The sequence below is a fragment of the Desulfovibrio sp. genome (genome assembly GCF_019422935.1).
Lineage (GTDB): Bacteria > Desulfobacterota > Desulfovibrionia > Desulfovibrionales > Desulfovibrionaceae > Desulfovibrio.
In genome coordinates this window covers 561,884-619,554 of the sequence record NZ_JAHZCJ010000001.1, presented here as the reverse complement: position 1 = coordinate 619,554, position 57,671 = coordinate 561,884, and the positions used below count along the sequence as shown (strand labels likewise).

The window sequence follows — 57,671 nt, the reverse complement described above, 5'->3', positions numbered from 1 at the left end:
GCATGGAAGGATGTTGTTGATACCGACGTTGTTTCTGAGAAGACGGGCAAGCATCTGCGGAACAATGAATACTATTCTGCGCACCCAGAAATGATGCTGGGGCAGCTGGCAGACGATAAGCTCTACCCTGGCAGGACGGCGCTTAAGGATGACGGCAGGGACATGCCGGCCGCTTTGGGTGGCGCGCTGAAAAAGCTCCCAGAGGGTGTATTTTCAAGTGAAGGTCTACGCCATGAAGATCAGAAAGCAACGGCCAATGTGCAAATGCAGGACGCCAAAGAGGGCCAGCTGCTGCTGGATGGCAAAGGCAGCATCGTTCAGGTATCTGACGGCGAACTGAAGCCATATGCTGCTGACGGGAAGAAAGCTGCGCGTATTGCCGGGATGATAGGGGTTCGTGATGCCCTGCGTTCAAACCTGCGGGCGCAGATGAACGGAAATGAAGACAGCATTGCGCATTCTCGCAAGGCTCTCAACGACGCCTACGACTCATTTGTGAGGCAGCACGGCTTTTTGAATGACAATGCCAACCGCCTGGCTATGTCTGAAGACCCAGACTTCCCTCTCTTGCAAGCCCTGGAAAACAACTACACCAAGGGCAAAAACGGTGCTCAGTCCACGGCTGAAAAGGCCGACATCTTCGCGCGTCGGACAATCGCTGAACCCAAGATCATTGAGCATGCCGAGACGCCGCAGGATGCCCTGCACGCCCAGCTTGCGGATATAGGCCACGTTGACATTCCAGGCATTGCGAAGATGACGGGCCTTTCTGAGCAAGCAGTTATTGACGATTTGCACGGAACCATCTTTCAGAACCCCAAGGGAAACCAGTGGGAAACTGCCGACGACTATCTCTCGGGCAACGTCCGCAAAAAACTTGCCGAGGCAAAGAGGGCCGCCGAAAAGGACGAGAAGTTCAAGGAAAACGTTAATGCTCTTGAGGCGGTACAGCCGCAGGATGTTCCACCGCATGACATCCGCGTTGACCTTGGCGCCGGGTGGGTTCCCTCGACACGGGTTGAAGAGTTTGCGGCAAAAATCCTTGGCATAACGTCTTCCGACGTATCTGCACGCTATTCAAAGGAACTGGCGCAGTGGTCGCTGAACGTCAAAAAAAGCGGCCTTAGCAATGAGTACGGCACGCCAGAGCGCAGCGCCCTGGAACTGCTTAATGACTCCCTCAACCTGAAACAGACAAAAATTCTGATCGACACGTCTGATGGCGTGATCGTGAACAAGGAAGCCACCATTGCCGCCCGCGAGGCGCAACGCAAATTGCGTGAAGAATTCTCGCGCTGGATTCTGGAGGATGAAAAGCGCGCCGCTGAATTGGCCCGCATTTACAACGACACTTACAATGCCATGCGCCTTTATGAGGCTGATGGCTCGCACCTTGTATTGCCCGGCATTGCCGACACTATAGAAGGGAAACCATTTGCCCTGCGCCCGCACCAGAAAAGTGCCGTTTGGAGGATTATCCAGAAGGGCAATACGCTGGTAGCCCACGCGGTGGGTGCTGGCAAAACGTATGAAATGATTGCCGCTGGCATGGAAATGAAGCGCCTTGGGATGATCAACAAGCCGCTTTACGTCGTTCCCAACCACATGCTTGAGCAGTGGTCGCGCGAGTTTTTGCAGGCCTACCCTGCTGCCAATATCCTCGTTGCATCCAAGGCTGACCTGCAAAAAGATAAGCGCCGCAAGTTTGTGAGCCGTATAGCAACCGGCAATTGGGACGCCGTGGTCATGACCCACTCATCATATGGCCGCATCCCCATTTCTGTGGAGCGGAAAGAAAAGCACATCCGCGACCAGATTGAGCAGTATGAATCTGCCCTGCGCGCCGAGAACGAAGAAAAGAAAGCTGGGCGCGGGCGTTCTGAAAACAGGCTTGTTAAGCAACTTGAAAAGCAGAAGATGCGCCTTGAAGAAAAACTTCGCACGCTGCTTGAAGACGGAAAAAATGCCAAAGATAACCAGGTGAATTTTGAAGAACTTGGCGTGGACTTCATGTTTGTCGATGAGGCCCATAACTTCAAGAACCTGAGCTACGTCACTCGGATGCAGCGCATTGCCGGTCTGCCCAATAGTCATTCCCAGCGCGCTGAGGACATGCTTCTGAAGACGCAGTACCTCGACGAACTGCACCCTGGCAGGAGCCTTGTGTTTGCCACCGGCACGCCAATCTCCAATACCGTGGCCGAAATGTACACCATGACCAGGTATGTAGCTCCGCATCTGCTGCGCGAATCCGGCCTTGAAATGTTTGATTCTTGGGCGCGCCAGTTTGGCCGCACTGTCACCGGCATGGAAATATCGCCGGATGGCCGGAACTTCCGCGAAAATACCCGCTTCTCGCGTTTCACAAACGTGCCGGAACTTTTGACCATGTTCCGTAGCTTTGCCGACGTGAAGACCAAGGAAGACCTCGACCTGCCGCTTCCTGACCTCAAGGGCGGCAAGCCTGAAGTTGTGTCTGTAAAGCCGTCCGAATCCCTCACGAATTATGTCGATGAACTTGTGGCCAGGGCTGAGAAGATACGTGGCGGTTCTGTTGACCCGCGCAAAGACAACATGCTCAAGGTCACAAGCGAGGGGCGTCTTGCTGCCCTGGACATGCGCCTGATTGACGACACGCTCCCTGCTGACCCCAATGGCAAGGTAGCGCGCGCGACTGACAACATCTACGACATCTGGAAATCCACATCGAAGGACAGACTCGCCCAGATGGTTTTCTGCGACCTCTCTGTGCCATCAAAGCAGAGGGCCAAAGGCCCGAAGGAGGCAGAAAACCAAGATCAGGACGGCGAAGCCGCCAAGCCTGAGGCAAGTCCTGATGATTTGCTGGCTGCCGCATCTCGCGGGTCATTCAGCGTCTACGACGAGATCAAGAACAACCTCGTCGACATGGGTGTTCCAGCAGACGAAATTGCCTTTATCCATGACTTCAACGGTGACAAGGCAAAGGCCCAGCTTTTCAAAAACGTGCGCGCTGGAAAGGTGCGTGTGCTCCTCGGTTCGACCGCCAAGATGGGTGAGGGAACTAACGTGCAGGAACGGCTCGTGGCTCTGCACCATCTTGACGCCCCCTGGAAACCCTCAGCTGTTGAACAGCGTGAAGGGCGAATTCTGCGCCAGGGCAACAAGAACAGCGAGGTGCAGATATTCACCTATGTGACCGAAAACAGCTTTGATGCCTACATGTGGCAGCTTCTGGAATCGAAAGCGCGCTTTGTGTCCACCTCCATGCGGAATGGCGTTACCGAGCGCGATATGGACGACATCAGCGTTACCGAGCTTACCGCAGCGGAAGCCAAGGCCGCTGCCACTGGCGACAAACGCATTCTTGAAAAGGTCGGTCTGGACAACACCATTTCCAGATTGAGCGTGCTGAAGCGTGAATTTGATCGCAACCAGTGGGCCAAAGGGCGTGAGGTAGCCGAAGCCAAATCACGTCTCACCGCCCTAACAAGCGCGCTTGCGGCAGAAAAGAAGGACTCAGCCCTAGCGGCAACGCTGACCGGGAAGAACTTTGCGCTTACCCTGCGCGGCAAGAGATACACCAAAGCTACAGATGCAGCCGCGGCTATAGTCGGCATTGTGTCTGACAAGAGTATCCCCAGCGGCGCAGTCATCGGCAAGGCTGGCGGCTTCGATATTACCATGTGGCGTAAGGCAACGGGCTACGGATTTTCCCTGTCTGGAGAATCATCGTTCAGCACCGGCGACACAACATCATCCGAAGGAGCCGTGACGCGCATCGTCAAGGGAGCCTCGCCAGAGAACAGCGCCAGCAGGATTGCGGCAACCGAAGAGGCCATTGCCAAAACAAACCGCAGGCTTGATGGGGCAACAAAGTGGCTTACGAACAACAAATCTTTCGACAGGCAAGAAGAACTGGATGCGGCCATAACCAGAAGCCAGGAGCTCGATGACGAGCTTGGCCTGTCTGCATCCAAGGATGCCAGCGTAATCAGCAATGAAGCAGACAGCGACAATGATCTTATGGCCTCAAAGGTGAACCCTGGCGAATACCTTCCTTCCGTTGATGGGAAAAAGGGCATGCGTCTCGAAGATGTGCAGGCCGTTGCTGACAAGATCGGGAAGGTGACAAAAAATGCGGCAGCGTCGCGTGTCGTGCAAGGTTTTGACGAACTGCCATATTCGATCAGGGAGCGTTATTCGGACGCTAAAAACAGCGTCGAGGGCGTTTTTGACCCGCGCTCAGGCGTGGTCTGGATGGTTGCCGACAACCTGAGTGATCCAAGGCGCGCGGCTGAGGTGTGGGCCCATGAACAGATTGTTCACCATGGACTGCGCGGGCTGCTCCCGGCTGACGTCAGGAAGCGGGTGCTCAACCAGCTTTGGCTTGGCACTGGTGGCATGAAGAATGCCATGGTGAAGGACATCGCCAGCAGATACGGCTTATCTCCAACCAGCCGCTTGCAGGATCGGCAAACGGTAATGGAAGAAGTGATCGCGGCTCTGGCCGAGAAGAGGGGGCAGGGACTTCTTGAACGCGCCGAGGGTAATCTTTGGCGCAGGGTTGTTGCCGCCCTGGGCCGCGCATGGAATAGCATCGTTCGCGCTGTCTCTGGACGCGAAGGTTCTATGAAGCTGAACAACATTGACGCCATGCTCTCCGCACTGGGCCGTCATGTGATTGATGGACAAACCTCTGCGGTGCGGAAGGACGTAGACGATCTTGCCTATGCATCAAAATCTGACCCAGGCGAACAGATCCAGAACGACATTGATGCATGGAACTCGCAACTTGACGGCATAGCATCGGGAGAAACTAATCCGCGCGCGATACTTACTGTGGGGCATACGCCTGACGTTCTCCGCAAGCTTGGAGCACCTGCGCTCAATATGACCATGACACAGGCCGTCCTCAAGAAAATTGGAACCGATGGAAAGCATGGATTGCCAGATGATCTTGTGCGCCGCCTGCCCGCCCTGCTTGCAGAACCGGTCATGGTATTTCGGTCAGCGACTCAGGCTGACAGTCTGGTTTCCTTGGTGGAAAGCGTGCATGAGGGGATGCCTGTGCTTGCAGCAATTCATTTGGACGTGCAGCGCGGGACCATTTCCATCAACGAGGTTTCAAGCGTGTATGGCAAGTCTAATGGCGGTCTTGGATGGGTCAAAAACGAAATTCAGGCTGGGCGTAGGCTGTATGCGGATAAAACAAAAATTCCCGCTTGGTTGCGGGAAATACAAGAGGTCGGGGGAAGCCGACGCATGTCCGGGCTCCAATTGCCCGGGGCCTTCGTTCTTCCGTCCGACCCTCGTGGAATAAAAATACTCACTGAGAAGGATGTCGTCAAGTCTGCTGTATCTGCTGACACCAAGCCTCTAGCTTCTCTTTCCGTGCAGGACATTCTTAATCTGGGGGGAGCCAGTGCCACAAAGATTGCTGACGCTCCTGAGATCCACCATATGTTCAGGAAGGATGACCTCAGCCTCGTGCAAAGTGTATTCAACCTGCCACACTGGATTGCCAAAAAAGCGCCGGCCTTTGCCAAAATCTATGAACGGCAGTTGCAACGCTTGGATGAACGGTCATCTGCTCTCAAGCAGAGCCTTGAATCTGTCCCGAGTATTTTCGGCAAGGACAGGCTCAAGCCTGCCGACATGGACAGTCTGAAAAAGTTACTTTGGGAGAATGAGGGCCGCGACGCATGGCAGATTGACTCTTCCGGCGTTGACAAGTTTGTCACCAAGGAAACTCTGGCCAACGGGCGAGAACTCATTTCTGTGAACCCTGAATTTTATCGGGAGTACAAGAAATGGCTCGGCGGCCTGGAAGGCACAAAGGCTGCCAAGGACGCTATGCTCGAAATCCGTAAGAGTCTTGATGAGGACTTGGTGCGGGCCCATAACCGCATGGCTGGCATGTCTGAAATGAGCGACGACGCTATCAGGGAATTCCGGCAAAGCATTGGTCATGTGCCGAACTACTTCCCCCACCACCGCTATGGGAACTATTTCATACAAGCCAAAGTGGGGAAGGATGTCGTGTTCAGGCAACACTTCGACGCTGCAAACGAAACTCTCGCCAAAAGGAAGGCCGCGCAAATTGCCGCCGAGCAGAAGAAAAACTATCCAGACGCGGCCTGGATGGATGGAAAGAATGACCGCCTGCCGGATGACATTCTTGGCGCACCGATTGACTCGGAGGCCATGGAACAAATCATCCGTGCGGCAACATCGAAGATTGCGGACAAGGAGCGCGCTGCCGAAATCAATGAATTGCTCACGTCTGGTGTAGCCGACGTGCTCAAGGCGCGGGGCTGGGGCGCGCATGGCATCCAGCGAAAGGGAGTGCCTGGCTTTGAGCGTGAGGACATTACGCGGGTACTTTATGACTACAAGTCTGGTCTGAATGGCTGGCTGACAAAAATGGAGGCCGCAAAGGATTTTAGCGAGGCGTTGTCGGGCATTGATGCGCGGCGCACGCCGAATCTTTGGAAGTACACTGCCCAATACGTCAAGGACATGCTACGCAACTCTGACCGTGTGGACAGGATCACCGGGAATATCAAGTCTGTTGCCTTTGCTTGGTACCTTGGCGGCTCGATCAAAACGGCGTTTGTAAACGCCACTCAGAACCTTGTGGTGGGTGTTCCGCGCTTGCAGATGGATGTAACCGGCGGCGGCCGCCTCTGGCTCGATGGCGCGCAAAAAGCAATCATTGACCGGGTGACAGGCAGCAAGGGTAAAGGTCTTTCGGACGAAGAAGCAAAGCTCGTGCACGAACTTTACGGCGAAAGCGTGATCACCGACGCTTTCATGGAAGAAGTGCGCGGACATTTGCAGGGCTTCACAGGTGCGACGCTCTGGAACAAGTTCACCAAGGTATTGGGCCTGCCCATGAGCGAAGTAGAACGTTTCAACAGAGCCAGTTTGGCATTGGCTGCCTTCCGCGCTGCCCGGAGCGGAAAGCTCAAGCAGCAGGCAAAAGAGAAGTATGGCGTCAGGGGCGAACAGGCGAATTATGACCAGGCGAAAGAATTTGCCACGGATGTGGTGCGCGACGCTCACTTCGTCTACGGCAAGTCAAACTTGCCAGAGTTCATGCGCAGCAACACCGCTGGGCGCTCAATGGCTTCGCTCTATACGTTCCGCACGTTCACGCACAATATGATTGCCATGTGGTCTTGGGCCTTGGGGACGCAAGGCAAAGAAGGTGCGGCCTTTGTAGCGAAAAGCCTGGGGGCCACAATGGCCCTTGGTGGCGTAACCGCTTTGCCCTTCTATGCAACCATTATGGCCCTGTGTCAGGCGGCCACTGGCGACGATGATGACTGGACGGAAAAGCTGCGCTCCTGGCTGCCCAATAACAACCTACTGCGTGATGCGGTTTGTTACGGTACGCCTGCTATGGCCGGGGTGAACATAGGCGGCTCGCTCAAAATGGAAACGCCAATCACAAACGGTCTTGCCAAGGGCAAGACGCCTAAGGATGTGCTTACCCAGAGCATTGGGGACATAATCGGCATCCCCTACGATTTGCTGATTGAAAAGCCCTCCAAGATGATTGAGGCCCACAGCAAAGGAAATACCTGGAGAATGATCGAGGAGGCTATGCCTGTTGCCTTCAAGAGCGGCATGCAGGCTTGGCGGCTTTACACCCAGGGGCAAACAACCATGTCGGGGCGGCCAATAAATGACCCTGGCACACATGGCGCGCGCAAACTTTCGTCAAGCGAGGCCATAGGCAAGATGCTGGGCTTCCAGCCTGTCAGCAGCACAAAGAGCTATGACGCCTATGCCGCCTCGCAGCATTCAAAGCAGGTGCGCGACGACAAGCTTGATGAGCTTACTGCATTGGCGTTGAAGACGTTTGATACAGGAGACCCGGCGGGTAGGAAGGAAATGCTCAAGGAGCTTAAGGATTGGAATACCCGCATGCAGGAAGAAAGGAAGCCCAGCATGCTTATTGCCCCTAAGGATGTGATCCGCAGGGTAAAAGCGCGCAGGCGTGAGAACAGGCCCACGCCAAAGAACCTGCGGGAAAAGGCGAGGCTGCAGGAGGCATGGAACTGACGAGGAATTTTTTGCGACTCCCGATTGTATAGGTCTTCTTTAACTGGATAAGGCTGGGGTCCTCCAGCCTTATCCATGGCTGGCCGTTCTATCCTGGCTAAAAGTATAGCGCCAATCCTCCATCAACTGTTTTTAATCAATTTCTTTCGAACCCGCTTCCAAGCTCTGCAAATTCTTCAGCCGTTGGCGGGACAATTTTATACCATTTTACAGTGAATACTTTAAACCTTGCTTCATCAGGAGAAGAATATTTCCCATTTTCGGGAAACCCGTCCCCAGGCTTTCCACCTTGGTTGATAACAAGTGATGTTAACGGTGGAAGGTCATTTTCTTCACAATAAACAGCAATATGGCCCAATGGATGTGCGAGAACAGTAGCCCCATCAAACCCAAGGATATTTGCAAGCTCGCCATAGGTCATGAGTTGTTTATTAACGGCCTTGGAGACCAATATCTGCCATATTTGGACAGCTCTCCATGGCCAATGCCTTTTATCCTCATCATCAAAGTAGTTAATCATGCATCCCCCCAAATTAATATTATTTTTGTGATGATTCCTCGACCCAATAACTGGTCTACTTTAGGTAAAGTTACCCACCAATTGAAACACCACTCGTTGGCTTATTCCTTTCTTCAATTTCACGGCGCTGGGCAGAGGATTTCCCATCAGGGGTTCTGTCATTCGCCACCGTACAGAGCGGATCAAGAAACCCATCTGTGAATTGGGCATTTGCGTCTTTACAAGTCACCCAGTCTGAACGCTTTCCTAATAAATTATCAAGTCGAGCGAAGAATAGCTGATAGATAGCTGGGCGTGTCGTCATATTTTGCATTGCTGGAGAGGTGACGGCTGTCGTGGACATCCCACCGTTCGATGTGGGCACCGCCATTGCTGTAACACTTGAGGCCTGGCCTGAGTGTCTCGCCATAACCTTTGTTCCATCCCCGTCTGGTGTGACTTCAACGATCCAGGTGTCAGTCCCCATTGCTGCGGAAATCACAAGATAAATCATCCAATTCCGTTGAGCTTGGATAGCCGTCGGTGAATGGCTCACGGTATAATCATCATCGGCAAGACTGAATATCCTGGCCGAGGCAAGCAGGACCTCTTCTGGCTTTTTATCAGGATAGCTACGGGTAATCATCGCCATTTGCCGGGTTCGCTCTGCGGCGATTTCTTCTGGCGTCATTGGTTTTTGAGGGGCGCAGCCAGCACAAAGAATAAAGGCAATGGTGATCGTGAAAAAAACGACCTTCTGCATATTTCCCCCAGATTGATTATGTACACTAAGCCAAATGTTTCAGCCTTCTCCCAACTGTGAGGCAAACGCCTCACGCTCTACCCTACTCGATTTTCATGCATACCAATTCTCAAATATCGGCTCAACCCAGCGACGGAATAGGGGAAAAGAAAAGCCCCCGATGGCGGGGGCAGGTGGGTTGAAAAAAGGGCCGCACAGGGCGGCCCCAAGAACAAAGATTATGATTAGATTACCCTATCCAGCCGAATCCCTTAGCCATTAGACCAGCTAGGCCTAAGGCAACAGCTATCAAGGCTCCAAATGTCAGACGGAAGTCTGTTCTTGCATCCTTTCTGAATTCCCTGAAGTCTGCTTTAATTTCCGAAATATCAGACTTCACATGAGACATGTCACTTTCAAGGCGTGCTATTCGTGCTTCCATATTTCCACCCCCTGAATCTCCGCCATCAATTCCGTCATATGAGATGGCTTCTCGCTCTCCAGAGAATTGTAAAACGGCCATTTTAGGAATCTGCCTTAAGCGAAGATAGTATCTTTTTAGCCAGTGAAATAGCAAGTTTGTTTGATATCGCTATGTTGGCTACGGGTTTAAATTTAGTTACGATTTCTTCTCCATCAATACCTTCCCATGAGGGTATGCCCTGCACAAAAGTCAGGAGCGTGAAATCTTCAGTAGTTCCTACGGCATGACCGGTGGCAAGGACTGCCAAAGGAGTATCAATTTCGTCATTTTTTGACCCATCGTGATTACTCAACTCTGCCACCTCCTAAAAAAAACGTCCAATTTCGCAGTGAGCACACCATTCAAATAGCAACGAGTGCCGATGAACGCAAGTCTTTATGAATCAAAGCTGAAGACCCCGGCCTTTTCTTTTCCCCCGCCCTCCTTATCCTTTCTGTATGCCAACCCTCTTTGACCCAGTCGTATACCTTGCTACCCATGGGGCACATGCCGCGCACCATTCAGCAACTTGTGGCCGCCGGGCGCGTGCGGGTTGAGGGTCGGAAGTTCAAGAAGGTGGAATAGAAAAAGCCGCCCATTTCTGAGCGGCCCAATGGCTACTTCTTTGACTTGGACGGGTCTTTTGTCCCGGCCTTGCCCGTATAGGGGTTTGTGTTCCCCTTGGTCGAATAGTTGTCGCTCTTGGTCTTATTCGGGGCCGTGCGCTTGTGCGAGGTCACATATGTGCCGGATTTTTTGGTATAGCCCTTAACGCTTGTTGATCCCTTGGCGCTGGCATCGGTGGCAATCAGGCACGGGGCAAAGGCCAGAGAAAATGCAATCAGGGCTAAAAGCAATTTTTTCATAAATCCCTCCCTTTTCTCTGGCCTATCACTCCATAAATTCCGGCTCAACCAAGCGCAAAAATAAGAAAAAAAAGCCCAACCGGCTTGCCCCCCGGTCGATTATAAACACAAATCTTATTTATGATTATTTATTATTTCAGATAGTTCGTCGAGTGTATACGGAGGTGTCCTTTTATGAGCAATAAAATGACACGTTGGACATAAGCTTATAAGGTCATCCATTGTTGTTTTTACTTTTTTAATCAGTGGCTTTAAATGATGTACTTGCAAAATATGGTTACCATTTACTGTAATACTTAAACCACAAGATCGACATGCATAGCCGTCCCTTGCTTTGACAGGTTCAATGAATCTTCTAGTGCGGCTCTTCTTATTTGTAGTAATTTCTTTTGCAATACCCTCAAGTACAAAATCATCAACGTTTGAAATTATAGCCTCATTGCCAATTACAGAATAAATAATAGCTTCTAATCGCTCAAATACCTCTATCCTTGGAGTATCTTGTGCAATCAAGTATCCCTTATTGACCTTGTTAAATCTTTTGCCAGAGTGTAGCTCTTCTTGCTGACATTTTATGGCTTTAACTTTTTCACTCGGTATTTCAAGCAAAGGGATATTTTTACTTTTGTAAGTCTTCAAATTTTCCTTTCTTGAAGGAGTATCAAGATACCAAGTAATTGTTCCATCATCGTTGAATAAAATTCTGCATAAAAAAAGCTCAAGTAAATATTTATTCCTATTAAAGATAGTGAGATAAAAATTTTTCCCGCCCCACTCTAATAGAAAACGCAAATAAAAATTATCTCCGAAGTCAACAGATTTGATACAGTCGTGGTAAGTGTCTGATGTGAATTTTTCACACTGTTTTTTCTCAATCAGATAATCAAAAAAATCAGCTACAAATTTCCTGATATTTTTTTCTAATTTATTCATCCAACCCCTCCTTATTTTATACATGCTTATCCATTTTTTTGTAACAACTCTACCAAGCTGTACACTATTATTTTTGACACGCTATTTTCCCCGCGTTACGCACTGAGCATAGGAGGTTTTATGAAAACTTTCGCCACCGCTCTCCTCTTCCTTCTTCTCGCGGCCCCGGCCTTTGCCGACACCACCGCTGCACCTCAGACCATTACCGCCGACCAGTGCGCCACCACGCTCCAGCCTGACGATCTTCCAGGCATACTTGAGGCTGCCCGCGGCTGTTGCTCGCATCACGGCGGCATGTCCGACCAGTGCAAAAATGGCCGTGTTGTCTGCCGCGACGGATCTATCAGCCCGTCGTGTAAGTGCCGCGCGGACACAGACGCACACCCCAACGACAACAAGTCGTAGGGCTTACGTGGAGCGTGCCTCATCGCCTCCCCTTGCGCCAACGCATAGCGATTGATAGATAAACCAAAAAAGCTTGGGGGAGAGGATGAGAAACCTTATTCTGTTGGCCTGCTGCGTCTGGGCGCTTTCGGGCTGCGGCACTAAAGTCGGTGCTCCGTTAGAAATCCGGCCTAACGTGTACACCGTGGATATAGAAAGAACGCAGGCCCTTTTGAATGGCGCGCAGATGGATGCCAAACGGGATGCCATCAAGATCGCAAATGATTTCTGCGCCCAAAAGGGGAAGCGCGCAAACATCCTGACCATAGAAACACAACCGACGCCTGACGGCGCAACGGCTGCCATAACCTTTGAATGCGCCGCACGTCAGGATGGTGAGTAATGCGCAAACTTCTGCTCTCTGTCCTTCTTGCCGCTCTGCTACTCCCAGCTCTGGCCTTTGCCGCAGGCAACACGACCAACGACAGTTTTGCCCACTCAAAGAAGATGTTGTCGCAGGTCTACGCAGACCACCGCATAACATTTTACTGCGGCGCGACCTACGATGCCCAGGGCAACATTACCTTGCCCGAGGGCTTCACCACGCCGAAGCACGAGAAACGCGCTGACCGCATTGAATGGGAACATGCCTTACCCGCTGAAAACTTCGGCCAGGCCTTCCCCGAATGGCGCGAGGGTTCCCCTGAATGCGTGGACAACAAGGGCAAAGAGTTCAAAGGCCGCAAGTGCGCCGAGAAGGTCAACCCAGAATACCGCTTGATGCAGGCCGATATGTACAACTTGTTCCCGGCAATCGGCGCAGTTAACGCGATGCGGTCAAATTTCAACTACCAGATGCTTGCCGGTGAACCTGCGACCTTCGGCACGTGTGAGATGAAAATCGCAGACCGCAAGGCCGAGCCTCCGGCGCGCGCCCGTGGCCAGATCGCCCGAACATATTTCTACATGGCAGACTCCTACGGCCCCCGCTACCACATGAGCAGGCAGCAGGAACAACTCATGCAGGCCTGGGACAAGCAGTATCCAGTGGATAAATGGGAATGCACTAGGGCCAAGCGCATTGAAGCCCTACAGGGCAACGAGAACAAGTTCGTCAAAGAGCCGTGCGTTACCGCCGGCATGTGGTGAGCGAAATTTCGGCCAACCGCGCTAGCAAAGTGAGATAACCATGGCTTTTTGGTGGGTGAATCAGAATAAAAGCTCGGAATATGAAATAGCAGGCGGCTACCTCTGGTCGCCTAAACGCAAAAAGAACGGCGCCAAGAACTACTTCTATGACACCATGGCGGCCGTTGAGGTCGGAGATATCATTTTTTCCTTCTACAAGACAAAGATTCAACACCTTGGCGTTGCCACACACGCAGCCCTATCGACACACAAGCCAGTAGAGTTCGGCGAGGCAGGGAAAGATTGGGATAACGATGGGTGGCTGGTAAAAGTAGCATGGCACAAAATTCCTACGCCATTCCGCCCGGCTGATATGATGGAAACGATAGCTCCTTTGCTACCCCACAAATATGCTCCCCTTCAAACGAATGGCCGTGGTCTGCAAGGAGTGTATCTCACAGGCATTTCTGATGTACTGGCAACGGCATTGTTGGCCCCAATGCGGAATTTTGCCGAAGACATCATAAGCCTCGCCGCTACACAGCCACAAGACCCTACAATAGCCGACCAGATCCGTGCCGAGATGGAAGACAGAATGACTGAGGTTATTAACTCTAGCACCGAACTTAAACCGACTGAGAAGCAAGCCCTGATCATGTCGCGCCGCGGGCAAGGCAAATTTCGTGAGAGACTAGAGGGCATAGAACACTGCTGCCGCTTCACCGGCATCACAAATGCTCACCTGCTGCGGGCTAGCCATATCAAGCCTTGGCGTGACAGCAGCAATGCAGAGCGCCTTGATGGCAACAATGGATTGCTTCTTACGCCTGACTTTGATCATCTCTTTGATAAGGGGCTAATTTCGTTTGAGGATAATGGGACAGTTCTTATTTCAACCAAGGTATCACATAGAGACTTAGAAGCCCTCTGTGGCTATTCGCTGGTTGGAAAGAACGTCGGACCATTCTCAGCGAGGCAAGCAGTCTTTATGCTATACCATCGGGAGAGTGTATTTCAAAGGTAGCTCGGATTAACTGCCCAGAACCGGGCTTGAGGTGGGATTGTGTGCCCCAGACTTTGGGCACATGAAGTGGGCACATGAAATGGGGCAAAAGTGCTCAAAAAGTCATGTGCGCTATAAAATAAAGTTAATTATTTCATAATATTAATCATTCACCCATGCCCTTACAAGGCGGGGGCCACAGGTTCAAGTCCTGTACTGCCCACCAAATATGAAAGGGGTTATCCTTATGGATAGCCCCCTTTTTTGTATGTAAAAAACTCCCTTCCAGTCATACCTACAGCATAGCGCCCCCATGTGTGTGCCCACGCTGCGAAATGCTGATGTCCACCTCACCCCATCGACATTCCGCACTCATCTTCCTCTGTCGGCACACCTTCACCCTGCTGCCCAAAAAGGTCGCAGATATGCTTTGCCACGCCATCAGCAAGGCCGGGTGAAAGCATGCTTTGATGCGTGCCCGCCGTCCAGCGGAGGGTGATGTTTTTTTCAGGCAAAAAGCGGCTCCAGCCCTGATACTGGTCAGTAAAGTCAATGTAGGGATTACTGGCAAAATCCAACGCGCGAATATACAGAATGCGCAGATCAGACGGCGTTGGGTTGTCATAACGCGCTGCGGCAATGGCGTTGAGCCTGTACGTTTGCAACAGGTTTTCCATCTGCGCAGGGCTGAAATTAGGCGGCAGCAGTCCGGCTTTTTCGCCGCATTCCACCAGATACGTCATTCTCTCAGACCTGTTCATGCCACGCAGTTTGCCCGCATCAAAGGCCAGAGCTTCATGGAGCTGATTTTTCAACAGTTCCACATCATCCTTGGCTGCAAGCAGTTTGGCCCTGGTGTTGTCCAGCACCGTGTCCAGAATCAAGACCGGGCCAGGATCGCCCCCGCGCGTGGCGAACAGGCAGGCCGCCTCATAGGCAAGGAGGCCTCCGAAACTCCAGCCGCCAAAAACGATGTTCTCTGTGGCTACCTTAAGGATTTCATCCAGATAAATCGCGGCCAAATCCTGAACACCGTACAGCTCCGTATTCAGAGCAGTTTTTTCAGCCTGAAAGCCCGCAGGCTCCACAGCATAGAGGGTGAATCGCCCATCCAGCAGCCGGGCCAGATCGCTGTAGCAAAACACGCTGCCGCCCACTGGATGAAACAGAAAGAGGGTTTTGCCGCCTTCACCATGGCAAAGCTTGATAATGGGGCTAGTGCGCCCCCCAGCCTTGCCCTCTACAAGTTCGGCCAACCGTGCAATGCTGGAATGTGCCATCAGTTCATTGACTGCAATATGGACGCGCAATTCTTTTTCAATCATGGCAACAAGGCGCACAGCCATGATGCTGTGCCCGCCCATGCTGAAAAAACTGGCCTCCGCATCGCCTACATCCATACCTAGCAGCCGCTTCCAGATGGCGGCAAGCGTCTGCTCCACTGGCCCTTGCGGGCAGCGCCCTGCAATGGCCTCTGCCCTGCCCAGCGGGGACGGCAGTGCCCTTTTATCCACCTTACGGTTGGGCGAGAGGGGCAGCTCCAGCATTGGCACAATATAGTCCGGCACACAAAAGGGTGGCAACTGCTGCTCAAGATAGCTGCGCAAATCCACCGGATTCACGGCTCCTACTACATAGGCGGCAAGACTTTTGTCGTTGCCAGCCTGATAGAAATCCGCGACCACGGCCACCTGCCGCACACCAGGAAAGCTCCCCAAGGCCTTTTCCACCTCGCCGATCTCTACCCGGTTGCCCCTGATCTTGACCTGCTGATCCTCCCGCCCCCGATAGTATACTAGGCCGTTTTGAATAAAGCCATTGTCGCCAGTGCGATAGCAGCGCCGACCGGCATATTCGGTAAAAGCATCGGCGCTCACGCCATTCAGATAGCCGCGCGAAACGCCCGCGCCCGCGATCCACAGTTCTCCGGTTACAGAGTCCGGCACCGGGCGCTGATGTTTATCCATCACAAAAATACTCACGCCTTCAAGCGGCCTGCCAATGGGAAAGGCCGTGAAATCCGCATGATTGGCGCGGTCAATGCGAAAGGAACTGCTGTCTACCGTGCATTCTGTGGGGCCGTACACATTGAACAGCACCACCTCTTCGTTGCCGGGTATGGCATAAAATTTCTGAATGACATCTGGCCGCAGCACCTCGCCAGCCAGCAGCACACGCCTGAGCGGCAGGGGCTGGTGGCGCTCCTGTAAATAATCCACCAGCACATTAAAAAAGGCCGGAGTCATGTCGCAAAGGTCAATGCCTCTTTTGCGGGCGCAGGCACAGAATGCCGCAGGATTTTTGCGCTCATCGTCCGCCATGACATACAAGGGCTTGCCGCAAAACAGCGAAACCGCCAGTTGCTGGATGGACGCATCAAACGAGAGCGGCGCAACCAGCCCCACAGCGCTGCACCCTTCTGAGAATTCCCGCAGGGCATGGATTATGTGCAGGAGGTGGCGGTGTTCCACCACAACGCCCTTGGGCTGCCCTGTGGAGCCGCTGGTGTAGACAATATAGGCGGCTGCGTCCGGCCTGACTGCCGCAAGCGGGGCAACTGGGCAGGTCTCCAGATCCCTCAGGCCAAAGCTTTCTCGCATGGCTCTGGTTCCGTGGGGTCTGGCATCATGAGCGCTTCTGCAAATCTGCACGTCGTAACGAAAGGCATCCGCCTGATCATTGGCGGTGGGCGCAGAGGCCGCAGCGGGTGAAAATTTCACCTCAACTGGATATGGGCATTCTGCCGCCCAGGCACTGAAGAAACGCCGTGGTACAAACAACTCTGCCGAGCCCTCAAAACGCAGCAAGGCCGACTGATCGCCCGTGGCAAGGGCACGCTCCCTGATGGCTGCCCTCAGGTCGTCCTTGCGGTCCATATCGCGCACGGCACCAACAAAAATGCTGCCGCCTTCCGTGAGGCGCTCTACAGCGTGGTCAAGCACCCTGCGCAGATAATTGTAACCGGGAAAGCAATCCACAACGCCGTTGAGCACCACAAGATCAAAACGCTCATCTAAAAAGCAGATATCTATGGCTTCCATGCGATGGATGCTTACAGAAGCGTCACAAGGCAAGGCCTGCACCCTGTCCAGTTCATTTCTGGCAATTTCGACCGCCGCATATCGGCTGGAGGCAGAGGCCAGAGCCTGCGCCACCACGCCGGAGCCGCTGCCGATATCAAGCACGCTCTTGCCGCTTGGTTGTGCACTTCCTTGTGTGCTGCCGGGGCCACGGTAGGGGGGCAGACCTGTTTTTTGCAGCACGCTGTTCGCCATGCGCTCAAGCTGCGGCAGATCAAGAGAACGAGCATCCACATCGTCCAGCCAACCGTGATCGCTGCCCTGCTCTGCAAGGTGCTCCCAGTATTCCGTGCTGCTCAGACCGCCACTTTCCAGAGCATCCGCAAAATTTGGCGCGTCCAGGCAAAGCACGTGGGCAATATTGGGGTTGCGGTAGCGATGGTATTCCGCTTCGGCCAGTGAAGCCCTGTCCGTCACCAGCAACCGCACGAGTCTGAGCAGGGCTTCCTGCCTGGGGCGCGGCAGTTCACGCTCCACTGGAACATACACCGCACCGGCCCGCATGATGCCAATGGCGGCGGCAAGATACATGGCGCCGCGCTCGCACAGCACCCCCACTGCCACTTCCGGCCCGTAGTTTTGCGCCTGCACAAAGGCCGCTATACGCGCGGAAAAATTCTTCAGTTCCTTGAAGCTCAGGCTTATTCCGCCACCAGAAAGGGCGGGGCTATCCGGATTTTCTTCCGCAACGGAACAGAACAGGGCTTCAACGCTGGCCCATCTGTCAGACAAGCCGAGCAAACTGGATGAACACGGCATGGCATTGCCAGCAGCGGAGAGGCTCGAAGGCAACATGGCTGGCTGGCCTGCGGCAGCAGCTCCCGCCGGATTCTGAGCCGCCTTGTTCCTGGGCATCCCAAAGGTGATATCGGCAATTTTCATTTAGCGTTTTCCTCAATACCTTCCGAAAAGCTTATCTGATACTCCAGCTAGTCCTGCGCCGTCGCAAAAGCCACTTTCGGGGGGAGATTGTGGTTAAAACGCAGCATGATTGCGCTATCTATTTATGCACAAAGCAAAGCAGTGCCACCCCAGTTGATCCAGAGCGGCAACCTGCTTTATTCCTTTCTCTATCTAAGTCAGGAACAGTTATTTTTCAATGGGATACTTCGTGGAGGGGATAATTAGAAGCGCATATAACATAGCTCGGTAGAGGAGAACGCCAAGCCCAATGGCATGGATGAATCATGCAAACAGCCGCTAAAATTCCAGACCAAAACTGAAACCGCCGAAGCAGGAAAAACTTTGGGAGCAAAAAACTCCGCGCCAAGCTCAACCTGCACAAAAAATCCATTGACATGGCTCGCCCGCACACGGCTATGAACCAGCATGGCGTCCCGGCCCGACACATCGGACCGACTCTCAAAACCTGGACTGTATCCCTTGAATCTGGCGCAGATGCTGAACGTTCCGTATTTTTACCCGTCAGGGGCATGGCCACGGCAGCCAGCATTTCAGGCACTCCATACAGAGCAAAAGATCTAATCGTTCCATCGGAAGGTAAATACCTGCTCAACATCTGGATGCAGGCTGTGATGAACGCCGCAGGTATTTGCTGCCCGTTCCATTACCATCTTGTCCTTGCTGCTAAATCCCCGGTTGGGCATGTTGAAAACTATTTCGATTCTGCCTATGCGACTGGGCGCCTCGGTTGTCATGGCTTTAAAAACTTCCAGTGTTGTTCCGGTCACATCTAACCCATGATTTTCCGCATATGTTGCCAGCATGCTCATGGCGCATGAACACAATGCGGCTGCGCAGAGATCAGTGGGAGAAAATGCCTTGCCTGACCCTCCATGCTCAGGGGTTGGCGTGGTATAAATCTTGGTGCCGCTAAGATTATGAACAAGTTCCATCTGAAGATTACCAAGATATGTCGCGCTGATATTAGACATGCTTATTCCTCCATCGTGCAGTTAAAAAGAAAATTCATATTCTAAAATCATTATTTTTATGTTGCCGTGGCAACACAATTGCAAATTTCAATCTGGTTTGAATACCCGCAAGGCATTTTACCTGTAGCCATGCCGGACTGATCAAAAAAACAGCCAACGTTTAATACCCATACAAACTGCCAGACCGCATGCTGGTGCGCATGGGTGCATAAACGAACCGAGGGGTTCCGGACCGTTCCGCAACCCCTCTTTCATATCCTGCCGCGCATAAATAACTGTGGCAAAACAGCAGGATTATCCCTCAGATGCGCCGTCGGGCACGTCAGGGACGCACAAGTATCTTGATATTTTCGTCCTTGTTGTTGATCAGCTCAAGAAAGCCCTTTTCCATGATGTCTTTCAGCTCAATCTTGCCGGTGATGAGATTTTCCGCCTTGATGACGCCCTTGGCCATGAGCGCGGCAAGGCCCTTGAAATCCTCAATGGTGTAGGCCAGCGTGCCCATGACTTTTTTGTCCGTGCCGCTGAGGCTGAAAAAGTTGAAAGAACTGGGCTCTTCAAAAATACCCACGATGATGGCCGTTCCGGTGTTGCGCAGCACATCTATGGCCAGCGGCCCTGTGTGCTTGTTGCCGATACATTCAAAGGAAACATCAGCCCCGGAGCCGCCGGTCAGTTCTTTCACTTTTGCAACAGGGTCGCATTCCTTGGGGTTCACCACAATGTCCGCCCCGCACTCCATTGCTTTGGCAATGCGCGCACGGGACATCTCAAGCACAATAATCTTGCCGGCGCCAGCGGCTTTGGCTGCCATAATGGTGCCAAGGCCGATGGTTCCCGCCCCAAGCACCACAACATTGAGCCCCAAAATGCTGCCCGCCATACGCACGGCCTTAAAGCCCGTGGCCAGGGGTTCCATGACTGCTCCGGCCTCGGGCGAAACACCCTCGGGCATGATAAAGCACAATTCCGCAGGCACATTCACATAGGGGGCGAATGCGCCGTCATTGTGCAGGCCCGTAAAGGCAAGCTTTTCGCAAACATTGTAGCGCCCTTCGCGGCAAGGCTGACACTCGCCGCAGTGCTGGCAGGCATCTGGCGCAACCATGTCGCCAACCTTGACATTGGTAACGCCGCTGCCCACCGCCACAACCTTGCCGCTGAACTCGTGCCCGAGAATGACGCTCCCCTGCTTGCCCGTAAGCGGATGCGGGGCCTCGGTGGGAATGAATATGGGGCCAGCCAGGTATTCGTGCAGATCCGAGCCGCAGATGCCGCACCAATCAACCTTGATCTGAACCCAACCGGGAGCCGGAGCGGGGGGAACGGGTACAGTTTCAACGCGGATGTCTTTTTTGCCGTGCCAAACTGCCGCCTGCATGGTTTCCGCCATAACTGCCTCGCTTGTTAGATGTTGAATCCGAATGCTTCCTTCTTTGCACAGGTCATGCCGTAAAATCCGCGCCAGCAGCGGATGAGCGGACATACCCGGCAAGCCTTGCCCTGGCTCAATCGAGAAAAATTGCACATGCAGACAGGCATACCGCAGCCGCTGACACTGTTCTGAAGTGGAACAAGGCAAGGCTATCGTGGGCGGAAGTGGAACAGAGGAATCAGCAAGCCACTAGACGGTAAAATGCAGGCCAAGGCATACGCAGATGCCATAAAAAAGGCCTGCTCCAGACCATATGCGCCCATAAGTGGGGCTTACGGTTCAGAGCAGGCCGGGTTGTGGTAATCTGACAGGCTATTGTGGAAGACTAGCCTTCGGGAACAATCTTGCGCAGTTTGGCGTACAGGGTGTTGCGGCCGATGCCCAGGGCCTTTGCGGCCTGAAGCATGTTGCCGTTATAATGCTTCAATGCGCAGCGGATGACCTTGGCCTCCTGATTGTCCAGGTTAAAATCGGTCATTCCGGGCAGGGCCGCCGCGGCTTGCCCGTCCGCTTGCCCGCTGGCGGCGTCTGTTCCATCCGCACAAGGCTGCAAATGCGCAGGCAGATGTGCGGGCAAAATACAGCCGCCCTGCGCCATGTTGACGGCAAATTCCACGCTGTGCACAAGCTGGCGCACATTGCCGGGCCAGTCGTAATCTTCCATCACGCGCAAAGCCTCGGCAGAAAAACCGCCAAAAGGATGCCCATAGGTACGGCACAGGCGTTTGCAATGGTATTCTGCAATGACCGCGATATCTTCCCTGCGTTCGCGCAAAGGGGGAATCTCCAGGGCAAGCACATGGATGCGGTAAAACAGATCTTCACGAAACGCGCCCGAAGCCATCAGTTCGTCAAGATTGCGGTTGGTGGCCGTGACCAGCCGGAAATCAACCATTCTGGTCTGCTTGCCGCCCACCCGTGTGACGCAGCGGTCTTCCAGAGGCCGCAGCAGGTTGACCTGCATTTCCAGCGGCATTTCAGAAATTTCATCCAGAAACAGAGTCCCCTTGTCGGCTAGTTCAAACTTGCCGGGACGCCCCTTTTCCACTGCTCCGGTAAAGGCTCCCCGCTCGTAGCCAAAAAGTTCGCTCTGGATAAGCTCGCGCGGCAAAGCCCCGCAGTTCACGGCCACAAACGGCCCTTCGGAACATCGGCTGGCCTTGTGGATGGCCCGTGCAAACAGTTCCTTGCCCGTGCCCGTTTCGCCCAGCAGCAAAACCGCCGCAGGGCTTTTGGCCATATGCCGTGCCTGCTCAACTGTGCGGGTCATTTTTTCGCTACGGTAAACAATATCGCCAAAGGGGCGTGTGCCTTCGCGGCGCGGAATATGCGGCACAGGGGCAATGGGCGCGGGGCAGGTCTCTACTCCGGCCTGAAGGGTCACAAGAGTGTAGCGCGCTTCTGACCTGCCCGTCATGAAGGGCATGGCGCAGGCTGTAAGGGAAGAATTGGTCAGGCAACGCAGGGGAACACCCTCGGGTTGGCCGCCCTTTTCCGCCTGCTGACGCGCATACAGGGTGTAGTCAAAAAAAGCCTCGGCGCGCCCGCCGCGCACATCGCCGCTAAAGCCCAGCAGGCGCTCCGCCTGCGCATTGGCATAGGTGATGATGCCGCCCTCATCCACCATCAGCACGCCAATGGGCATGGAACTGAAGAGCGTACTGAGAAGCGTGCGGGATTTGTTCTCCATGCTGCTCAGAGAGGCGTTGAGCAACAGGCGTTCTATCTCGCGGGCAGCGCCAACGGCCAGCCACAATGCCTGACGGTGATCGGCGCTGGTTGGCCCGGAAATGTCAAAACAGCCCCACAGTTGCCCAAAGGGCGTGAAAATGGGCGCGGCAGAACAGCCCCAGGCCTGATGGCTGCTGCAAAAATGCTCTTCGCCCATAACCTGCGCTGGCATGCCGTCAGAAAGGGCCAGACTTATGGCGTTGGTTCCCACGCTTCTTTCAGACCATACCGCGCCAGGGCCAAAGTAAAGCTGGTCTGCCTGAAGCAGCACCTCCTTGTTGCCGCAGGTGCGCAGCAACCGGCCATTGGCCTCGGATACCGTCATGAGCAGGCCTTTGTCCTTGATCTGCTCATACACCTGACGTTCCACGCCAGCCGCCAGCTCCGCGTATATTTCGGCCTGGGCGTTGATCTGGCTCATGGGCGTAAATTCCGCGCACTTGGGCAGCAGCGGATCCACCCCCAGATCGCGGCAACGCATCCAGGAGGCCGCAATGGGCCGGGGCAGGCTGTCATCAACAATCCTGCCGGTTCTTATAAAGGATTCCCAGGTTTCCCGCCGATTCGCTCTTGGTGCGCCGCTATAGCTGTTGAACAAAAACCCCGTGCGGTTGACGCCTTCCGCCAGCAGGGGTTCCTGCCGCATTTCAAAGACATCGCCATTTCTTTGCAGAACATACATGACTTATCTCCCGGGCGCGCACGCCCTCTCAACAAGCATGCCGGTTCGCTGGCCTCTCCACTTTAAAAAGGCCACCTGCCCCACTTCTGAATAATGCGACCCCGCAGCTTTGTTTTAAGCAATAGCACCGTCCGTGAAAAAATGGAATAGCTCTTTGCGCATGGCTACATTCATATTATGTCTAAAAAAACAACTCCATGAATTTTTTGTATATTGTAGTGTATCATAACTGGTCTTACAGAACAGCGTTATGTTCGATTTTGGAACACTATCAAATACACACACAAAGTGTTTTTTAAATTATTCATTTATTATCACCTGTTATAAAGTGGTATCAGAGTTGCAATCCAGTAGGCATAAACGCATGCGCCACATCGGCGCAAGGAGGTAGCGGATGGCCTACGAAGTGCAGATGCCCAAATGGGGCCTCACCATGAAAACAGGCAAGATAGCGCGCTGGCTTGTGGCCGAAGGCGGTGCGGTGGCAGTGGGGCAACCTCTGCTGGAAGTGGAAACAGACAAGATCACCAACGTGGTCGAGTCTCCGGCAGGCGGCGTGCTTTTGCAGATTGTCAGCCCGCAGGGCGAGGTTGTTCCGGTCATGCAGGTTATCGGCATCATCGGCGAATCGGGAGAGGCCGTGGCCGCACCGGCCGCCAGTGCCGCAGCGGCAGTGTCTGCCGATTCCCCGGCACCCGCAGCATCCGGAGCAAAGGTGCAGAATGCTCAGGCCGGCACGGCGCAAGGAGAAGTCCGCGCCATGCCCGCAGCCCGCAAGGCCGCCAAAGAGCTGGGCGTTGATCTGGCAACGGTAACGGGCACAGGGCGCGACGGTATTGTTACAGAAAAGGATGTTCGCGCCGCCCACGAAGCAGCCGCAAAAGCCCCGGCCCCGGTCAGCGCCGCCCCGGCGCAACCCTGCTCCACCCCTGAGGCTGATGCGGACGAAGTCATCCCCATGGACGGCCTGCGCAAGCTCATAGCTGACAACATGCAGGCCAGCCTGCAAAACGCGGCGCAACTGACCGTTTTTGTGGAAGCCGACGTTACTGAAATGGTTGCCCTGCGCGACACCATGCTGGCCCGCAACAAAAAAGATCCGGAATACCGCCTCTCGTTCAACGACATCATCGCTTTTGCCGTGTGCCGCGCACTCAGGCAGCACCCCGTCATGAACACCACCCTACAGGCAGACGGCGTCCACATGCACAAACATGTGAACCTTGGCATCGCCGTTTCGCTCGATACGGGCCTCATTGTTCCCAACGTCAAGAATGCGGACACGTTCAGCCTTGAAGAACTCAAGGCCAAGGTGCGCGATGCCGCCAGCCGTGCCCGCAAGGGCGGCCTCTCCATGGACGAGATTTCCGGCGGCACCTTTACCATTTCCAATGTGAGCATGCTTGGCGTGGATGGCTTTACCCCCATCCTCAATCCGCCGGAAACAGGCATCCTCGGCGTTGGCCGCGTGGTGGAAAAGCCGGGCGTCTTTGAATGTCAGGTCTGCGTGCGCAAAATGATGACCCTTTCCCTCACCTTCAACCACATGGTCACCGATGGCGGCCCGGCCATGAGCTTCCTGCGCACCCTTGCGGACATGCTTGAACAGCCCGTGCGCATGCTGGGCTAGCCAGCGGAGGAATCCAATGCTGCAACGTTACGTGGTTGAACTGGGCACCGGGGCCGATCTGCACGGCGCAAACATGACCAAGGCCTCCACCCGGGCAGTCAAGGACGCCATTTCGCGCAGTTGTTTGTGCGGCCTGGTGGAGATACTTGGACGCGGTTCGTTTCAGGGCGTGCATGTGCATGCGCGTATTGCCGTGCCAGAGCCGGATCTGGTGGACAAGGAAGCAGTGCTTGCCGCCATCCCCATCGGAGAAAAGAGCATTGAAGTCGTTACGGGCGGCTTGCGCACCCCTGGCCTTGAAGTTGCCTGCTTCAGCCCCGGTTGCAGCGACATCGTGTTGGCCTGCGCGGCCCTGACCGTGTCGGTAGATATTGACTGAGTCGGCACCACAATCAGCAATCTGAGGAGAGTACCATGAAACATCCCGACAAAAAGGTTCTGCTGGAAATGTTCAGCACCATGACCAAGATCCGCCTTTTTGAAAGCGAGCTGCAAAAGTTTTTTGCAGCTGGCAAAATACCCGGATTCGTTCACCTCTACCTTGGTGAAGAAGCCGTAGCCACAGGCGCGTGCGCCGCGCTGAAGCAGACGGACATGATCACCAGCACCCACCGCGGCCACGGGCACTGCCTGGCCAAGGGCGGCGACCTCAAGCTCATGATGGCCGAAATCTATGGCCGTTCCACCGGTTACTGCAAGGGCAAGGGCGGCTCCATGCACATTGCCGACTTCAACATCGGCATTCTTGGCGCCAACGGCATTGTGGGCGGCGGCGGGCCTCTTGCCGTGGGCGCGGCCTTCAGCTGCCAGTACAAGGACACCAAGGGCGTATGCGCCTGCTTTTTCGGCGATGGCGCGTCCAACCAGGGCACCACGCAGGAATCGCTGAACATGGCCAGCGCCTGGAAGCTCCCCGTTATCTTTATCAATGAAAATAACGGCTACGGCATTTCCTGCCCGCAGAGCAAATCCATGGCCATCACCGACATTGCCGACCGTGCCGCCGGATACGACATGCCCGGCGTTGTCATTGACGGCAACGATGTACTCGCCGTGTACGAAGCCGTGACCATGGCCGTGGAACGCGCGCGCAAGGGCCAGGGGCCATCGCTTGTGGAATGCAAGACCTACCGCTGGCGCGGCCACTTCGAGGGCGATGCCTGCGTGTACCGCAGCGAAAAGGAACTGGAAGAATGGAAGGCCAAGGATCCCATTCCGCGTTTTGCCAAAAAGCTGGTGGAGTCCGGCACCGCCACGCAGGCGGAACTGGACGCCATCACCGCATCTGTGGCCGCTGAAATTGAAGCCGCCGTCAAGTTTGCGGAAGACAGCCCCTTCCCCAAGCCGGAAGACCTGCTGGAAGACGTGTACGCCTAAAGCGTTTGCCGGAAATTGCGGAAACCACCTTCAGATTTTTCAGAATGGAGAAAAATATGGCGATCAAAACCTACCTGCAGGCGCTTAACGATGCCATGCGTCAGGAGATGGAGCGGGACGAGAACGTGTTCATCATCGGTGAAGACGTGGGCAAGTTCGGCGGCTGCTTTGGCGTGACTCAGGGCCTTTTTGACAAATTTGGCGAACGCCGCGTGCGCGACACCCCCATCACGGAAAGCGCCATTGTGGGCGCTGCCGCCGGTGCCGCCGCAGCCGGTCTGCGCCCTGTGGCCGAGCTGATGTTTGTGGACTTTATCGGCGTCGCCTTTGACCAGCTCTTCAACCAGGCCGCCAAGATGCACTACATGTTTGGCGGCAAGGCCAAGGTGCCCATGGTGCTGCGCATGCCTCAGGGCGCTGGCGTGGGCGCTGCGGCCCAGCACTCGCAGAGCCTTGAAGCATGGTTCATGCACATTCCCGGCATCAAGGTATGCATTCCCTCCACTCCGGCAGACGCCAAGGGCCTGCTCATCAGCGCCATTCGCGACGACAATCCCGTGGTCTTTCTTGAACACAAAATCCTGTACGGCGTGGAAGGCGAAGTGGGAGACGAGGCCACACCCATTGAGCTTGGCAAGGGCGAAGTAAAGCGCGAAGGCACGGACGTAACCATTGTGGCCACGTCACTCATGGTTCACTCCGCCCTTCAGGCCGCAGAAACCCTGGCTGCTCAGGGCATCAGCGCCGAAGTGGTGGACCCCCGCTGTCTGGTGCCGCTCGACAAGGACATCATCCTTAATTCCGTCAAGAAAACCCACGCCCTTGTGGTTGCGCACGAAGCCGTCAAAACCGCCGGAGCCGGTGCGGAAATCGCCGCCATGGTGGCCGAGGAAGCTCTGGACTATCTGGACGCGCCCATCGTGCGCGTTGGCGCTCCCTATTGCCCCGTCCCCTTCAGCCCGCCGCTGGAAAAGGCCTACATTCCCGGCGCGGATCAGATCGTCGCTGCGGTCAAGTCGCTGCGTTAATTCAGCCGCGTTCAAGGGGCAGGCACAGGCACAATGCCTGCCCCGCAGCGGCGACACGGGATTGCAACAGCCATTGCAAGCACTGCGGCAGGCCCGGCCTGCGCACTACATCCACCGGAGTCAACGTGAAAGCAGCCATTATCGCCAATCCGGCATCAGGCAAAGATATACGCCGCATCGTCGCGCACGGCAGCGTTTTTGACAATCAGGAGAAGGTTCGCATGGTGCGACGCATTCTGGTTGGTCTGGCCGCCGCCGGGGTACGTGATGTTCTGTATATGCCCGAGGGCTACGGCATCGTGCCGCGCGCCCTGAGCGATCTGGAAGCTTTGGAAACGCCTGTGAACGTGGCTCCGGTGGATATTTACCAGCACAATACGCAAGAGGATACCGTCAACGCCGCCGCCCTCATGCAGCAGGAGGGGGTTGCGGTCATCATCGTCATGGGGGGCGACGGCACAAGCCGCGCCGCCTGCAAGGGCGCGCGCAAAACGCCCATCCTGCCGCTCTCCACAGGCACCAACAACGTTTTTCCTGTCATGGCCGAAGCAACCGTGGCTGGCCTCGCCGCAGGCGTGCTGGCCTGCGGCGGCGTAACCATTGACGAAGGCTGCCGCGAGGCCAGCCTGCTTGAAGTGCACGTGGACGGTCAGTTCCGAGATATCGCTCTGGTTGATGTGGCGGTGTACGACGACCTCTTTCTTGGCTCCCGCGCCATCTGGGACATCACCAGAGTCAGCCAGATAGTCGTTTCCCGCTGCCGGCCAGACAGCATTGGCCTCTCAACTGTAGCCGGGCAGCTCATGAGCATCTCGCCCGAAGAACCACGCGGCCTGGCACTTGATCTTGACCCAGATTTTGCCTGCCGCGTGCGCGCCGCAATCGGCCCCGGCCTGTTTGCCGACGTGGGCGTTTCCCGCGTGCGCCAGCTTTTGCCGGGCGACGATGTGCCAGTGGGGCTTACCCCCTGTGTGCTGGCGCTGGACGGCGAGCGCGAGGTGGAGGTTCGGCGCGGGCAGAGCGCCAGCATACGATTGTCAGAAGACACCATGCGCGTGGTGGATGTGGCCCGCGTCATGGAATACGCCCGGCAGCGAGGGCTGTTTTTGCGCGGCGCGCAGGTCTGCTACGCCAACTAGGCGGCATATCTGCATCATGCCTGATCACCCCAACACCAGGAGCATGTTTATGAAACTCAAGGCCGCATTCATTTTTCTGAGCCCGCGTGGCGAAGGCAACGGCGTCAAGGCCGAGCACCGCAGCTGGACGCGCACCCCCGGAGTGGAACTGCTGACCATTGGCGTGACATCCTACAGGGAGGCCGTTGAAGCGGCGCAGAAGGCCGTGGAAGAAGACGGCTGCGTTGCCATCGAGCTGTGCGGCGGCTTTGGCTACGAGGGCGCGGCCATGGTCGCACGGGCGGTCAAGGTGCCTGTGGGCGTTGTGCGCTTCGATATTCATCCCGGCCTTGGCAATGCCAGCGGCGATGGAATTTTTGCCTGATGCAACAAGCAGTGTGCGGCCCGCAGGGTGCTGCCATCCACGACATGCCCGGTTTGCGACAATTTGCGCCGGTCATGCGGCAACACGGAGGATACGATTATGGCGATTAACGGCAAAGTTGTTCTGGTTACCGGTTCCGCCCAGGGTATAGGGCGCGGCATAGCCCTGCGCCTGGCCAATGACGGCGCGGATATCTGCCTTGTGGACATGAACGCGGACAAACTGGCTGCCACAGCGGGTGAAATACGCGCCCTTGGCCGCAAGGCCACCACCTTTATTGCCGATGTAAGCGACCGCGCGCAGGTCTTTGCCGCTGTGGACCATGCGGAAAAGGAACTGGGCGGGTTTGACGTGATGATCAACAACGCGGGCATTGCTCAGGTCAAGGCCCTGCTGGACGTCACCCCCGAGGAGTTTGAACGCATCTTCAGAATCAACGTCAACGGCGTGCTCTGGGGCATTCAGGCTGCGGCCACCAAATTCATGGCCCGCAAGCAGAAGGGCAAGATCATCAGCGCATCTTCCATTGCCGGGCACGATGGTTTTGCCCTTATCGGCGCGTACAGCGCCACCAAGTTCGCGGTGCGCGGCCTTACACAGGCGGCGGCGCGGGAGCTTGCCTCAAGCGGCATCACCGTGAACGCCTACTGCCCAGGCGTTGTCGGCACCGACATGTGGATTGCCATTGACGAGGGCTTTTCAAAGATCACAGGCGCCCCAAAGGGCGAAACCTACAAGAAATACTGCGAAGGCATAGCCCTTGGCCGCCCCGAAACACCGGAAGACGTAGCCGCCTTTGTTTCCTATCTGGCAGGGCCGGACTCCGACTACATGACCGGACAGGCCGTGCTTATTGACGGCGGCATGGTTTACCGCTGACGGCATCGGCCCGGCTGACGGCAAAAAGGCAGCCTTCCGCCCCAACACACAACATCGCAGGAGAACAGCAGTGAGCATAGAACTTGCCATGCCGAAACTTGGTCTGACCATGAAGACCGGCAAGGTTTCCAAATGGTTTGTGGCCGAAGGCGCCGCAGTCAAGCAGGGCGATGATCTGTTTGAAGTGGAAACCGACAAAATCACCAACAAGGTGGAAAGCCCCGCCGACGGCGTGCTCTTCCAGATTGTGGTGCAGCCCAAACAGGAAGTGGCCGTGGGTGCCGTGCTTGGCATCCTGGCCGAACCTGGTGAAACAATCGCCCGGGTTGAAGGCGCGTCTGACTCCCCCGCTTCCGCCACTGCGGAAGCGGGCGCGCCCAAGCCCGCAAAGACCAACGCGTCAGCCGCCGTGCAACCCTCTGGCACTGGCGGGATAGCGTCTCCCGCCGCGCGGCGGCTGGCGCGTGAACTTGGCATTGACCTTGGCTGCATCGCAGGTTCAGGCCCCGGAGGCCGGATTGTTGAGCGCGACGTGCAGGCCCGCCACGAAGTTATCGGCAAAATCAAAATCACGCCCCTTGCCGCCGCCGTGGCCGCCAAGGCAGGGCTGGATATCTCTACCCTCACAGGCACGGGCGAAGGCGGCAAGATCGTGCGCGAAGATGTTGACCGCGCCCTGCACCCGGAAAAGTTCGCTGCGGCGGCCCAAAATGCGTCTCAGCCAACCTGCGCCAGCGCCGTTTGCAGCAGCGAGCCAAGCTCCGTGCCCATGGAAGGCATGCGCAAGATCATTGCCGACAACATGCTGGGCAGCCTGCAAAACTCCGCCCAGCTCACCCTTGTGAGCGAAGCTGATGTAACCGCCTGCGTGCATATCATCAACGACTTCAAGGCCCGCAACAAAAAGAACAAAGACTTCCGCCTTTCCATGAACGACATGCTCATTCTGGCCGTTTCAAAGGCCTTGAAAAAGCACCCGCGCATGAACGCAACCTTTGACGGGCAAACCATCACCCGTCACGGCGAGGTGCATATGGGCGTGGCCGTGGCCCTGCCCGAGGGCCTGATGGTGCCCGTGCTGCACCATGCGGACAGGCTGACCCTGACTGAAATAGCCAGGGAAGCCCGCCTGCTTGCTGGTCGCGCCCGCAAGGGCGAGCTGACGCCCGACGACATGAGCGGCGGCACCTTTACCATCACCAACATGGCGCATTCCGTGGTGGATTTCTTCACGCCCATTCTCAAGCCCGGTGAAACGGGAATCCTGGGCGTGGGCCGCGTGGTGGAAAAACCCGTTATCCGCGAGGGGGCCGTGGTGGCCCGTTCCATGATGGGCTTGAGCCTCACCTTTGACCACCGCGTTGAAGACGGCGCGCCCGCAGCAGAATTTTTGAAGACACTTGTGGAATATCTGGCGGAACCGGCCCTGCTGCTTTTCTAGGGCATTCCCGGCAGGGCTGCGTCAATGCGCGCCCATACAGCAACCAGCACAGATCAGGAGAACACAATGTACGATGTAGTTGTCATAGGTGGCGGCCCCGGCGGCTATGCTGCGGCCATTCGCGCTTCGCAGCTCAAGGGCAAGGTGGCCTTGGTGGAAGGCGGCAACATGGGCGGCACCTGCGTTATGCGCGGCTGCATTCCCAGCAAGATATGGCTACGCGCCGCTACCCTGCTGGAACAGTCGCGCAAGGCTGACGAATTTGGTCTGGAACTCACTGTGGGCAAGCTGGATTTTACCGCTGTTCTGGCCCGCAAGCAGGGTGTTTCCAACGATATCCGCATGGGTATGGAAGCGCTGCTCGCCAACAACGGCGTGGAAGTGATCCCCGGCATGGCCGTTGTGACCTCGCCCACCTCTGTGGATGTGGCGGGCAAAAAGGTTGAAGCCAAAAGCATCATTATCGCCACGGGCAGCACCCTTGCAAAGCCCGATGTTCCCGGTCTGGATCAGGCCGCCTTTACCACAGACCAGCTGCTGGACATGACGGAAGCTCCGGCCTCGGTGCTTATTACCGATCCCACCTATATCGGCGTTGAAATGGCTACCCTGCTGAGCATCCTTGGCAGCAAGGTCATCTTTGCCGTGCCTGGCCCGCGCATTCTGCCTGACGAAGATCAGGATTCCAGCCAGCGCATGTCCCAGTCCCTGCGCGAGCGCGGCGTGCAGATCATTGCCCGCCACACCCTTGTCAAGGTTGCGGGCAAGACCTGCACTCTCAAAAGCGGCGACAAGGAACAGACCGTTGAGGCCGACAGGGTGCTGGTATCTGGCCGCAAACCTGTTGCCGCCAATCTGGGCCTGGAAGCTCTGGGCGTTAAATTCAATGAAGATAGCGGCATATCCGTTGACCAGCAGTGCCGCACAGCCTGCCCGAGCATTTTTGCCATTGGCGACTGCACGGGCGGCTGGATGCTCAGCCACGCGGCCTCTGCCATGGGCATCTGCGCGGCGGAAAACAGCATGGGCGTGTCCGCAAAGTTCCCCTGCCACCTTGTTTCGCGCGCCATCTGGGGCAGCCCGGAAATGGGCTCCGTGGGCCTTTCTGAAGAACAGGCCGAGCGCAAGGGCTACGAGGTTGAAGTGGGTGGTTTTCCATATTCCATCAACGGCTATGCCATGTTGCGCGGCGAAGTGGACGGCGCAGTAAAAATGGTTGCCGATGCCGACACGGGCGAAATCCTGGGCGTGCACATCGTGGGCAGCAATGCTTCCGAGCTGATCGGCGAGGCGGTGCTTGCCATGCAGCTTGAATGCACGGTGCGCGAGTTCGCCAAGGGCTTCCGCGTGCATCCGGCCTTTTGCGAAACTGTTGTCGATGCCGCGCGCGATGCCGCCGGGTGGGCCTTGTACCTGCCCAAGCGGGGCTGACGCCGTTGAAGGAACCGGCGGGGGGCCGTTGGGCCCGGGGTACAGGCCTCCCCGGCCCCCCGCCGTAAACAAGCCGAATCTGTTCTGCATTACAAGGAAGCAGCCATGTCCGCCTTACCCGTTTGCCAGCCAGATACCGATGCCAGCTCCGCGCCCGACCAGCCTGTTTCGCTGGAGGTGCTGGATCTGGGGCGCATCGAATACGGCGAAGCCCTGAATTTTCAAAAGCGCCGCGTGGAGTCGCGCGTCAGCGACGCCGTGGACGATACCCTCCTGCTGCTTGAGCACGAGCCTGTCATCACCATGGGGCGTGGGGGCACGGCGGCCCATCTGCACGTGACCGAGGAGCAGTTGCAGCGTCAGGGAGTCGGGCTCTACTGGGTAGAACGCGGCGGCATGGCGACCTTTCACGGTCCCGGCCAGCTTGTGGCCTATCCTGTTATCCGCCTGCGGCAAAAAGACCTGCACCTGTATATGAAAAAACTGCTGGCAGCCATCGCCTCGGTGGTGCGCTCCTTCGGGCTTGAGCCGCAACTGGGTGTCCACGGCCCCGGAGTGTGGGTAAACGGCGGCAAAATTGCCAGCGTGGGCGTGGCCGTGCGCAAATGGGTGACCTTTCACGGCATGGCCCTGAACGTGAATACCGATGTGAACTGGTTCCGCCTCATTACCCCCTGCGGCAACCCGGCGGAACGCATTACCTCCATGGCTGCCGAGTTTGGAAGTCAGGTTGATTTTGCCGAAGTTTCGCGCCGTTTTGTACAGGCCTTTGCCCGCGAGTTCGACTTTGCACCCCGCACCGGGCTGGCTGCAAGCCGACCGGCCTGGCTGACTGTTTCCCTGCGGCCTGATGCCGGGATACGCCCGGTGGAGAACATGCTGGCCGACCTCAACCTGCACACCGTGTGTCAGGAGGCCCAGTGCCCCAACAAGGGCGAATGCTATTCGCGCGGCACTTCAACTTTCATCATCATGGGCGACAGATGCACCCGAGGCTGCCGCTACTGCGCCGTTGCCAAGGGATCGCCCGCGCCTCTTGATCCATCCGAGCCGGACAACGTCGCGCAGGCCGTGCACAGGCTGGGGCTGCACCATGCGGTCATTACCTCCGTAACGCGAGACGACCTGCCGGACGGCGGCGCGGATCATTTTGTGCGCACCATCAAGGCCATACGCCGCACAAGCCCGCAGACCAGCATTGAAGTGCTGGTGCCGGACTTTCAGGGCGACCGCAACGCTCTTGAGGCGGTGTGCGCCGCCCGCCCCGACATGTTCAACCATAATCTTGAAACCGTGCGGCGGCTTTTTGCTCAGGTGCGCCCTGGGGCCAGCTATCAAACTTCACTTGAAGTGCTGCAATACGCTGCCAATCAAGGTCTGCGCGTAAAATCCGGCATCATGCTGGGCCTTGGCGAAACATGGAGCGAAATCCGCCTCGCCCTGGCCGATCTGCTGGCGCACGGCTGCCGCTTTCTGACGCTTGGGCAATATCTTGCGCCCTCTGGCGCGCACGTGCCTGTGGCGCGGCATCTGGCCCCTGACGAATTTGACCACTGGAAGGCAACGGCCCTTGCCATGGGCTTTACAGGCGTGGCTTCCGCCCCGCTGGTGCGCAGTTCGTACCGCGCGGAGGCCATGCTGACCAGTCTGACAGACGCGGCCCCGCTGGCTGCCAATACTTGCGAAGCGTGCTGAGGAGAAACGTATGAAGCTGAGGATGCGCAAACGCGGCCAAACCATGGCCGCCCCGATGTTTCAGGCGGCCCGTACGCTGACGGCCCATGCTGTTGCGGCCTGCATGATAGCGGCCTGTATCGTGCTATCAGCGGCTGCCTTGCCCGCCCATGCGGCCAGTGACCAGCAGAACGCCGAGGTCAGGCCGGCCAGAACGTGGTTTATTGATGAATCTGGCTTTCATGCCTCTGCCCACGCCAACATGTCGTGCGCAGACTGCCACGCTGAGCAGGCCGATCACCAGCACCCATGGGCCGACAAACTCAACAAGCCCGCCAGTACGGCATTTGACCGGGAAACCTGCCTGCAATGCCACGGCGACGTTGAAGATAATCTGGCAAAAGGGATGCACGGCGGCAAACCGGTAATGAAAACGCAGGACTATAACAACTGCATTACCTGTCACAACCCGCACTATGTTCTCGCGCCCGAGGCCAGAGCCAAGGGCCTGCGCCCTGCGGGCGACATGAGCCAATCCTGCGGCGTATGCCACAAGGCTCAGACAGACCTGCCCAAACCAGCGCCCGATGTGGCCGCCTGCCTTTCCTGCCACGGTCTCAAAACCGGCAAGGGCATGCTTCCCGCTAGTGGTATTGCCGCTGGCGCGGCAATCTCTACCGCCAAGCCCCAGGGCGGTTCCCAAGCAGCGCCTGTGGCCTTCAACAAGGGCAAGGAACCGCAGGGGCCGGTTATGTGCCTCTCTTGCCACGGGCCGGAATCAAACGCTGCCACGCCTGCCGGGGCCATGCCCAGAATCTCCGCCGAGGGCATGAAATCCATGACCCACGGGGACATGAACTGCCTCACCTGCCACAAGGATGCGGCACGGTATCCTCACAACAGGCAGGAGCGCGTCAACTGCCTCACCTGCCACACAAGGCATGACGAAAAGAAAATCCATGATGCCCACAGCAATGTGAGCTGCGGCGCGTGCCATCTTTCCGGCGTTACCCCGGTGCTCAAGGACGGCAAGGTTGATTATGTCATCAATTCCGGGCCGCTCAATGTGCACTCCATGACCCTTGCCAGCGGCACTGCCTCCTGCGTGCGCTGCCACAGCGCCGGCCCAGCTGCCGCTGGCGGCTCCACAAACGGCTTTGCGGGCAACGGCAAGGTTGGCGCCGCCAACGCCATTCTGCCGCCCAAGAGCGTGCTCTGCATGGGGTGCCACGCGGCTACATTCAGTGTGCAGGATACCCCCGTCCAGATCGGCCTTGGTATATTTGTGCTGGTCTTTGCTGGCATGGGGCTGTTCTGGTTCTCTTGCGCCAATCTGGGCAAGGGATCGCCGCAAAAGGTTACAGATACGGCTGCGGATGCCGCAACGGGCCAGAGCCACGGCTGCCCCGCGCCGCACCAGCACGCAAGCGCGGAAAACCGCTGGGCTGCCCTGTGCTGCGATGTCTTTCTGCAACGGCGGCTCTATCGCGAATCCCCCCTGCGCTGGGCCGTGCATGCGCTCATATTCTTCCCCTTCCTGTTCCGCTTTGTCTGGGGTCTGCTGGGTCTGACGGGTTCGCTTCTGTCGCCCGCGCAGAAATGGCCCTGGCTGCTGCTGGACAAAAACTGGGGTGCTGGAGCCTTCCTCTTTGATCTGAGCGGGCTTGCCCTGTTGCTGGGCCTGTTGCTGGCCGCCGTGCTGTGGCGGCGCGAAAAGAGCGCTGCTGCAAACGCGCCGCGCCACGACTGGCTTGCGCTGTATCTGCTGCTGGGCATCACGCTTACGGGCTTTGTGCTTGAAGGCATGCGCATCGCCCTCACGGGCATGCCAGAAGGTAGCGGCTATGCCTTTGCCGGGCATGCGCTGGCACTGGGGCTCGCTCCCCTTGGGCAGGCAACGCTGGCGCGCATCTACGGCTGGGGCTGGTACGTTCATGCGGTGCTGACCGCGCTGACGGTGGCTTACATACCCTTCAGCCAGTTGCGGCACATGTTCACGGCTCCCCTGTTCCTGCTTGTTCAGACCATTCGCGGCCGCCACTAAGGCCTAACCCATCACATTAAGGAGTTAATCATGGAAATTGCCGGATACAACATGCCCGAGGAACTGTACTACGACCACTACCACTTCTGGACCCGCGTTGACGGCGACGAACTGGTCATTGGCATGGACGACTTTGCCGAAAAGCTGGCAGGCCAGATCGTGTTTGTGCAGTTGCCCTTTGTGGGCAAGGCCGTCACCGCCGGGAAAAAGTTCGCCAAGGTGGAATCGGGCAAATGGCTTGGCACCGTCTACAGCCCCGCCGACGGCGAAATCACGGCAGTCAACGAAGAGCTGGAGGCCAACCCAACCCTCATCAACGGCGACTGCTACGGCAAGGGCTGGATGTACAGGATCAAGCCCGCCGACATGAGCCAGATCAATACCCTCATTCACGGCGGCAAGGACGTTCTTGAAGCATGGCTGCAAGAGGACATCAAGAAGTTCAAAAAGGATTAAATCATGCGTCACACAGCATTCAGCATACGACAGCGCATGGCGCTCGACGCCTGCACCGAATGCGGGCAGTGCCTGACAGTGTGTCCGGCGGTGGCGGCATCGGGCGACGCGGATCTTTCGGCTCAGGTGCGTATGGACAACCTGAAAAAGCTCCTGCGCGACCGCAGTTTCCTCTGGCGGGCCTTGGGCGAAGTGCTGGGGCGCGAACCTGTGGCCACGCCGGAACGCCTCAAGGAATACGGCACTTCGGTGTTTCGCTGTTCGCTCTGTGGCGATTGCGAGGAAGTATGCCCCGCTGGCCTGCCCCTTAAAAATCTGTGGCTCGCCCTGCGCGAAGAACTTTCGCGCACGGGCGACGCCCCGGAAAAAATCCGCATGATCCGCACCAACCTTGAAGACAGCCACAACGTCTTTGCCGAAGACAACGACGAACGCGGCGACTGGGTGGACGACATGCGCAAGCCCCCCAAGGGCGGCGGGCAGAAAGCCAGGGCTGAAGTGGTCTATTTTACTGGCTGCGTAGGCGCGTACTTTCCGCTGGCGCAAAAAATACCTATGGCCTTTGTGGAAATTCTGGAAGCCGCAGGCGTGGATTTCACCATCATGGCAGGCGATGAATGGTGCTGCGGCTTCCCCCTTGTGGGTTCCGGCCAGAGCGCCGATCTGCCCGCCATCATCAAGCATAATGTGGAGGCTGTGAAGGCGCGGGGCGCGCGCAAGGTCGTGTTTACCTGCCCCTCCTGCTACCAGATCTGGCGCGAATCCTACCCGCCGGAATTCGAGCTGGCGCATGCCTCTGAAATGGTCATGCAGCTCGTGCTTGAAAACAGGCTGCCCCTTGGCGAGCTGCCCATGACAGTGACCTACCACGACCCCTGCGATCTGGGGCGCGGCGGGCGCGTGTTTGACGAGCCGCGCGAGGTCATGGCGCGCATTCCCGGCCTGACGCTTGTGGAAATGGAGCATAACAGGCGGCATTGCCTGTGCTGCGGCGGCGGCGGAAACCTGGAAATGATCGACCCCGATCTTTCGGCGGCCATGTCCAAGCGCAAGGTTGAAGAAGCCGTACGCACCGGAGCGCAGGCCATTGTGACCAACTGCCAGCAGTGCGTGCGCACCATGACCACCTATGCCAAGCGCAACAAGGTGAACATAGAAGTGCTGGACATGAGTCAGCTTGTGGCCCGCTCGCTCCAGGCGCACGCCAGTGAGGCAAAAGCCAGGGCAGACAGCACGGCACAAGCAGTTCAGGCGACGGCATTAGCGCAGGCGTAATGCCCCAACGACATTGTGGCATGCCGGCGGGCAGCGCAGGAACAACAAAACGCAGCACAAACGGGGTGTACAGCGCGGAAAGGGTAATCCGGACTGCAAGAGGCGCGTACACCCGATCAGGAGGCGCATATGCAGTGGCGATTGCTTGATTTGCCGCCGCTTACGGCGGCGGAAAACATGGCCCTTGACGAGGTGCTGCTTGAAATTCGCGGCAGTGGCCGCTCACAGGATACGCTGCGCTTTTTGCAGTTCAAACCGGCAACTGTGCTGGTGGGCTTTCACCAGTCCATTCAGGAAGAAATCCGCCTTTCCTACTGCCGCGAGCAGGGAATCGACATCAACCGCCGCATCACGGGCGGCGGCGGCCTGCTGTTTGATGAAAACCAGATCGGCTGGGAGCTTATCTGCGACAAAGCCTTTTTTGGCGTGGGCATTCCCAACGCCAATCTGTTCCGCCGCCTGTGCGAGCCAACCGTCACTGCCCTGCGCGGCATGGGCATTGACGCAGCATTTCGCCCCCGCAACGACATAGAAGTTGCTGGCCGCAAGATATCCGGCACAGGCGGTACGGACTGCGACGCGGCCTTTCTGTTCCAGGGTACGCTGCTGGTGGATTTTGACGTGGAAACCATGCTCAAATGCCTGCGCGTGCCTGTGGAAAAGCTGAAAGCCAAGGAAATTGATTCCGTCAAAAAGCGCGTCACCTGTCTGGCGTGGGAGCTTGGGCGCGTACCAGCCAGCGCCGATATCAAGGCTGCCCTTGCCGATGCCTTTGAGCGGCACATGGGCATAAACCTCGTGCCCGGCGGCCTGACCGCCGAGGAGGAAGACAAGCTTGCCGAGCGCCTGCCCTATTTTCAGTCGCAGGAATGGATAGACATGGTGCGCCCCACCTATGAAAAAACAGAGGTGGTGCAAGGAGCGCGCAAATCGCCCTACGGCCTTGTGCGCGTGACCATGCAGCTCAACATGCCGCGCCGAGTTCTTAAAAACGTATTTATTACCGGAGACTTCCTGTCTTTTCCCGCGCGTGCCCTCTTTGACCTTGAGGCTGCCCTGCGCGGACAGCCCCTGAATACGGAGCACCTCTGCGGCATCATCCACGACTTTTTCAACGAGGGGCATATCGCCATACCCGACATGAATGCGGAAGACATCTGCATTCCCCTGCGCATGGCCATGGAAAAAGCCGACATTGCCCGCCACGGCATACCGATTGAACACTGCAACCGCATCTTCACCACCAACGGCAATTTTGATCAGGTGCTGGCCGCCGGGCCGCAAGCTCTCCTGCTGCCCTATTGCGCAAAACTCAAGGATTGCGACCTCCGCTTTACCAAGGCCTGCCGCGCCTGCGGCGAATGTTCCGTGGGCGAAGCCTGGGCTCTGGGGCATGAGCGCAAACTGCGCACGGTCTGCATAACCAACTTTGAAGATCTCATGGAAGAACTGGGCAAGCTCAAGGGGCAAGGCGTGTCCGCCTTCATCGGCTGCTGCTGCCAGCCATTCTACATCAAACATGCGGAAGATTTTGACCGCATGGGCCTGCCCGGCATTCTCATAGATATAGAAAACACCACCTGCTACGAGCTGGATCAGAGCGAGGCCGCCCATAAGGGGCAGTTCCGCAGCCAGACAAGCCTGAACATGCGCCTGCTGCACTCCATTTTGCGCGTAGCGCAGCAGGCGCAATGCCATGCCGGGAGGTAGCCCCATGCGCGTACTCAACTGCGATGTTCTTGTGGTTGGCGGCGGCCCCGCCGGGTCAAGCGCCGCGCGAGCGGCTGCTCTGGCCGGGGCTTCCGTAATTGTTGCCGAGCGGCGGCGCATAGTGGGCAGGCCCGTGCGCTGCGCTGAATATATCCCGGCCATGCTGGTTGGTCAGGCCAATGTGGGGGACGAATATATCGTGCAGCGCACAACGGGCATGCGCAGCTTTCTGCATGGCCGCTGCATACAGGATATGAGCGCCCCCGGCTGCGTGATCGACAGGGAAATGTTCGATCAAGCCCTTGCCCGCGCCGCCGTGAGCAGCGGCGCGAGGATTCTTCCCGGTCACGCCGCTGTTGGCCGCGAAGGCGGCGCGGGCGGCAAAGTGCTGCTGTCCGCGCCCAACAGCGCCACTGTGGGCGTGTCGGCCAAGGTAGTTATCGGGGCAGACGGCCCTGTTTCGCGCGTGGCGCGCTGGCTGGGCCTGCCCCGCCCGCACTGCCTGCCGTCCATACAGGTGCGCCTGCCCCTGCTGGAACATCAGGAACACACCCACATCTATTTTGATGAAAGCATCCGCGCTGGCTACGCCTGGGTTTTCCCCAAGGGCAATGTGGCAAACGTGGGCCTTGGCATGCTGCCCACCCCCGGCACACCGGGCCTGCGCTGGGCGTTGCGACGCTTTGTGCGCGGCATGGCCGGGCTTGGCCTTGTGGCCGACAGGCCGCTGGGCCTCACAGGCGGCTGGATACCCGCAGGATCGCCCCGCCCCTGCGTGTATGGCGACACGGTGCTTGCAGGCGATGCCGCAGGACACACCCATCCCATCACAGGGGCCGGTATTTTTCAGGCAGTGATGGGAGGTGAAATGGCTGGTCGCTGGGCCGCCAGAGCCGTTCTGGAGGGTGATCTGAGCCTTCTGCTGGGCTACGAGGAAGAATGGGCCGATTTTTACGGCGACGCCCTGTCGCACGCGCACCAACGCCGCCTTTTATGGGAGGCGCACACCGGCTCGCTCGACAAGGCCATCAACAGATTCTGGATAGGATTCAGGGAATACTATGCTGCAAGCTGAAGAATCCTGCGGGAACTCCGCCATTGGAACATACGGCGGCTACTATTCATCGTGGTCGGCGGATATCCCTTCTGAACTGCGATGGGATAGTGCGCGGCTTAATGAAGCGCGTGAACTTTCGTGGAAAATCCACGGCAAAAAAATACTGTTCTATCTGCCCGGCATGTATGTGCGCGACGGTGTGCAGGGCCAGTACCCGGCGCTTTCCATCACCGGGGCCAACTGTCGCCAGCAATGCGCCCACTGCGGCGGCAAGCTGCTGCTCAATATGCCTGACGTCAGCTCCCCCCAGCGGCTGTTGCAAAAGTGCCGCGATCTGGTGGCGCAGGGCGCGCAGGGGGTGTTGCTTTCCGGCGGCTGCAACGGGCGCGGGCAAGTGCCGTGGCAGGATTTTACAGACACCATTGCTGCCATAAAGCAGGAAACCGGCCTCTACATTTCCGTGCACTGCGGCATGGTCGACGACGGTGCGGCTTTGGCCCTGCGCCGGGCTGGCGTGGATCAGGCCCTGCTTGACGTTATTGGCAGCGAAAAAACCTATGCCAGCGTTTACCATCTGCCGGACGGCCCCCAACTGCTGGAGCAAAGCCTTGAGGCTTTGGCTGCGGCAGAGCTGCCAGTGGTTCCGCACATTGTGGCAGGGCTGCATTTTGGGCGGTTTGCGGGCGAGAACCACGCGCTGGAAATTCTGGCGCGTCACCCGCCCGAGCTGCTGGTGATCGTGGCCTACATGAACCTTGCCGGAACAGTCATGGAAAACGTGCGCCAGCCAGACCCGCGCGGCGTGTGCGGGCTTGTGATCCGGGCGCGCGAGCTTATGCCGCAAAGCCAGATAAGCCTTGGCTGCGCCCGCCCGAGGCGGGATGCCAGCGCGCTGGAAGTTCTTTCGCTGCGGGCTGGCATCAACCGGATGGCCCTGCCCTCGCACGAGGCCGCCGCACTGGCGGCCCGCATGGGATTACGGGCGGAATTTCGCAAAACATGCTGCTCGGTGCTGCTGGGCGAGGGAACAAAGGGCTGGTAGCTCTCACAGCCACGCCTGCCCGAGATGTTACTCGCAATAACGCTTGCCGCAATAACTTTTGCTGGAGACAACATATGAGCCAAGCCACCCAACTTGAGAACCAATGCCCGCCCTGCTGGCAGCAAACACAGCCCCAAAGCCCCGAGGTTGCGCGCATGAGCCTTGCCGCAGCCATGACGCTCGACTTCGCCCCCGGATCCTTCTACCGCAACGCCTGCCTTTCGTGCATCAACCTGCTGCTGACCTACCGCTCTGGCTGCGCTGCCAAGTGCGCCTACTGCGGCCTCTCTGGCGCAAAAGAAAAGAAGGAAAGCACGAGCAAAAGCTTTATTCGCGTGACCTGGCCAGCATTTACCGTTGATGAAATCGTGGCGGGCATTGTGCGGCGTCAGGAGCGCGTCAAGCGCATCTGCATTTCCATGCTCACCAACAGCCGCGCCCCGCGCGATGCTGCAGAGATATGCCGCCGTTTGCGGCAGGCCGTTGATATTCCCGTTTCCATGCTGGTTTCGCCCACCATCCTTACCCGCAGAAACCTTGAGGAACTGCGCGATGCCGGAGCAGACAAGATCGGCGTAGCCATTGACCTTGCCACGCCGGAACTGTTTGACCACTACCGTGGGTCGGGAGTCGGTGGGCCGCACTCATGGAAGCGCTACTGGCAGTGCCTTGGCGAGAGCCTGGACATATTTGGTCAGGGAATGGCCGGGGCGCACTTTATGGTGGGCATGGGCGAAACAGAGCAGGACATGTGCCGCGCCATGCAGCGAGTGCACGACATGGGCGGCAACACGCACCTGTTTTCGTTTTTTCCCGAAGGGGGTTCGCCTCTGGCGCACCGCCTACCGCCGCCCATTGACCAGTACCGCCGCATTCAGCTGGCGCGCTGGCTCATCGACAACGATCAGGCCCACGAGCGGTTCTTCACCTACAACGACCGCCGCGCTCTCACGGGATACGGCCTGCCCAAAGCTGATCTGGACGCCATCATTGACACTGGCGAACCGTTCCGCACCTGCGGCTGCACCGGGCGCGACGGCGAGGTGGCCTGCAACCGCCCTTACGCCAACTCACGCCCTGGGCCGGGAATCCGCAACTATCCTTTCAAACCTGAAGAGGCGGATGTACGCCACATCCGTCTGCAAATGGGATTGCCCGCCTGATGCGGGCGCAGGCGGCCCTTGCCCGTACGCCCCTGCTGGCGCGGGCCGCCTGTTGCGAATATTGCCCGATCATCCACAAGGGAATACGCTACAAACATGATTATTGCTTGTCTGGGCGACAGCCTCACTTACGGCTACGGCATTCCACGCCCCAAGGTATGGACAACCCTGCTGGCGCGGCACACGGGCATTGACGTGCGCAACTGCGGCATCAACGGCGACACCACAGGAGGCATGCTCGCCCGCTTTCACCAGCATGTGGTGCAGGCGGGCGTTGACGCGGTTCTGATCATGGGCGGGTTCAACGATCTGGCGTTGGGAGCAGGGCTTGGGACAGTCAAGGCCAATATTTTTGCGCTGGTGCAACACAGTTTCAGCGCACGGGTGCGCCCGGTGCTGGGAGTGCCCATTCCCGTGCATGCGCCCATAACCTTCCCCCTGCTGGGCAGCGTTGATTTACCACGCGCCTGCGCGGACTACGCCGCCCTGCACCAATGGATACGCGTGCTCGCGGAGGATTTCTCTCTGCAATGCGTGGATTTTTCGCAGGCTTTTGCAGGCTTGCCCGGTCAGGCAGGCCCAACGGATGGTAATGCCTCTGACAGGCTGTCTGCACTCTATACAGACGGCCTGCACCCAAGCGAAGCGGGCCACGAGCTGATGGCGCAGCAGGCGGCCCGCATACTTGGCTGATTACAGATCGTCGACTGAATCAAAATGGAATTTGGGGGTGTGCACGACACTCCCTCTGCGGCTTACCTTGACCAGTACTTCTGTAACAAAGAGCGAATCGTTGTTGGTGGTCCAGAAGTCGGTAATGTAGCGCTCGTGCGAGCCATTGTCGCAAATATAGTTGTTTGAAGCGCACCAGCGCTGCAATTTGCGGTAGGTGCTGCCGATGGTTTCGTGCGAACCTATATGGTAGCAACTTGCCGCCAAGTACCCGCCATAATCCGCCATTTTATCTTCCCCGCAGGGGAACACGGTTTTTTGCAGCAGTTTGACGGGCTGCTCCTCGTTTTGCACCCTGTTTTCTATGGAAGAAAAATTGATGATGACCGGCCCGGTGATATTATTGCCCACTTCTTCAACATAATTGGTAAAATCCATGTTGATAATGGCAGACTTGATATCAGAAACAAAGGTCTGATCCATAAAAAGCATGCGTTCCGGTGGAATATACTTCACCGACACACTCTGCTGGCAGTTTTCCAGCACAATTTCTGCTTCGTGCAGCAGTTCAAGCCAGTCGCGCACAGATGTAAGCCGCAGGAACAACAGCTTTTCATCCTGCTGCAACAATTCAATCTTGCTCATGAATATTTTTCGCAGCGCGGAAAGCGAGGTATTGCTGCCCACTTCAAAAGCGGCGCGGATCTCACTGAGGTTGAACCCCATCTGCTTGTAGTATTTCAGCGGCGGGATGGCGAGCAGTTCATCCTGCGTATAATAGCGGTAGTTGTTGCCTCCATGCCTTTTGGAAGAAATAAGGCCGAGGTCGTCATAAAAGCGCAGAGCCTTTTTGGAGATCTTGGAAATCTCGCTCATCTGGCTGATGGTGTACCCTTGTTTTGTCATGGCGTTGCCCGAATTTTTGAAAGGTGGGCAAAAAGGGATGATTATGCGCCTGCCCGAACCTCACAATATCCTATCGAGCATTTGCGCCACCAGCCAGACACAAAAACGAGGCCGGGCACATCCCTTGTGCCGGGGAGAGGCGCACCCCTCCCCGGCAGTGGATTCTTAGTTGGAAATGTAGCGGTTTATGGTCGCCGCGCCTTCGGCATGGGCACGAAAGAACATGCGCACCTGGCCTTCATCATCCAGATCGTAGCGCGATTCTTCCAGCAGGCCGTTGGCTTCTGCGGTTAGGAGGGCGTTGAGCACGTCAGACTTGTTGAAAGCCCGAAACGAACTGTAGCCGTCTTTGAGCGCGCACAGCACATCTTCTGTGCAGGCCTCGTTAACTGTTGTCATATACTTGAGAATGGCGAAGTTAAGCGGTTTTTTCATGGTAAATTATCCCTTCTTTCTGAAAAAATCCAGCGGATTGACGGCAATGATAAAGATGCCGACGATCATCACGACTGCGGCCAGCCAGGCAATGGGGGCAAGGGCGTAGCCATCGATGCCGAACCACAGACCGAGCACCAGCCAGCAGAAGAAGGGGCCCCAGAAAGAGAACGCGCCGTTGCACGACATGCCAAGCGCCGTACCGCACATGGCGTTGCCCTTGTACCAGAGCATAAAGGCGAAATACGCGCCAAAACCAGCCACGATAAACCAGGGCATGGCGTCAACATCGGTAAAGACAGTGCGGATCATCCCAAAGGCCGAGTCGCCGCCGATAAAGGCAAACAGGGGCACAAGGATCAGCAGGTTGGTCAGGGCCGAGGTAAGCTGGCGGATGGTGATGCCGATTTCAGGGTCAATCATGGAAGTGGCGTAGCCGCCCACGCAGCCTTCAAGCCCCCAGCCAAAAGCGGCCAGAAAACCAAAAGCAATACCCACAAAGAGGTTCGGCGGCGCGTTGTCGGCAAGGCCTGTGCTGCCGATCATGGCACTGGCCATAAAGCAGATAAAGATACCCAGCATGGTGCGCGGGGTCAGGGGCTGCTTGAAGAGAATGCGGCTCAGAATGGAGCCGATGGCCGGGCAAAGCGCGCTGATGGGCACAATGATGGAACCGGCGCTCTGCAAGCCAAGCACGTAGCAGGTACTGGCAAGGGGGCCGCCGATAACTGCGGCGGCCATGAGGATAGCGCCGGGCTTGGAGGCCATGCTGCGGAAAACATCGCCAAACTTGCCCTTGCCAATGGCAATCAGCACAGCCCACACGGCGCTGCAAGCGTCAGTGGTGGCCGCGCCAAGCGCGCCGAGCAAAAAGAGCTTGGAAAATTCAGAAAGCGGGGAATCGCCGCCGTACCATACCCCCCACACGCCCAAGGTCATGGCGAGCGTCATGAACGCGGTGTATATTCCGTATGCTACCCCAGACATGGTGGCAGTAACCATGCCACGTCTTCTGAAACTTGTGGCAAGCTGCTTTTTGGCTGCCTGCGCCGAGGTTTCCATACCTGTTGACCCTAATTGTGCTGTTTGCTCCATGGCATTCTCCTTCCCACGGGAATTGGTGTCGGCTGCGGGCTGACCCAGCCCTCAACGGGAGGCTCGGCCCACTTTGATTCACCGTAAGCATTCTCCGCACTGGAAGATCAAGGCCTTTTACAAAAAAATGCCCCTTGATGGGCATCTTTTTACATAAATTTTGTCCCAGATGTCGATAATCAAAAATAGTAATTACATTCAATAGATGCAATTACTACAATGATAATTACCTTAATAGTCTGTTTTAATTTTAAATTTATAACCAAACTTGCTGGTTCATTTTTTCACACAAAATGGCATTGGATAGTAAAAAAGTTTGCAAAAACCCTTGACCTTCCCCCTAGGGGTAAAGGTTGACTTAGCATCATGCCCGTACTGCCATCTTGCAAAAAGGCCGTGCAATGGCGGGTTATCACTGAGCTAAAAGACTGATATCTGTAGTAAAAATATTCACGCCTCCAAGGCGTGAAAATGGCTGCCCAAGCGCAAGCAAGCGTGAACCGCTGACGATAAAAGAATACGCCGACGCCAAGATATCCTTTCTTTCTTTGCGCCGCCTGTGGAGGACGACGTGACCCAGTTTTACGGAAAAACAAAGATCTGTTACGGCCCTTACGCGCTGGAAACCCTTGAGACCTTTCCAGCCAGCCATGCCTTTGTGGTGACAGACCCCTTTATGGTCAAAAGCGGATTTGCCGATCAGGCCGTGAGCCATCTGAAACGCAAGGGCATTGGACACACGCTCTTTTCTGGCGTGGAGCCTGACCCATCCCTTCAGGCCGTGGTTGAAGCCACACGCCTTTTTTTGAGCAGCCAGGCAGACATGATTATCGCCATTGGCGGCGGCTCGGCCATTGACATGGCAAAGGCCATCTCCTACTTCGGGCACAAGGCTGACAGCAACAGAAAGACTACGCTTGTCGCTATCCCCACCACCAGCGGCACAGGTTCGGAAGTGACCTCCATTGCGGTTATCACCGACAAGGTCAATTCGGTGAAAATTCCGCTGAATGACGAAATGCTCATTCCTGACGCCGCCATTCTTGATGCCCGCTTTACGCGCACCGTGCCCCCGCACGTGACCGCCGCAACCGGCATGGACGTGCTGACCCATGCGGTGGAAGCCTATACCTCGCGTTACAGCAACGTGTTTACCGCCATCTACGCGGAGCAGGCCATCCGCAATGTTTTTACCTACCTCAAGCGCGCCTATGACCACGGCGACGACATGACCGCGCGCGACAACATGCTCATCGGCTCCTGCATGGCCGGGCTGGCATTTACCAACAGCGGCCTTGGCGTTACCCACAGCATGGCCCACAGCCTTGGCGGCCTGTTCCACATTCCGCATGGCCTTGCCAATGCCGTTCTGCTGCCCTTTGTCATCAGCTTCAACAGCTTTGACGCTGGCGTTAAATACTGCGAAATCGCAGCCTTTATCGGCCTTGAAACCGCAACCGTGGAGGAAGGTACGCGCAATCTGATAAACGCGGTGCGCGACCTCAACACATCCATGAAGATTCCTTCAAGGGTGCGCGAGCTTAAAGTGGACGAACAGGTTTACCGTCAAAGCCTGGATTCCATGGCCGCCAATGCGCTGGAAGACATCTGCACAAGCAGCAATCCGCGCATGCCCTCGCACGACGACATTGTCACCCTGCTCGAACAGGCCTGGTAGACAGGTTTGGTAGCATAGACCTCGTAGCATATCTGCCGGATTTTCTGCAAACGCCACAAAAAAAGGAGCTGCCCAAAAGGCGACTCCTTTTTTTGCGTCTGTGCACGTGATGGCGGCGACAACCTGTTTGCCGTCAATACAGGCCGATATTGGGCCTCTGCCCTGCCTGCAACGGCCTGCCCGCATAGTCCGTATTAAATTCTGTCGGCACGCCAGCGCCAATCAGGGGAGAATCCTGCCCCGGCCTGAACGATGTTTCGCCGCCCACAGGGCCAGATTGCGAGGAGCAGCGGTATGTCCACGGCCCTGTTGATTCGCACTGTTCCTTGACTGTGGAGGCAATCTCCGCAAGCCCGGCAGTCTTCACTGTGGGGTTTTCGTGCAGCACTTCAAAGAGGTCTATCCACTGATTTGCCGTCCATTCGTTGGCTCCGTGGCTGTAGAGCCCCATGATGGAACCGTGGTACTTCAAATAATCCAGATACATGCGCAGCATTTCCTTAAGATTGGGCGTTGGCGCGCCGGGCACGATATCTTTCAGCGAAATGCTTTGCAGGGCAGAGAGATCCACGCGTTCCACGGCGGATGGGAAGCGCTGCGCCATATGGCTGCGCGCAACCTGAAAACCCGTTGCCTGCATGGCCTGCCGGATGTTTGCATTGGTCTCGCTGTAGGGGCACACAAAGGCCGTGCAGTTTTTTTGCGCGGCATGATACTCCCGCAGGCCCTGCTCGATCTTGCGGCGCGATTCTGACAGCATGTAATGCATGTAGGCTCTGGTATCCATGACCAGTTCCGCATTGTGCCGCGCAAAAAAGATATCCTGTTCCTGCACCGGGGCCAGCAGGTAGGCGGGAATTTTCTCGTGGCTCAGGCTTGCAAGCTCCGCCCTGAGGCCTTTCTCCTGCAACTGGCGCACCAGCGCCCCCATGGAAAGATAGGGCTGGGCTGCGAGGTCAATAGCGCACAGCTCCTTGCCGTCCGCGACCACCCGCAGTTGCTCTGCCTGGTCTATGGACAGGGAGGCTGATGTGCCCGCCGGATCAAACCAGCCAACGCGCAATACCTCGGCAGAGGTAATGCTGGCATGCACGGCACCGTGGGAGGCCACTTCAAATCCCGCGTTCACCTCAGGAATAATCATTTGCCAGTATTGCGGCGAGAGCGCGTCCGTATTCAGCGCAAGGGTGATTTTCAGCCCCAATTTTGCCGCAGCTGGCGTGAGAGAACGCCATACCGGGGCATTAACGGTGTCGTCCACGCAGAGGTTTATCAAGGCATTGCGCCCGCCCATAAAACGGGGAGAGGCCGTGATGCAGTTAACGGCGGTAACTTCCGGCTGCTGATCAAGAGGCCTGGCCTGCCATTTCATGAAATCGCCGGGCGCTGGCGCGTACAGGCAGTTTTCAAGGCGCGCTCTGGGAGCGGAGCCAGACTGTAAAAACAGGCTTGGCTCCGGGCTGAGAAAAAACACGCTGTTGACGGCAGAAATCTGCGCTCCTACCCCGGCCTGACGCATGGCGACAAACCGGCAGGCGGCAAAAAGGCAGTTCACAAAACGCACATCCTGCTCGCCCCGCAGCAGCACTGCGCCGCCGGGGTTATCGCGGAACAGGCAGTAAGCCAGAGTCACACGGCTCTTGCGCCCTGCCTGCCCATTGAGCGCCAGCATGGCCGTGGGCCCGGTACCGCCCGAGAAGGTACAGCCCTGAAACACAAAATCGCCGCCATATACTTCAATGCCCGGCACCGGACTTTCTGAGGTAAAATGGCAAAATTCAAACCGTCCGGTAAAACCACGCAAATTTATTGCGGCGCTGTCACCGATGCGAAAGGCAATGCCGCGCCACACGGTATCAGCGCTGTCGGCAAGCACAGACCCTGACTTGCCAGCTGGAGCCGCAATAACAACCTGAGGTTCGTCCTGGCCGGGTGCGCTGCCCAGAATGGTAAGCCCCGCTGTGGAAACCCGTATGGACTCCCGGTATTCCCCCGGTGCAACAACGATAACATCCCCCTTGCGGGCTTTTTGCAGCGCTGCATTGATGCTGCCAAGTGGCCTGTCTGCGCTGAGTCCGTCACCACCGCTGAATCCCGCGCCCACATAGAGGGTGCGCAAGGGTTGAACCACGGCCGCAAAAACCGTGCAAGAGCTGACGCACAGCAGCAATACCGCCAAGCATACAATGCTCCCAAAGGTATGCAAACGCACCTGCATATCACTGTTTTGCGCCGTCATCATTTACTTTCCTGAAATTTTAGCCAGAGATTCCGGCGTGTTGCCGCCAAGACGCCACAGGCTCACATCACCAAACCCAAGGCTGCGCCCCACATCGGCCCAATGGGCAAGGGTTTCGCCATCCGCATACCAGATTTCACAAACGCTGCCGTTGGTGCCGCCTTTGGCAAGCAGAGGACTGCCGGGGGTGTTGTCCGCCGCCTTAAAGTACAGGGCTTGGCTGGCTGGGTCGCGCTTGGGCTGTACACCCGCGCCCTGGGCCCATGCGGCGGCCTTGCGCTCGGTAAGATCCACAACGCCCCTGCCCGTCCAGGCAAAACCGCCCGCAGAAAGCGCCAACCCAGGCTTTACAGGCCAGTGAGCGCACCACTGGGCCAACTGGCGCAAAAAGGCATCGTCAGCCTTGGCCCCTGGCCCGTTGTGGCTACCGTGCAGGTTGTAGGCCATCACCACATACTGCGGGCCTGCGGGCAGATTGCCTTGCAGGTACTTTTGCTTTGGCTCCATGACCAGCCGCAGTTTTTTGCCCTGGGCAGCCAGCGTGGCGGAAAGTTCCTGCGCGAATTGCAGCAGGCGGGGCCAGTCATCCATGTTTACCCTTTCATAATCAAGCTCCAGCCCGGTAAATGGATAGGCCGCCAGCAGGGCCAGCAGATCACTGCGGTGCGCGGCGCGGCTGGCGTCCGTAGCCATGAGCCTGCTCACAAGGGAGGGATCTTTTTGCACGGATTTGCCGGGGGCTTCAACCACATCATTAACGACTGAAAGAAACACGCCCTGTGCATTGGAGCTTTGGCCCAGCGAAGCCGCAAGCCCGCCGCGCAAGGCCTTTTTCATGTCATCGGTGAGGAAGGGTCTACCCTGCCTGTCAAAATACGCGGCAAACATGAGCACGTTTTTAAAGTTGCCCTGGCGCAGTTCTGCAAGCCCGTTGGGCATGTCCCAATCTGCCACCCAGGCATCCGCTGCCACAGCAGGAACCGAGCAACACAGCGTAAGCAGCCCCGCATACACGGCAGAACGCAGACATTTCATAGCAACCTCCCCTGCACTATGGCCCGGACGGATTTTACACAAGGGCGAGACGGCCCGGCGCAGAACACTGAATGTTTTTTAAAAAACGTATTGCAGGTTCAGCGAATATTCATCCATGTTGTAGTCGGGCAGTTCCATACGCCTGTAGCCAAGGGCAAGGCTCCAGTTATCGGTAGGAACCCAGTTCAGATCAAGGCTGTAACGCAAGACCTGCTCCCAGCTTTTGTTCTTGGATATGGCCGTGCCGTAACCGGCAAAACCGCGCACGTGCATCTGGTCAAAAAGCTCCACATCAAACGAGGCCACAGCCATATGATTGACGTATTCCTGCGGGGCGTAATAGTCGGCAGGATTTCTGTCGCTGTCGGCAGCGCTGAACAGATAGCCCACCTGGAGTTGCGGCTTGTCCCACAAAATATAACGGGGGCTGACGGTGCCGCCCACAGTGCGGTTGCCGTCCGTGCGCTGGGTGCCGAAGATTTCAGCCTGAAGCACACCCCAGTCCAGTATGCGGGCCTCGGTATTCAGGCCCAGCCTGTCGGCGTACACGCCCTTTTTGACGCTTTCCGCCGTCTCGATAGATTGCCGGCTGTAGCTGAGGGTGTACGGCCCGTTGATGCGCAGGGGATCGACCGAGTACACGCCGCGCCAGGCTGCGCGCGCTTCCATAAAGGAAGAGCCGCTGTCCGGCTGCACATCGCGCACCATCAGGTCAAGCCAGTGCTGCTTGAAGGGGAAGTAGCGCAGCCCAAGGCCCACAGCATGGCCATGCAGCGAATTGTGGTCGCTCTTCCACCACAGATCGGAAACCGAAGCCTGGGCGGAAAGATTCTCCTGCAAAAATGTGGAAGCCTTAAGTTCGTATTCCGCAAAACTGCGCCCGGCATTGTCTGTCCATCCGTGAGGGCTGAACGTGGCTCTGGGCCGCAAAAGCCGCTGCGCACGATCAAGGAGTTCGTCCGTGCGCGGGTTATCCGGATCAAGCCGCTTTGCTTCGCGCGCAAGCTCATTGGCATAGGGCGCATCTTCGTCAAACAGCGCGTTGCTTGCGCGGTAATAGGCGTTATCCGCAGGCGAAAGGCCAAGCGAGGCCGCCCGGGCAAAGAGCATTTCCGCACGCGGCAACTGCCCGTGCCAGCTTGCCAGCAAGCCTTCTGTCTGCACCGCAAGGCGCGTGGGATGGTTCTGCGGCATGGAGGCTATGGCCTTGGCGTCCAGTTGCGCGTACACGTTGCGCACTGGCACAAACAGCGGGTCAAGGCTGTTGGTGTGATAGCCGTTGGCAGTGGGCACAAAGGCCACGGCAAAGACCTCGCGGGCTGCCTCGGTGTAGGCCTGCCGGATTTCCGCATCGCCGTCGAGGCTGATCTGCCCGTAATCGCCGCCGGGGTACATCCAGGCCGTCACCGCAAAGCCCTGAGACTGCGCAAGCTGACGCGCCTCGGCCATTGCCGAAGCCCAGCGGTGTTTCATTTCTTCCACAGTTTCAGGCCGTCCGTCTACCATTGCGCGCCGTGCCCAGAATCCGCCCCTGCGGCCTGTCACGTCCACAATGGTGCGGCCAGAGGTATCCGTGAGTGCCAGTTCCCAGCGGCCTGTGCTCACCAGCCGGCGCAAGAGCGCTGTATTGGGCAGGTCGTCCGGCGTGCCGGGAATAAATGACTGTCTGCTCACCAGCAGCACGGCCCTGCCGCCACGTTGAGCCAGAGCGGCATCTATGGCTTGCAGTTCTTCAGGCCGCGTCTGGCCTATGACGAGCAGCAGAGGTATTTTGCCCGGCGCAACTGTGCTCGCGTCCTTGGGTGCAGGAGCCAGAAACTCCGGCAGGGAAACTGGCCGATAGTTTGCGCCAAGCTGATCCAGATATGCGGCAACATCCTGCGGTGTATAGCTTTTGCCGTCCGTCTGCGAGGTAATGTTGGCAAAGCACAGGGCCATGCCAGCCCCGTTTGCCCCACGGGCCGAAAGGGATTGCACCGCCGGAAGGGCACGGTCAAAACGCGACACTGCGCCGGAATGCACGGCAGACTGCAACTGATAATGCATGTCGTAGGGATATTCCTGCGCCATATGGCGGGAGATTTTGGCCGCTTCGTTATAGTCGTGGCGTTGCAGGGAGATATCCAGCACGCTTTCAAGCGCGTCGCGCTGTATGGTGTTGCGGGCAAGCAAGCCTTCGGCATGCGTCTGCGCATCATCAAGAAGCGACTTGTCGGGTTCAAGCCCCGCCTGACCGCCGGAGCGCAGTTCTGCCAGTTTTTCCCTTTCCTGCGGGGCAAGGCGTTCAGGATCAAGCGTGCCCCGGGCAATCCGTATCTGCTCGCGCTTGAGCTTTTCAAGGCGGTCAGCCTGCATTCTGTACTCATCGCGCAGGGAGCTGTTGTACAACGACTGCACATAGGCTGAATCCGGATCATCGGCCAGATAGGTCTGGGCGTAACCTCGCGCCGCAGGGTAGCGGGCTTCTGCCAGAGCGTCTTCGGCCTGACGGCGCAGAGCCGTGAGTTTTTCCGGGTCTGGCAGGCCGCTTTGCTGCAAAATGGAAGCCGCCTCAGCCCAACGGTTCTGGGCGCGCAAGGCCGCCACCAGCAGCGGGGCCACAGGTCTTGTAGTTGCACCCTTGGCCATGAGAGAACGGAAAATCGCCTCTGCCCGACCGGCATCGCCGAGGGCAAGGGCGCACTGCCCTTCATACAGGCGGGCGGTAGGCCCTGAGGCATTTTTGAATTCGCCGTAAAGCGCGCGGGCGCGGGTGTAGTTTGCCAGCGACATAAAAATATTGAAAACTGCGTACCGCGCGGCAAGGTTGCCGGGTTCCGCACGCAAAAAGCTGTCAAAATGGCGCATAGCCACATCCGTCTGCCCTTCAAGCATCCTGATGCGACCAAGAATGAATTCATGCCGGGGCGAAGCATTGACAGGTGCCGCGTTCAGATGAATCTCCGCAGCTGTCATGTTTCCCTGCATGGCGGCAGCAAGGGCCATACCCAGATGCGCCTCGGGCAGATCAGGACTGAGCGTAAGCGCGCGCTGCCACAAAGGCACCGCAGCCTGCGCGCTGTCGCCAACTGCAAGGCTGAAACCCGCTTCGCTCAACATTTTAGCGGCCTGCGGCGCGGGTATGCCCTGAAGCTGTCTGCTTGCCAAAAGCTCAGGAATCAATGCGACATTCTGCTGATCCAACAGCTTGCCCAGATATTCCGACAGCATGGAGAGATAGAGCGACCGGCTCAACTGCAACTGCCCTGCCCCCGCATCAGCGGCGGGAATACTGACTGTGTGGCTTTCCTGCGGCGGATCAAGGGCAAGCAAGGCCCTGGCGCTGGTTTCCACTGCGCGGATGTCGCCGCCTTCAAGCGCGCCTGCGGCAAGGGCCAGCGCGTACCAGGGGGCATTGGCGCCCGAAGGGGCAGCCATAGACCGCAACAGCGGGTAAGCCGCAGACCACTGCTTGTCCTTTATCAGATACAAGGCAAGGGAGAACACGGGCATTTCAGGGTACTGCATGCGGAAAAGTTCCATGGCGTCCGCAGTTCTGCCCTGCTGCAACAAGACCGCGCACATGGAGGGGCCAGCCTTCTGCCCGTGCTGGGGGTCAAGAGCAACGGAATCGCGCCACGAAACATAGGCGTCGTCTATTTTTCCGCTGTCCCACAGCTCCCAGCCGTTGTTACGCATGAGTTCGGCCTGCTGTTCCTGCGGGGCCTGCGCACCGCTGAACCCAAGACTGGCAACAATCAGCCGGATGTCGTCCTGTGCATGAACAGCGCTTACATCGTCCACATGCTCCACAACGGCCTGCCGGGCTTTTTGCATGGCATCCCTGTTTTTGCTCTGCCGGGCGAACAGGAATTTGCCAAAGTTCACGGCAATGCTGCTGCCCCCGGCCTCAAGCCGCTGCTCAAGAGCCTTGAGTTCGGCGGTTTTTCCGGCTTGTGCAAGGCGGTAATAGAGCTGCCCCTGCAAATACAGGTCGTGCGGGGCTATTTTCGCTGCTTTTTCAAGTATATCTGCGGCTTCCTTGATGCCGCCAGAAGCGGCGTAGGCATCTGCCGCACGCACGGCCCACACCTGCGGGCTGGAAGCCATGCGCCAGCCCTGCTCGTAAACCGTGGCGGCCTTTTTTTGCTCGTTAAGGTTCAGATAGGCTTGCGCCTTGATGGCGTTCAAGGTTTCCTGACTAAAGCCCCGCGTTGCCGCCTGCCGATAAAAAGCCTCGGCTTCGTCCTGCTTGCCAGCCAGTTGCAGGGCGCGGGCGGTCATAGCCTCAAATACGGCCCGCAACGGCTCTGAGCCTTGCGGCCAGTCATTCTGACGGCGCAGCAGAGCCGCGGCAACAGTGCCGTTGTTGGCAAGGCAGGCCTTGAGAACGGCCTGTTCCTCGTCCGAAAGCTTGCCAACGGCCCCTGCAGCGCGCAGGGCGGGCAGAAAGACCGCGTTGTTCTGATCCTGACGTTCCGCCAGCAGTTTGATAAGCTCCGGCGTCACCTGCACGGAAAGACCGCTAAAAAACCTTGCCAGATCAGTGGAAAGGGCTGCTGGGTCTTTGGCCCGGCTGCTCTGGATGTTTTCTGCCGCAAGGGCCGCCAGCCGGGCATCGTCCGGCCTGGCTTCAAGCGCCAGCGAATAGAAACGCGCGGCATCCTCGTGCCGCGACAAGCGCGAAAGCACAAGGGCCTTTTGCGTAATGAAGGGCAGAAAGCCGGGGTCCAGATCCATGCCCTTGTCGATTTCACCCAGAGCTTCCGCGTACATTTCGCGGCTGATGGCATAGTTGGCGCGATTGTAATAGTAGGCTGCCGAGAGCTTTTCCGGTTCCGCGCCACTTGTCTGCTCCTGCCCTTTTGCGGAATTGGGGCTTTTGACAGGTTCCAGACCTCCTGGCTGATCAAGGCGCGCCCGGCTATCCCCAGCGGGAAACTCCTGCGCGCAGACAGCGCTTGCGGCAAAGCCGCAGCACAGAACCAACAGCAGACTGAAAGAAAGAATACTGACGCGCATCAGTTGCCCCCCGCAGCGTACAGAACGCCCTTTTCTGCGGTAGCATAAAGGAAATTGTTTCGGTTATGCCTATGGGCAAGCGGCGTCCAGAGAGAGTCGGGGATTTCCGCCCGCGTAAAATCAAGCAGGTAATGCTCTGCGGGCAGGGTAATGCCCGAGGCCGCAAGTGCCGCTGCCGCATCACGCGTAAGGCGCACCACGGGGCGATAGCCTGCGGCGGCAATGGCCTTGAGGGTCGCCGCTACATCCTTCCATGAGCTTTGGGCAAGGGGCTGCACCATTATACCGTCCCACAGCCTGCGGCTTTGTTCTATACTGAAAGGCGCTATCAACAGCATGCTGTCGTCCAGAACAAGATTGCCAGGGGCAAGAGCGGCAATGGTCATGCTGCCTTCCGCCCTTGCGCGCAATACCTGACGCGATACCCTTTCGGCATCTGCGTTGCCAGCACCGGCCCCGGCCGCCAGCGGCACCACGCATGCAGTCACCTCCTGCGCCTTGGCTGAAGCTGTACTGCCAGAACTGGTGCTGCCTGCGGATTCAATGCGCCAGAGCGAAGGAATGCGCACGATACTCAACGAACCAAAGCGTCCCTCGTACCCCTCCACATCGTCAGTGCCCAGAGCCACCGCCCCAAGCCGCAGTGTGGGTGATACTGGCAAAAATCCTGGGCCGAGCGCCTTGCCGTCAAGCAAAACTTTAAGTCTGTTGCCCTTGAGCAGAATATCAAAACGCCAGGGTGGCTGGGTGGTAATGATTTCATCCGCAATAGTGTACAGCCCCTGACCGGGTACGCGCTCCTGCACCAGCAGGCGCGCCCCGTGCAGGGTCACGCGCAAAAAGGCGCTGGGCGTGGCATAACGCAGATAGACGTAGCGATCCACGTTTTCCTTCTGCGCAATGGCCATGGACAGCGAAACATTATCCCACAGGTTGCTGCCGCGCAGTATGACCGGGTCAGCCCTGCCCTCCTGCGGGGTCAGCACAATATCCCGCCCCGAGGCTTCCACCCTGGTGCGAAAAGATACCCAGCTGTCGGCGGTGTCGCCCTCTGCCAGTGAAAACCGTGTGCGTTTGGCGGTTCTGAGCGAGAGCACTTCCATGAGGTGCTGCTCTGTCCACTCCGGCTTGATCTGAACGCGCGTGAGCGCGAAACGGTCATCCACTGCGGAATTGAACGCCGCCCCCTCTCTGGAAAAAGCCATCTGAAAATACTGCTGCACCAGATCGCGGTTGGCCTCTTTGACCGCATGCGGCATTGCCGCGTTGAAGGAGTTGGCGGGCATCATCACAAAGGCCTTGGGCGGCTCGGACAGGAGCTTTGCCAACGGCTCAAACGATTCTTTATAATACGCCGCCAGCCGGTCACGCATCTGCTCTTCGGTTTCCGCAGGCAGGCCAGTGGAATCGCGCAAAAAATCTGTCAAAAAGTAGCCGGGCGTGACCTTGGGCATGTTTTCGTTGATAGGCAACAGCCCAAGCCCCTGACTGCCCACATCCCAGAAAGGACTCTTTGCCAGCGCCGCCACATTGGACTTGGTGACAAAAAAGTTGTTCCAGCTTTTCAGGGTGCCGGTTGTTGTAAACAGCGAAGCATGCACCCCTGTTTTACCCATGATCTCCTGCCCAAAGATGACGGAATCCTTGCGGCCGCCTTCCATCATGAGGTACAGGGCTTTCTCTGGCAGCGGCTCGCCATCGCGATAAAAACTGATGACGTCGTCCGTGCTTATCCACTGATAACCAGCCTTTTCAATGGCTGCCACGTGCTCCGCAAACTGCTGGCGCGAGTTCAGCCCCGGCTTTTCATCGCGTGTGAGCGAACCGTAAGAAATGGCCGTGAACCCATCGCGCTGCGTCCATGATTCACGGTCAAACTGCGGCGGCCTGCCCCTCTCCATAAAGAGCTGAACAATAAATACGCACAGGCCGATCAAAAATGCCCATTGCAGGCATGACCGCAGGATCTTCCAGGTATCTTTGGAAAGCGCTCGCATGCCCTAGCCC

At 57.2% G+C, this 57,671-nt stretch carries 42 protein-coding genes (2 of these 42 running past the window's edge); 24 read left to right on the top strand and 18 right to left on the bottom strand.

Going from position 1 to position 57,671, the window contains the following annotated elements:
• Positions 1-8,052: the 3' portion of a PLxRFG domain-containing protein gene (locus tag QZ383_RS02595; protein ID WP_291442759.1), read on the top strand. The gene continues 3,423 nt to the left of window position 1, outside the view; the window shows 8,052 of its 11,475 coding nt (coding positions 3,424-11,475); its start codon lies off the left edge, out of view; its stop codon occupies positions 8,050-8,052.
• Positions 8,053-8,188: 136 nt separating this feature from the next.
• Here the strand turns inward: QZ383_RS02595 and QZ383_RS02590 are convergent, their stop codons facing one another.
• From QZ383_RS02590 to QZ383_RS02565, 6 genes are all read right to left on the bottom strand, one after another.
• Positions 8,189-8,572, bottom strand: coding sequence for a hypothetical protein (locus tag QZ383_RS02590; RefSeq protein ID WP_291442756.1), 384 nt, complete (start codon positions 8,570-8,572; stop codon positions 8,189-8,191).
• Positions 8,573-8,642: 70 nt separating this feature from the next.
• A complete protein-coding gene (locus QZ383_RS02585; protein WP_291442754.1) occupies positions 8,643-9,314 on the bottom strand; it encodes a hypothetical protein in 672 nt (223 codons plus the stop codon).
• Positions 9,315-9,543: 229 nt separating this feature from the next.
• The gene (locus tag QZ383_RS02580) at positions 9,544-9,816 is read right to left on the bottom strand and encodes a hypothetical protein (RefSeq protein WP_291442752.1); all 273 of its coding nucleotides are present in this window, start codon (positions 9,814-9,816) and stop codon (positions 9,544-9,546) included.
• Position 9,817: 1 nt separating this feature from the next.
• Complete coding sequence (locus QZ383_RS02575) at positions 9,818-10,069, bottom strand: hypothetical protein (protein WP_291442749.1); 252 nt, start codon at positions 10,067-10,069, stop codon at positions 9,818-9,820.
• Between the two features lie 304 nt (positions 10,070-10,373).
• On the bottom strand, positions 10,374-10,622 hold the full coding sequence (locus QZ383_RS02570) for a hypothetical protein (RefSeq protein WP_291442747.1): 249 nt from the start codon (positions 10,620-10,622) through the stop codon (positions 10,374-10,376).
• 114 nt (positions 10,623-10,736) lie between these two features.
• Positions 10,737-11,555 (bottom strand): HNH endonuclease, encoded by an 819-nt coding sequence (locus tag QZ383_RS02565; protein ID WP_291442745.1) that lies wholly within the window; start codon positions 11,553-11,555, stop codon positions 10,737-10,739.
• A 120-nt stretch (positions 11,556-11,675) separates the two neighbouring features.
• Here QZ383_RS02565 and QZ383_RS02560 point away from each other — a divergent pair, with 120 nt between their 5' ends.
• The 4 genes from QZ383_RS02560 to QZ383_RS02545 all read left to right on the top strand — a co-directional run bounded on the left by QZ383_RS02560 (position 11,676) and on the right by QZ383_RS02545 (position 14,091).
• Positions 11,676-11,960: a hypothetical protein gene (locus QZ383_RS02560; RefSeq protein ID WP_291442744.1), complete on the top strand. Its 285-nt coding sequence runs from the start codon at positions 11,676-11,678 to the stop codon at positions 11,958-11,960.
• Positions 11,961-12,045: 85 nt separating this feature from the next.
• Positions 12,046-12,342, top strand: a complete 297-nt coding sequence (locus tag QZ383_RS02555; protein WP_291442742.1) for a hypothetical protein — start codon at positions 12,046-12,048, stop codon at positions 12,340-12,342.
• Positions 12,342-13,088: an endonuclease gene (locus tag QZ383_RS02550; protein WP_291442741.1), complete on the top strand. Its 747-nt coding sequence runs from the start codon at positions 12,342-12,344 to the stop codon at positions 13,086-13,088. The genes QZ383_RS02555 and QZ383_RS02550 overlap by 1 nt, the downstream gene beginning before the upstream one ends.
• Before the next feature lie 40 nt (positions 13,089-13,128).
• Entirely contained in the window at positions 13,129-14,091 is a 963-nt protein-coding gene (locus tag QZ383_RS02545) for an HNH endonuclease signature motif containing protein (protein WP_291442739.1), read from the top strand.
• 329 nt (positions 14,092-14,420) lie between these two features.
• Here the strand turns inward: QZ383_RS02545 and QZ383_RS02540 are convergent, their stop codons facing one another.
• The 4 genes from QZ383_RS02540 to QZ383_RS02525 form a co-directional block, all read right to left on the bottom strand.
• Positions 14,421-18,032 carry an alpha/beta fold hydrolase gene (locus QZ383_RS02540; RefSeq protein WP_291442737.1) on the bottom strand — a complete coding sequence of 1,204 codons (3,612 nt, stop codon included), beginning with the start codon at positions 18,030-18,032 and terminating at the stop codon, positions 14,421-14,423.
• A 599-nt stretch (positions 18,033-18,631) separates the two neighbouring features.
• Positions 18,632-19,045, bottom strand: a complete 414-nt coding sequence (locus QZ383_RS02535) for an OsmC family protein (protein ID WP_291442735.1) — start codon at positions 19,043-19,045, stop codon at positions 18,632-18,634.
• A 322-nt stretch (positions 19,046-19,367) separates the two neighbouring features.
• Positions 19,368-20,438, bottom strand: coding sequence for a 2,3-butanediol dehydrogenase (locus tag QZ383_RS02530; protein ID WP_291442733.1), 1,071 nt, complete (start codon positions 20,436-20,438; stop codon positions 19,368-19,370).
• 367 nt (positions 20,439-20,805) lie between these two features.
• Complete coding sequence (locus tag QZ383_RS02525; protein WP_291442731.1) at positions 20,806-22,893, bottom strand: sigma-54-dependent Fis family transcriptional regulator; 2,088 nt, start codon at positions 22,891-22,893, stop codon at positions 20,806-20,808.
• A 394-nt stretch (positions 22,894-23,287) separates the two neighbouring features.
• On the opposite strand from QZ383_RS02525, the gene QZ383_RS02520 reads away from it, so the two are divergent.
• The 18 genes from QZ383_RS02520 to QZ383_RS02435 all read left to right on the top strand — a co-directional run bounded on the left by QZ383_RS02520 (position 23,288) and on the right by QZ383_RS02435 (position 43,296).
• Entirely contained in the window at positions 23,288-24,523 is a 1,236-nt protein-coding gene (locus QZ383_RS02520) for a dihydrolipoamide acetyltransferase family protein (RefSeq protein WP_291442729.1), read from the top strand.
• A 16-nt stretch (positions 24,524-24,539) separates the two neighbouring features.
• Complete coding sequence (locus QZ383_RS02515; protein ID WP_291442728.1) at positions 24,540-24,902, top strand: Lin0512 family protein; 363 nt, start codon at positions 24,540-24,542, stop codon at positions 24,900-24,902.
• A gap of 35 nt (positions 24,903-24,937) precedes the next feature.
• Positions 24,938-25,900: a thiamine pyrophosphate-dependent dehydrogenase E1 component subunit alpha gene (locus QZ383_RS02510; RefSeq protein ID WP_291442727.1), complete on the top strand. Its 963-nt coding sequence runs from the start codon at positions 24,938-24,940 to the stop codon at positions 25,898-25,900.
• A gap of 56 nt (positions 25,901-25,956) precedes the next feature.
• Positions 25,957-26,928 carry an alpha-ketoacid dehydrogenase subunit beta gene (locus QZ383_RS02505; RefSeq protein WP_291442725.1) on the top strand — a complete coding sequence of 324 codons (972 nt, stop codon included), beginning with the start codon at positions 25,957-25,959 and terminating at the stop codon, positions 26,926-26,928.
• 125 nt (positions 26,929-27,053) lie between these two features.
• The gene (locus QZ383_RS02500) at positions 27,054-28,067 is read left to right on the top strand and encodes an NAD(+)/NADH kinase (RefSeq protein ID WP_291442723.1); all 1,014 of its coding nucleotides are present in this window, start codon (positions 27,054-27,056) and stop codon (positions 28,065-28,067) included.
• A gap of 49 nt (positions 28,068-28,116) precedes the next feature.
• Positions 28,117-28,431, top strand: a complete 315-nt coding sequence (locus QZ383_RS02495; protein WP_291442721.1) for a DUF6506 family protein — start codon at positions 28,117-28,119, stop codon at positions 28,429-28,431.
• Positions 28,432-28,530: 99 nt separating this feature from the next.
• Complete coding sequence (locus QZ383_RS02490) at positions 28,531-29,310, top strand: acetoin reductase (RefSeq protein WP_291442719.1); 780 nt, start codon at positions 28,531-28,533, stop codon at positions 29,308-29,310.
• 70 nt (positions 29,311-29,380) lie between these two features.
• Positions 29,381-30,751: a dihydrolipoamide acetyltransferase family protein gene (locus QZ383_RS02485; RefSeq protein WP_291442717.1), complete on the top strand. Its 1,371-nt coding sequence runs from the start codon at positions 29,381-29,383 to the stop codon at positions 30,749-30,751.
• 66 nt (positions 30,752-30,817) lie between these two features.
• Positions 30,818-32,182 (top strand): dihydrolipoyl dehydrogenase, encoded by a 1,365-nt coding sequence (gene lpdA, locus QZ383_RS02480; RefSeq protein WP_291442716.1) that lies wholly within the window; start codon positions 30,818-30,820, stop codon positions 32,180-32,182.
• Positions 32,183-32,287: 105 nt separating this feature from the next.
• A complete protein-coding gene (lipA, locus tag QZ383_RS02475; protein ID WP_291442714.1) occupies positions 32,288-33,877 on the top strand; it encodes a lipoyl synthase in 1,590 nt (529 codons plus the stop codon).
• 10 nt (positions 33,878-33,887) lie between these two features.
• Positions 33,888-35,900 carry a cytochrome c3 family protein gene (locus QZ383_RS02470; RefSeq protein ID WP_291442712.1) on the top strand — a complete coding sequence of 671 codons (2,013 nt, stop codon included), beginning with the start codon at positions 33,888-33,890 and terminating at the stop codon, positions 35,898-35,900.
• A 30-nt stretch (positions 35,901-35,930) separates the two neighbouring features.
• Entirely contained in the window at positions 35,931-36,356 is a 426-nt protein-coding gene (locus QZ383_RS02465; protein ID WP_291442711.1) for a glycine cleavage system H protein, read from the top strand.
• A 3-nt stretch (positions 36,357-36,359) separates the two neighbouring features.
• Positions 36,360-37,631, top strand: coding sequence for a (Fe-S)-binding protein (locus QZ383_RS02460; protein WP_291442709.1), 1,272 nt, complete (start codon positions 36,360-36,362; stop codon positions 37,629-37,631).
• A 129-nt stretch (positions 37,632-37,760) separates the two neighbouring features.
• Positions 37,761-39,341 carry a DUF116 domain-containing protein gene (locus QZ383_RS02455; protein WP_291442707.1) on the top strand — a complete coding sequence of 527 codons (1,581 nt, stop codon included), beginning with the start codon at positions 37,761-37,763 and terminating at the stop codon, positions 39,339-39,341.
• 4 nt (positions 39,342-39,345) lie between these two features.
• Entirely contained in the window at positions 39,346-40,416 is a 1,071-nt protein-coding gene (locus QZ383_RS02450; RefSeq protein ID WP_291442705.1) for an NAD(P)/FAD-dependent oxidoreductase, read from the top strand.
• Positions 40,403-41,440, top strand: a complete 1,038-nt coding sequence (locus QZ383_RS02445; RefSeq protein WP_291442704.1) for a hypothetical protein — start codon at positions 40,403-40,405, stop codon at positions 41,438-41,440. The genes QZ383_RS02450 and QZ383_RS02445 overlap by 14 nt, the downstream gene beginning before the upstream one ends.
• Before the next feature lie 74 nt (positions 41,441-41,514).
• Positions 41,515-42,603 (top strand): radical SAM protein, encoded by a 1,089-nt coding sequence (locus QZ383_RS02440; protein ID WP_291442703.1) that lies wholly within the window; start codon positions 41,515-41,517, stop codon positions 42,601-42,603.
• Positions 42,604-42,699: 96 nt separating this feature from the next.
• Entirely contained in the window at positions 42,700-43,296 is a 597-nt protein-coding gene (locus tag QZ383_RS02435; protein ID WP_291442701.1) for a GDSL-type esterase/lipase family protein, read from the top strand.
• Here QZ383_RS02435 and QZ383_RS02430 read toward each other — a convergent pair whose 3' ends face one another.
• From QZ383_RS02430 to QZ383_RS02420, 3 genes are all read right to left on the bottom strand, one after another.
• Positions 43,297-44,181 (bottom strand): MerR family transcriptional regulator, encoded by an 885-nt coding sequence (locus tag QZ383_RS02430; protein WP_291442699.1) that lies wholly within the window; start codon positions 44,179-44,181, stop codon positions 43,297-43,299.
• Positions 44,182-44,346: 165 nt separating this feature from the next.
• Positions 44,347-44,616 (bottom strand): hypothetical protein, encoded by a 270-nt coding sequence (locus QZ383_RS02425; RefSeq protein ID WP_192111684.1) that lies wholly within the window; start codon positions 44,614-44,616, stop codon positions 44,347-44,349.
• A 6-nt stretch (positions 44,617-44,622) separates the two neighbouring features.
• Positions 44,623-45,711 (bottom strand): hypothetical protein, encoded by a 1,089-nt coding sequence (locus QZ383_RS02420; protein WP_291442696.1) that lies wholly within the window; start codon positions 45,709-45,711, stop codon positions 44,623-44,625.
• A gap of 571 nt (positions 45,712-46,282) precedes the next feature.
• Between QZ383_RS02420 and QZ383_RS02415 the strand changes: the two genes are divergently transcribed.
• Positions 46,283-47,389 carry a 1-propanol dehydrogenase PduQ gene (locus tag QZ383_RS02415; RefSeq protein WP_291442695.1) on the top strand — a complete coding sequence of 369 codons (1,107 nt, stop codon included), beginning with the start codon at positions 46,283-46,285 and terminating at the stop codon, positions 47,387-47,389.
• Between the two features lie 133 nt (positions 47,390-47,522).
• Here QZ383_RS02415 and QZ383_RS02410 read toward each other — a convergent pair whose 3' ends face one another.
• The 5 genes from QZ383_RS02410 to QZ383_RS02390 all read right to left on the bottom strand — a co-directional run.
• Positions 47,523-49,631, bottom strand: a complete 2,109-nt coding sequence (locus tag QZ383_RS02410) for a right-handed parallel beta-helix repeat-containing protein (protein ID WP_291442693.1) — start codon at positions 49,629-49,631, stop codon at positions 47,523-47,525.
• Positions 49,632-50,663: a glycosyl hydrolase family 18 protein gene (locus QZ383_RS02405; protein ID WP_291442692.1), complete on the bottom strand. Its 1,032-nt coding sequence runs from the start codon at positions 50,661-50,663 to the stop codon at positions 49,632-49,634.
• A 78-nt stretch (positions 50,664-50,741) separates the two neighbouring features.
• Entirely contained in the window at positions 50,742-55,664 is a 4,923-nt protein-coding gene (locus QZ383_RS02400; protein ID WP_291442690.1) for a hypothetical protein, read from the bottom strand.
• Entirely contained in the window at positions 55,664-57,661 is a 1,998-nt protein-coding gene (locus QZ383_RS02395) for a hypothetical protein (protein WP_291442687.1), read from the bottom strand. Before QZ383_RS02395 ends, QZ383_RS02400 begins: the two co-directional genes overlap by 1 nt.
• Positions 57,662-57,664: 3 nt before the next feature.
• Positions 57,665-57,671, bottom strand: the final stretch of a protein-coding gene (locus QZ383_RS02390) for a glycosyltransferase (RefSeq protein WP_291442685.1). Its footprint extends 1,832 nt past the window's final position; 7 of the gene's 1,839 nt are visible here — the last part of the coding sequence; its start codon lies off the right edge, out of view — the gene reads right to left on this strand; it ends in the stop codon at positions 57,665-57,667.

Excerpts from the sequence above, each read along its gene's own strand:
- QZ383_RS02590 (WP_291442756.1), bottom strand. The coding sequence starts at position 8,572 with ATGATTAACTACTTTGATGATGAGGATAAAAGGCATTGGCCATGGAGA.
- QZ383_RS02585 (WP_291442754.1), bottom strand. The coding sequence starts at position 9,314 with ATGCAGAAGGTCGTTTTTTTCACGATCACCATTGCCTTTATTCTTTGT.
- QZ383_RS02580 (WP_291442752.1), bottom strand. The coding sequence starts at position 9,816 with ATGGCCGTTTTACAATTCTCTGGAGAGCGAGAAGCCATCTCATATGAC.
- QZ383_RS02570 (WP_291442747.1), bottom strand. The coding sequence starts at position 10,622 with ATGAAAAAATTGCTTTTAGCCCTGATTGCATTTTCTCTGGCCTTTGCC.
- QZ383_RS02565 (WP_291442745.1), bottom strand. The coding sequence starts at position 11,555 with ATGAATAAATTAGAAAAAAATATCAGGAAATTTGTAGCTGATTTTTTT.
- QZ383_RS02560 (WP_291442744.1), top strand. The coding sequence starts at position 11,676 with ATGAAAACTTTCGCCACCGCTCTCCTCTTCCTTCTTCTCGCGGCCCCG.
- QZ383_RS02555 (WP_291442742.1), top strand. The coding sequence starts at position 12,046 with ATGAGAAACCTTATTCTGTTGGCCTGCTGCGTCTGGGCGCTTTCGGGC.
- QZ383_RS02550 (WP_291442741.1), top strand. The coding sequence starts at position 12,342 with ATGCGCAAACTTCTGCTCTCTGTCCTTCTTGCCGCTCTGCTACTCCCA.
- QZ383_RS02545 (WP_291442739.1), top strand. The coding sequence starts at position 13,129 with ATGGCTTTTTGGTGGGTGAATCAGAATAAAAGCTCGGAATATGAAATA.
- QZ383_RS02540 (WP_291442737.1), bottom strand. The coding sequence starts at position 18,032 with ATGAAAATTGCCGATATCACCTTTGGGATGCCCAGGAACAAGGCGGCT.
- QZ383_RS02535 (WP_291442735.1), bottom strand. The coding sequence starts at position 19,045 with ATGTCTAATATCAGCGCGACATATCTTGGTAATCTTCAGATGGAACTT.
- QZ383_RS02530 (WP_291442733.1), bottom strand. The coding sequence starts at position 20,438 with ATGGCGGAAACCATGCAGGCGGCAGTTTGGCACGGCAAAAAAGACATC.
- QZ383_RS02525 (WP_291442731.1), bottom strand. The coding sequence starts at position 22,893 with ATGTATGTTCTGCAAAGAAATGGCGATGTCTTTGAAATGCGGCAGGAA.
- QZ383_RS02520 (WP_291442729.1), top strand. The coding sequence starts at position 23,288 with ATGGCCTACGAAGTGCAGATGCCCAAATGGGGCCTCACCATGAAAACA.
- QZ383_RS02515 (WP_291442728.1), top strand. The coding sequence starts at position 24,540 with ATGCTGCAACGTTACGTGGTTGAACTGGGCACCGGGGCCGATCTGCAC.
- QZ383_RS02510 (WP_291442727.1), top strand. The coding sequence starts at position 24,938 with ATGAAACATCCCGACAAAAAGGTTCTGCTGGAAATGTTCAGCACCATG.
- QZ383_RS02505 (WP_291442725.1), top strand. The coding sequence starts at position 25,957 with ATGGCGATCAAAACCTACCTGCAGGCGCTTAACGATGCCATGCGTCAG.
- QZ383_RS02495 (WP_291442721.1), top strand. The coding sequence starts at position 28,117 with ATGAAACTCAAGGCCGCATTCATTTTTCTGAGCCCGCGTGGCGAAGGC.
- QZ383_RS02490 (WP_291442719.1), top strand. The coding sequence starts at position 28,531 with ATGGCGATTAACGGCAAAGTTGTTCTGGTTACCGGTTCCGCCCAGGGT.
- lpdA (WP_291442716.1), top strand. The coding sequence starts at position 30,818 with ATGTACGATGTAGTTGTCATAGGTGGCGGCCCCGGCGGCTATGCTGCG.
- lipA (WP_291442714.1), top strand. The coding sequence starts at position 32,288 with ATGTCCGCCTTACCCGTTTGCCAGCCAGATACCGATGCCAGCTCCGCG.
- QZ383_RS02470 (WP_291442712.1), top strand. The coding sequence starts at position 33,888 with ATGAAGCTGAGGATGCGCAAACGCGGCCAAACCATGGCCGCCCCGATG.
- QZ383_RS02465 (WP_291442711.1), top strand. The coding sequence starts at position 35,931 with ATGGAAATTGCCGGATACAACATGCCCGAGGAACTGTACTACGACCAC.
- QZ383_RS02460 (WP_291442709.1), top strand. The coding sequence starts at position 36,360 with ATGCGTCACACAGCATTCAGCATACGACAGCGCATGGCGCTCGACGCC.
- QZ383_RS02455 (WP_291442707.1), top strand. The coding sequence starts at position 37,761 with ATGCAGTGGCGATTGCTTGATTTGCCGCCGCTTACGGCGGCGGAAAAC.
- QZ383_RS02450 (WP_291442705.1), top strand. The coding sequence starts at position 39,346 with ATGCGCGTACTCAACTGCGATGTTCTTGTGGTTGGCGGCGGCCCCGCC.
- QZ383_RS02445 (WP_291442704.1), top strand. The coding sequence starts at position 40,403 with ATGCTGCAAGCTGAAGAATCCTGCGGGAACTCCGCCATTGGAACATAC.
- QZ383_RS02440 (WP_291442703.1), top strand. The coding sequence starts at position 41,515 with ATGAGCCAAGCCACCCAACTTGAGAACCAATGCCCGCCCTGCTGGCAG.
- QZ383_RS02435 (WP_291442701.1), top strand. The coding sequence starts at position 42,700 with ATGATTATTGCTTGTCTGGGCGACAGCCTCACTTACGGCTACGGCATT.
- QZ383_RS02430 (WP_291442699.1), bottom strand. The coding sequence starts at position 44,181 with ATGACAAAACAAGGGTACACCATCAGCCAGATGAGCGAGATTTCCAAG.
- QZ383_RS02425 (WP_192111684.1), bottom strand. The coding sequence starts at position 44,616 with ATGAAAAAACCGCTTAACTTCGCCATTCTCAAGTATATGACAACAGTT.
- QZ383_RS02420 (WP_291442696.1), bottom strand. The coding sequence starts at position 45,711 with ATGGAGCAAACAGCACAATTAGGGTCAACAGGTATGGAAACCTCGGCG.
- QZ383_RS02410 (WP_291442693.1), bottom strand. The coding sequence starts at position 49,631 with ATGATGACGGCGCAAAACAGTGATATGCAGGTGCGTTTGCATACCTTT.
- QZ383_RS02405 (WP_291442692.1), bottom strand. The coding sequence starts at position 50,663 with ATGAAATGTCTGCGTTCTGCCGTGTATGCGGGGCTGCTTACGCTGTGT.
- QZ383_RS02400 (WP_291442690.1), bottom strand. The coding sequence starts at position 55,664 with ATGCGCGTCAGTATTCTTTCTTTCAGTCTGCTGTTGGTTCTGTGCTGC.
- QZ383_RS02395 (WP_291442687.1), bottom strand. The coding sequence starts at position 57,661 with ATGCGAGCGCTTTCCAAAGATACCTGGAAGATCCTGCGGTCATGCCTG.